Origin of the sequence: Streptomyces sp. NPDC058257, assembly GCF_042881845.1 — a bacterium.
Lineage (GTDB): Bacteria > Actinomycetota > Actinomycetes > Streptomycetales > Streptomycetaceae > Streptomyces.
In genome coordinates, this window is the sequence record NZ_JBHVXJ010000035.1 from 1 (window position 1) to 41,269 (window position 41,269).

A 41,269-nucleotide genomic window follows, 5' to 3' on the forward strand; every position below is an offset into this window, starting at 1 on the left:
GGCCCCGCAGGGAGATCCCTGCGGGGCCCGCCCGCGTTGCGACGGGGCTATTAGTCGTCGGAGTCGGAGTCGGAGCCGTTGTCGTCCGAGTCACCGTGGCTGTCGGAGCGGTCAGCCGTGACCTTGCCCGACTGCAGGTCGACCTTCCAGTCGGACTCCGCACCCTTGGCGTTGGAGGTCTCCGCCTCCCACGCCCCGGCCGTACCGTCGTCGTCCAGGTCCACAGAGGTCACCGTGCCCTTGGCGGCGGCAGCCTTCGCCGCGTCCTCCGCCGAGGTGGACGCACCCTTCAGGGCGGCGGCCACACGGCCCGCGTCGCCGTCGTCGTCCTGCTCGGTGTGCGAGCCAAGGACCTTGCCCGTACCGGGGTCGACCTGCACGCTGTGCCAGGTGCTGCCCTTGCCGAGCACGTCGACGTCCCAGACCAGACCGCCGTTGTCCTCGTCGTCAAGCTCGGCGGAGACCGCCGTGCCGGACTGGTTCGCCAGTGCCGCCTTGATCGCGTCGGCCGCCGTCACCTTGGCGGCCTTCACCTCGGTGGTGTTCTCCTTGGCGTCGTCCCGGTCGTCGTCCCGGTCGTTGTTCTTCAGCTGAACGCTGGACTTCTCGGCGGCGGCCGACGACTCGTCGTCGCCGCTGTTGGCGAGCGCTGTCGCGGTGCCGCCCCCGACGAGGGCCAGGGCCGCGACGGTGGCGATGACGATGTTGCGCTTCATGAGGGGTTCCTCCCGAGTCGGTGGCTCCGCGGCCGGTGGGCCGCTGCCGTTCGCTTTCGACAAGAACCAATCTGGCTGAACGACCCTGAAGCCAGGCTGAAGCCACCTGAAGAACTCTTCAGGTTCGCTCTGCGACCCTGAACGCATGCGCCTGTTGATCGTGGAAGACGAGAAGCGTCTCGCGTTGTCCCTGGCCAAGGGCCTGACCGCCGAGGGCTACGCCGTGGACGTCGTGCACGACGGCCTCGACGGACTGCACCGGGCGAGCGAGGGATCGTACGACCTGGTCATCCTCGACATCATGCTGCCCGGCATGAACGGCTACCGCGTCTGCTCGACCCTCCGAGCCGCGGGACACGACGTGCCGATCCTGATGCTGACCGCCAAGGACGGGGAGTACGACGAGGCCGAGGGGCTCGACACGGGCGCCGACGACTACCTCACCAAGCCCTTCTCGTACGTCGTGCTCGTGGCCCGCGTGAAGGCGCTCCTGCGCCGCCGCGGCAACGGCGGGCCCTCGCCCGTCCATACCCTCGGCGACCTCAAGGTCGACACCGCCGCGCGCCGCGTCTTCCGCGCCGAGAACGCCGAGGACGGTGAGGACGGCGAGGACAGGGAAGTGACGCTCACGGCCAAGGAGTTCGCGGTCCTTGAGCAGCTCGTCCTGCGGGTGGGCGAGGTGGTTTCCAAGGGCGACATCCTCGAACACGTCTGGGACTTCGCCTACGAGGGCGACCCCAACATCGTCGAGGTGTACATCAGCGCCCTGCGGCGCAAGCTCGGAGCGTCGCTCATCAAGACCGTGCGCGGCGCCGGATACCGCCTGGAGACCCCCCGATGAAGCGCTTCTTCTGCTCTGTGAGGGCCCGGGCCGCCACGGCGGCCACCCTTGTCGTCGCCATCGCGCTGGTCGCCGCCGGAGCCGCCGTGCTGCTCTCGCTGCGCGTCAATCTGACCGACCAGGCGAGCGGCCAGGCGGAGTCCGGCGCCCGCGGGGTGGCCTCGCGGCTCGCCGGGAACGCGCCGTACGGCGAACTCGAACTCGACGACGAGGACCAGCCGGTCCAGGTCGTCGACAGCGACGGACGGCTCGTCGCCGCCAGCGAAGACCTGGAGCGCGTCAGCGGCACGGGAGTCGACGCCGTCAAGCCCCGGCCGGCGTCCACGCCCCCCAAGGGCGACGACGATGACGACGACGAGAGCGAGGCGCTCGAACCCGGAGAGATCTCCGATGACCCGGCGCGCGTCACCACCGGCTCCGCCACCGTCGACGGCGAGACGGCGGACTACCGCTTCGCGGCGGTCGAGGTGAACACCGAGAGCAAGGGCGACCTCACCGTCTACGCGGGCGCCCCGCTCGCCGCCCGGCAGAGCGCGGTGTCCACGGCGTTGACGTCCATGCTCATCGGTTTCCCGCTGCTGCTCGCCGTCATCGCCGGGGTGACCTGGCTCGTGACGCGCCGCGCCCTGCGCCCGGTGGACGCGATCCGCGCCGAGATGGCGGCGATCACCGCGTCCGAGGACCTCGCGCGCCGCGTGCCCGAGCCGGACACGCACGACGAGATCGCCCGTCTTGCCACGACCACGAACGAGACGCTCGCCGCCCTGCAGACTTCGGTGGAACGCCAGCGCCGCTTCGTGGCCGACGCCTCGCACGAACTGCGCAGCCCGATCGCCTCGCTGCGCACCCAGCTGGAAGTGGGCGCGGCCCACCCGGAGTTGCTGGACGTGGACGGTGCGGTCGAGGACACCGTACGACTTCAGGAACTGGCCGCCGACCTGCTTCTCCTCGCCCGTCTGGACGCTGGTGAGAAGCCGGGCGGAGGGCGGGTGGACCTGGCGGCGCTTGCTCGCGAGGAGCTTTCGCAGCGGACGCGGGATCGTGTCGACGTCCGCACGGATCTGGCGAACGTCGAGGTCACCGGCTCCCGCGGCCAGCTGTCACGCGTGCTCGGCAACCTCGTGAACAACGCCCAGCGCCACGCCCGCTCACATGTCACGGTGACCACCCGCGCCGACGGCACGTGGGCGGTCCTTGAGGTCTCTGATGACGGGGAGGGCGTGGCGGAGAGCGAGCGCGACCGGATCTTCGAACGCTTCGTACGCCTCGACGACGCCCGCGCCCGGGATGACGGCGGGGCGGGTCTGGGCCTCGCCATCGCGCGCGATGTCGCCGCGCGCCACGGCGGGACCCTCACGGTCCGGGAGGCTCCCGGTGGGGGAGCGCTCTTCGAGCTCAGGGTCCCGGGCGCCGCTGATTCCCGGCGAGGATGAGGGTCAGGGCTTGCCCCGCTGGGCGCGGAGGTGTTCCGCGATCGGGGTCAGGGCCTTGTGGAGTTCGCCGAGCGCCTCGGGTGAGATCAGGTCGACGAAGTGCCGGCGGACCGAGTCGACGTGGTGCGGGGCGACCCGCTGCATGGTCTCCATGCCCTCGTCCGTGAGGACGGTGTAGAGCCCGCGCCGGTCGGACTCGCAGTTCTCCCGGCGGACCAGACCCGCGTTCTCCATTCGGGTGATCTGATGGGAGAGCCGGCTCTTGGACTGCAGCGTGGCGGCGGCGAGATCGCTCATACGCATCCGCTTCTCGTCCGTCTCGGAGAGATGCACGAGGATGTCGTAGTCGTTCATGGTCAGGTTGAACGGCTGGAGGTCCTTCTCGAGCTGATATGTCAGCATCCTGTTGACCTCCACGTGGGTGCGCCAGGCGCACTGTTCCTCGTTGGTCAGCCACTGCGGGGCCGTCTCGGTCTCCATGGAATCGATTCTACCTAAGAAGTTGAAAGGTGAACGAATGTCGGTGTGTGACACGCGCCTCGCACCCCCCAGATGACAGAGGGGCACAGACGTTCGCCGTCACACTCCGCAGACTACCGCTCACAGGCCGAAGCGACGCTGGAGGTCCCCCAGTTGTCCGGGAAGGCGCGGTTGTCCTGGCTGCTGCCCGTGTTGACCGGGTTGGCTGCGTTGCCCCGGTGCTCCCTGGCCGCCCGGCACGCCCGCCTGCTGCGGCACCGCACCCGTCGCCTGCTCGGTCATGAGCGCTTCCGAGGACTGCAGAAGCACCGTGCCCGCGCCCACGAACTCGAACTGGTGCTCCTCCCCGGATGTCCCACCGATCCCGCTCAGCGCCCGCACGCCCCCGATGACTCCGGTCAGGTATCCGTGGTCGTAGTGATGGCAGGGCGAGGGGCAGTCGGCCCAGCCCACCAGGGCCTGTGGATCGACCCGGATCGGCGGCTCCATGAACACCACGGGGCCGTTCGAAGCGGCAACGAACTTGCCGGTCCCGATCAGGGTCAGGAAGCCGGGAACGATGGATTGCTTGAGCGCGAGAGTTGGCTGAAAAGCGAGGAGGTTGCCCGAGCGAATGGTCAGGTTGCCGTCTTCGAGGTCGTACGAATTCACGTCGAAGGCCCGGTCGGCGAGGAGCATCTTGCCCTGGCCGTCGGCGACCACCCAGTCGCTCGCGTGCAGGGGCGAATGGAAACTCGTGCGCACCAGGCGGTCCAGACGGCCGTGTCCGATGCCGTTGAACTCGATCGACCCGTAGTAGGCGATCATCTTTCCCTTCTGCAGGAACCACTGGCTCCCCTTGAGCTCCACACAGAAGGTGTACGCGTTCACGCTGTCGTCGCTCGGCAGCGACATCGGGTCGAGGGGCGCGGGCGCTCCCGAGGGCATTGAGGGGTTCACAGCTTCTCCTCCGACGCCTGGACGTACACCGCACCGCTTCCTGACAGCTCCAGCTGGAAGGCCTCGCCCGAGCCGCGGCCCACCATGTCGCGCCAGCCGAGCGCTGTGGAGAGCTTGTTGCGTACGTCGCCGTGGTGCGCCACATATGCCTGCGGGTCGACATGGACCGGGCGCTGCGGGGTGATCGGCACCTCGATGACTCCGCCGTGCGCCATGACCGCGACCGAGCCCTGTCCCTTGAGGGTGGTCGTGAAGAGGCCCTGCCCGGTGACCTGGCCGCGCACCATGCCCATGACGCCGCCCTGCGAGCCCATGAACATCGTGCCCTGCTGGAGTGTGCCGTCGAAGGCGAGCAGCCGGTCCGCCTCCACGTAGAGGGTGTCTCCGGAGAGGCTGATCACCTGGATGTGGTGGCCGCCGTGCCCGAAGAGGACGGTGCCGCTTCCCTCGACGGTCATCAGGGGTGTCGCCTCGTTGGCGAGCCTGCGCCCGATCATCGAACCGAGGCCGCCCTGCCCGCCCTGGATGTTGGGGGTGAACTCGACCTCTCCCTTGTAGGCGAGCATGGCGCCGCGCTGGCTGAACAGCCGCTGGCCCGGGAGGACGGTCGCCTCGACCATCTTCGAGTTGATCTCTTGGAAGGGCATGTCAGACGTCCCCCGCGATCGTGGTCCGCTCGCTGGGCTGGACGTAGACGAGTCCTTCGCCCTCGAAGCGGATCTGGAAGGCCTCGCCGCCGCCCTCGCCGAGCAACGTACGGAAAGTGACGCCGGACTGGAGGTTCTGGCGGAGGTCTCCTTGGTGGGCGACATACGCCCCGGGGTCCACCGTCAGCGGATACTGCCGGCTGACCCGCAGTACGACCGCCGGGCCATCGGACATGATCGCCGCCTGGCCCGAGCCCTCGACGGTCGTGGTGAACAGGCCGTTGCCCTGTGAGGCGCCGCGGACGCCGGTGAACTGGGTGCCGGTGCGCAGGGCCGCGTCCGTACACAGGAGATTGCCCGCCTCGACGAAGAGCTTCTCGCCGCGCAGCTCCACGAGATTGATCTCGGTGGCGCGGTCGGCGAACCAGCAGGTGCCGTGCCCCTTCACCTCCATCACCGTCATCTGCTCGCCGGTGAGGCGCCGGTTCACCATGCCCCGGATGCCCTCGCCGCCGCCCGTCATCTTTTTGAAGGCCATCTGGCCGTCGTACGCGACCATCGAGCCGTTCTTCGCCTTGACGGCGTCGCCGGACATGTCCACGGCGAGCACCCTGCTGCCTTGCAGTCGGAACGTTGCCACGTATCGACGGTAGCCGTCGGATATGGGGTCGGAACAGGGCAACGGCCCCTGAGCGAACCCCGAGAATGCCCCGATGTCACAATGGGGGTCGCTTGTGCGCGCATTCACAAGATCGACAGATCGACAGATCGATGCCGTCGAGCGGCCCCGCCCCTCGCCCCCGCCTCCCTCCGAAGGTGATCCGTGGACATCAAGACCGCTTCCGCACTCCGCCGCCTCCGCCTGGTCTCGGCTCCCGAGGCCATCTCCTTCCTGCTCCTGATCGTCTGCTCGGTGCTCAAGCGGACCACGGAATTCAACGCCGTACCGGTGATGGGCATGGTCCACGGCGTGCTCTTCGTCCTGTACGTGCTCTTCTGGCTCGACGCCTGGAACCGTACGAAGTGGAACCTGAAGACGGCCGCCCTCTACTTCGTCCTCTCCGTCCTGCCGACCGGCGGTTTCTTCGCCGAGCGGAAGCTGAAGGGTGAGGCCGAGGCCGCGGTGATCGCGTCGCGCGCCCGCCGCGAAGGGGTCGTGGGCGCATGATCATCGCCTTTTCCGTGACTCCGCTCGGCGTCGGCGAGGACGTGGGGGAGTACGTCGCCGACGCGGTCCGCGTCGTCCGCGAGTCGGGTCTGCCCAACCGGACGGACGCGATGTTCACGTCCGTCGAGGGCGAGTGGGACGAGGTGATGGACGTCGTCAAGCGTGCCGTCGCCGCGGTCGAGGCGCGGGCGCCGCGTGTCTCCGTGGTCATGAAGGCGGACATCCGCCCCGGGGTGAGCGACGGTCTGACGTCGAAGGTCGAGACGGTGGAGCGGCACCTCTCCCAGTAGCCACACCTTGCCCGGTAGCCACACCTTGCCCGGTGGCCGCCCCTCTCCGAGTGGCCGCCCCGTACCGCGAAGAGCCCCCGCCGAGTTCATCCGGCGGGGGCTTTCTCCTTGCCGCCGCCCTCAGCAGCCGCACCCTCACCCCGCAACCGCAGCCAAACCGTTCACCCTAAAACCGCTCGCACGGACGCATCTGGTTCGACACGCCGAGAAAACTCCCCTTTTGTGAGGTTATCGGCTTGTTCGTATCTGAACCTGCCAGACCCAGATCACCCACGACCTGGAGGGCGCTGTGCGGCCGGAGGGCTACGACTACGACACCCACAGCACACTCGCCGGACCGCTCACCGAGCCGGACGGCGACGGCGGCGAAAGCGGCGGCAGCGGCGAAGGAGGCCGCTATCGGGTGCAGTACACCAAGCTGCTCTCCAGCGAGCCCCACCGAATACGGGCCGTCATCCTGATGACGCTCGCGCCCGTCCTCACCGGCCTCCTGCTCGTCTACCTCGTCTGGCCGACCCACTGGACGGAACGCGAGGGCGCCGACCGCTGGCTCATCGGTCTCGACATCACGATGCTCGTGGCCATCGGCCTGATCGAGCTGTTCATGCTCGTCAACGTCATCTCGATCGCCCACGCGACGATGATGGCGAGGGACCCGATCCCGGTCACCCCCGAACCCGGCACCCGCGTCGCGTTCCTCACGACGTACGTTCCCGGCAAGGAACCCCTCAGCATGGTCCGCGCCACCCTCGAAGGCGCCAAGCGGATAGAGCACACAGGGCCCCTCGACGTCTGGCTCCTGGACGAGGGCGACGACGGCGAGGCCAAGGCGCTCTGCGCCGAACTCGGCGTACGCCACTTCACCCGCAACGGCGTCCCCGAGTGGAACCGCGAGAAGGGCGCCCACAAGGCCCGCACCAAGCACGGCAACTACAACGCCTGGCTCGCGATGCACGGCGGCGACTACGACTTCTTCGCCTCCGTGGACACCGACCACGTCCCGCTGCCCAACTTCCTGGAACGGATGATGGGTTACTTCCGGGACGAGGACGTGGCGTTCGTCGTCGGGCCGCAGGTGTACGGCAACTACGACAGCCCCGTCACCAAGGCCGCCGAGTCCCAGCAGTTCCTCTTCCACGCCCTGATCCAGCGCGCCGGCAACCGCTACCGCGCGCCCATGTTCGTCGGCACCAACAACGTCGTACGCATCACGGCGCTCCGTCAGGTCGGCGGCCTGTACGACTCCATCACCGAGGACATGGCGACCGGCTTCGAGCTGCACCGCCACAAAAACCCCGCCACCAGGCGACACTGGCGGTCGGTCTACACCCCGGACGTGCTCGCCGTCGGTGAGGGGCCCGCCTCCTGGACGGACTTCTTCACGCAGCAGCTGCGCTGGTCACGAGGGACGTACGAGACGCTCTTCAAGCAGTACTGGAAGGCACCGTTCACGATGCCGCCAGGACGCCTCTTCTCGTACACGATGATGCTCGTCTACTACCCCATGACGGCCGTCAACTGGCTTCTCGGCGTGCTGAGCTGCGTCCTGTTCCTCTGGTTCGGCGCGTCCGGCACGCAGGTCGCCGCATCCGTCTGGCTGATGCTCTACAGCGACGCGGCAGCGCTCCAGGTGGGCCTCTACCTCTGGAACCGCCGCCACAACGTCTCCCCGCACGAACCGGAGGGCTCCGGAGGCCTCGCGGGCATGGCGATGTCCGCGCTCTCCGCCCCCATCTACGCCAAGTCGCTCGGCGCCGCCGTCCTGCGCCGCCCGAGCCGCTTCGTGGTCACCCCCAAGGGCGGCGACGCCAGCCCCGACCGGGTGCTCACCTTCCGGATCCACCTCTTCTGGGCGGCGGTCCTCGCCAGTTCACTCGTCGCCTCGTTCGTGCTCGGCCACACCCATGTGGCGATGCGCACCTGGGCCGTACTGGCGATGGTCATCTCGCTCGCCCCGATAGCGATCTGGAGCTTCTCGCTGCTCGGGGAGCGCAGGGCGCGCGGCGAGGCCCGCAGGCAGGCGCGGCAGCGCGGCAGGCAGGACGCGGAAGCCCTGGGAGCCCCGGGCGCGGAGGGCGAGCCGGAGCCGGCGTTCGCCACCGGTACCACGACAGGAGGGAACTGACCCATGGCTTACCGGCCCTCTCAGCGCACCAGGAAGACGCTCCTCGGCGTCGGCGCGGGCACGCTGCTCGTAGGACTCAACGCCCCGGCGGCGCTCTCCTTCGCCGAGGAGAAGTACCACGAGTACGAGATCGCCCAGCCCGGCTACAAGGCGAAGTACGGCTCCTGGAAACAGATCGGCATCCCCGAGGAGTTCCGCACCAACGCCATCCACGCCGCGCTCCTGCACACCGGCAAGGTCCTGATCGTCGCGGGCTCCGGGAACGAGCAGAAGAAGTTCGACAAGGGGTCGTTCGACACGATCCTCTGGGACCCGAAGACGGACACCTTCAAGAAGGTCGCGACCCCGGAGGACTTCTTCTGCTCGGGGCACGCCCAACTCCCCGACGGCCGCCTCCTGGTCGCGGGCGGCACGGCACGCTACGAACTCCTCGACGGTGAGCTCACTCATGCCGGCGGCGGGATGCGCGTCAAGAACGAGAACCCCGACAAGACCCTCGTCCTCAAGAAGGGCACCCGTTTCCGCTCGCCGTCGGGCATCGAGTACGTGAGCAAGTTCGACGTCAAGGTCCCCAGGGCCAAGCGCGACTACGAGATCACGTACTCCAAATCCGGTGCGATGAACCCCTGGAAGACGAAGGTCAAGGCGAGCGAGGCACGTGTCTTCGTGGAAGGCGCCAGGGAGGGCAAGGAGTTCATCACCGAGAAGGCGGCGCAGTACGAGATCGAGGGGCTCAAGGGCAAGGACGCGGACAACGCGTACGGGATCGCCGAGAAGATCACCATGGACAAGCAGGACTTCCAGGGGATCAAGGCGGCGTACGAGTTCGACCCGAAGGCGGAGAAGTACGTCCCCGTGGACCCGATGAAGAAGGCCCGCTGGTATCCGACGCTCGTCGGTCTCGACGACGGCAAGGTGCTCGCGGTCTCCGGACTCGACGACGTGGGCATGATCGACCCGGGCGACAACGAGATCTACGACCCGAAGACGAAGAAGTGGACCGACGGCCCCAAGCGCTACTTCCCGACCTATCCCGCGCTCTTCCTCACCAAGGGCGGCAAGCTCTTCTACCCGGCGTCGAACGCGGGTTACGGGCCCGCCGACAAGGGCCGTGCACCCGGCCTCTGGGACCTGAAGACCAACAAGTTCGACAAGATCCCCGGCCTCGTCGACCTCGACCAGACCGAGACATCCGCCTCCCTCCTGCTGCCCCCGGCGCAGGACCAGAAGGTGATGATCATGGGCGGCGGAGGCGTCGGAGAGTCGGACAAGGCGACCAAGCGCACAGCCGTCGTGGACCTCAAGCAGGACAGCCCCGCCTTCAAGACAGGGCCCGAACTCCCGCAGGGCACCCGCTACCTGAACAGCGTGATCCTGCCGGACGACTCGGTGTTCACGTCCAACGGCTCCAAGGACTACCGCGGCCGCGGCGGGAGCAACATCCACAAGGCGCAGTTCTACGACCCCAAGACCAACAGCTTCCGCGCGGCGGCGTCCCCCGAGGTGGGCCGCAACTACCACTCAGAGGCGCTGCTCCTGCCCGACGGGCGCGTCGTCACCTTCGGCTCGGACCCGCTCTTCGACAACCAGGAGAACACCAAACTCGGCCACTTCGAGCAGCGCATGGAGGTCTTCACGCCGCCCACGCTGCACAAGGCGGGCGAGAACCGTCCGGTCCTGGGCGAAGGACCGGAGCAGCTGGCGGCGGACGGCCGCGCGACGTTCCGTACGAAGAGTCCCGGGAAGATCGCGTCGGCCCGTCTGATGCGTCCCAGCGCGGTGACGCACACGACGGACGTCGAGCAGCGGTCGATCGCGCTCGGCCTCACCAAGGGCAAGGGTTCGGTGACGGTGGACGTGCCCAAGGGCGACACCGCCCTTGTGCCGCCGGGCTGGTACATGCTGTTCGTGACGGACCAGGACGGCTCGTCGTCGGAGGCGAAGTGGATTCACGTGAAGTAGCCCTGGTGGCCCCTGGTCGGGCGGGCGGTCAGGTGGCCTTGGCGTTGCGCGCGAGACCGAGCGCGTAGTCGGGCCACCACTGGCCCGCCGCCGGGCCGCCCCTGCACGGTCCGTCCGAGTCGCCGGGCCGCTTGATCCACAGGACCGCGTCGAGCAGCGCCTCACCGGTCTTGTCCGTGGGCGGGGTGCCCAGACCGCGCCCCGGCGGATTGCACCAGGCGTCCGCACGGTCACCGGCGAGCGGGCCCTTGCCGTTGCGGCTGGTGTCCATCACGTAGTGCTTGCCGCCGACGACGCCCGACAGGCCGCGGCCGTACGCCTTGATGGTGTCGTCGTCCTGGAAGTTCGACACGTTCAGCGAGAAGCCGTCCGCCTGCGCGATCCCGGCCCGCTGGAGCGGTTCGGCGAGCTTGCTCGCCTGGGTGATCCAGCCCGGGTTGCCCGCGTCCAGATAGACCTTCACCTGGGGCTGCCGCTTGAGCCGCTGGATGGCGTCGGAGAGCAGCTGGTAGCGCTCGGCGTGGTACTCGGCGGGGGTGCAGCCGTCCGCGATGTGCGGGATCGCGTCCGGCTCCAGGACGACGACGGCCGACTTGTCGCCGATGGTGCCCGCGAACTTGTCGATCCACTGCCGGTAGAAGTCCGAGCTGTGCGCGCCGCCCGCGGAGTGCTGCCCGCAGTCGCGGTGCGGGATGTTGTACGCGACGAGTACGGCGGTTCGGTCCGCCTTCGAGGCGCCGTCGACGGCCGCCTTGATGTCCGGGGCCGGGTCGTCGCCCGCGGGCCACACGGCCATGGGCTGCTCGGAGATCCGCTTCAGCGCGGCGGCGTCCTGGGTGCGGCCCTCCTGCTCCCACTGCCTGACCTGCCGGGCCGCGGCGCTCTGGGGGTCGACCCAGAAGGCGTTCTGCGGGGCCTTCTTGGCGGCGTCCGTGGAGGGACCTGCCTCGGCGGCAGTCCTCTCCTCGTCCTTCGCGCCGGAGTCGGATGAGCACCCTGCCGTGAGCCCGAGGGCCGTCAGGGCCGTGAGTGCGGTGAACGTGCGGAGCAGCCGGTGCATCAGGACCCCTTGGGCGACGGTGAGGGGCAATCGTTACATAACGGTCTAATCGCCCTCGGTTGCGACACCGGGCCGACCGGACCGGGCTCCGTCAGATGGTCAGATACCGCCGCCACCGTCACCGCGACCTTCGCCGCCGTCCTCGCCACCCTTGCCCCCGCTTTCGCCGCCGCCTCCGCTCGCCGGCGCGATGCCCAGCGGGGTCCGCTCGTAGAGCACCTGATGCCCGTACCGCCGCGAGACGCCGACCGCGCGACGGTCGGCGTCTCCGCGTCGACTGCCGGTGGATCCCCCGGCCCGCAGGAACAGGCGACCGAATTTCGAGACGGGGCTGACCAGCATGTGACCGGCGGGTAAGGTCTTTGTCGTGCCGAAGCCGCTCAGTCTTCCCTTCGATCCCATCGCCCGCGCCGACGAACTCTGGAAGCAGCGCTGGGGTTCCGTACCGGCGATGGGCGCGATCACCTCGATCATGCGTGCGCAGCAGATCCTGCTCGCCGAGGTCGACGCGGTCGTCAAGCCGTACGGACTGACCTTCGCGCGGTACGAGGCGCTGGTCCTGCTTACGTTCTCGCAGGCCGGTGAGTTGCCGATGTCCAAGATCGGCGAGCGTCTGATGGTCCACCCCACGTCCGTCACCAACACCGTCGACCGCCTGGTCAAGTCCGGTCTTGTCGACAAGCGCCCCAACCCGAACGACGGGCGCGGCACCCTCGCCTCCATCACGGAGAAGGGCCGCGAGGTCGTCGAGGAGGCCACGCGCGAGCTGATGGCCATGGACTTCGGGCTCGGGGTGTACGACGCCGAGGAGTGTGCGGAGATCTTCGCGACGCTGCGGCCGTTGCGGGTGGCCGCGGAGGATTTCGAGGACAGGGGCTGAGCGGGCCCGTCGGCGTTTTCGCGGGTCAGCGCGTTGTTCCCGCCGACGCGGGGGTGGCCACGCCAGGCGGGTGCGGAGCACGAGAGGCATGATGTGCTCCCCGCGGGCGCGGGGATTTTTCGGACGGTTACGCTCGTAGCCATGAAATCCAGCGTGCTGACCCGCTACCGGGTGATGGCTTACGTCACCGCCGTCATGCTCCTCATCCTGTGCGCCTGCATGGTGGCGAAGTACGGCTTCGAGAAGGGCGAGGGCCTGACGCTGGTCGTCTCCCAGGTCCACGGTGTCCTCTACATCATCTACCTGATCTTCGCCTTCGACCTGGGCTCCAAGGCGAAGTGGCCGTTCGGCAAGCTCCTGTGGGTGCTCGTCTCCGGCACCATCCCGACGGCCGCGTTCTTCGTCGAGCGCAAGGTCGTGCGCGAGGTCGAGCCGCTGATCGTCGACGGCTCCCCGGTCACCGCGAAGGCGTAACCTCCACCGCCACGGACAGGTCCGTGGCGGTGAGCCATCGACATTTACTAGGACGTCCTAGTAAATTCAAGAGTATGGACGCTGACGCCATCGAGGAGGGCCGCCGTCGCTGGCAGGCCCGGTACGACACCGCGAAGAAGCGCGACGCGGATTTCACCACGCTCTCCGGCGACCCGGTCGAGCCGGTCTACGGGCCACGGCCCGGGGACGCCTATGAGGGATTCGAACGGATCGGATGGCCCGGCGAGTACCCCTTCACCCGCGGCCTCCACCCCACCGGCTATCGCGGCCGGACCTGGACCATCCGCCAGTTCGCGGGCTTCGGCAACGCCGAGCAGACGAACGAGCGCTACAAGATGATCCTGGCCGCCGGCGGCGGCGGACTCTCCGTCGCCTTCGACATGCCGACCCTGATGGGCCGCGACTCCGACGAGCCGCAGTCCCTCGGCGAGGTCGGGCACTGCGGGGTCGCCATCGACTCGGCCGCCGACATGGAGGTCCTGTTCAAGGACATCCCGCTCGGTGACGTCACGACGTCGATGACGATCTCCGGACCCGCCGTCCCCGTCTTCTGCATGTACCTGGTCGCCGCCGAGCGGCAGGGCGTCGACCCGGCCGTCCTGAACGGCACGCTCCAGACGGACATCTTCAAGGAGTACATCGCGCAGAAGGAGTGGCTCTTCCAGCCCGAGCCGCATCTGCGCCTCATCGGCGACCTGATGGAGCACTGCGCGCGCGACATCCCCGCGTACAAGCCCCTGTCGGTCTCCGGCTACCACATCCGCGAGGCCGGGGCGACGGCCGCGCAGGAGCTCGCGTACACGCTCGCCGACGGATTCGGGTACGTCGAGCTGGGGCTGAGCCGCGGCATGGACGTGGACGGCTTCGCGTCCGGCCTCAGCTTCTTCTTCGACGCGCACCTGGACTTCTTCGAGGAGATCGCCAAGTTCCGTGCCGCGCGCCGGATCTGGGCCCGCTGGATGCGGGACGTGTACGGCGCGCAGACCGACAAGGCCCAGTGGCTGCGCTTCCACACGCAGACCGCGGGCGTCTCGCTGACGGCACAGCAGCCCTACAACAACGTCGTACGCACCGCTGTCGAGGCGCTCTCCGCGGTCCTCGGCGGCACGAACTCCCTGCACACGAACGCCCTGGACGAGACCCTCGCGCTGCCGAGCGAGCAGGCCGCCGAGATCGCGCTGCGCACGCAGCAGGTGCTCATGGAGGAGACGGGCGTCGCCAACGTGGCGGACCCGCTCGGCGGTTCCTGGTACGTCGAGCAGCTGACCGACCGCATCGAGGCCGACGCCGAGAAGATCTTCGAGCAGATCAAGGAGCGGGGGCGCCGGGCGCATCCGAACGGGGAGCACCCCGTCGGGCCCATCACCTCCGGCATCCTGCGCGGCATCGAGGACGGCTGGTTCACCGGTGAGATCGCCGAGTCGGCGTTCCAGTACCAGCAGTCCCTGGAGAAGGGCGACAAGCGGGTGGTCGGCGTCAACGCCCACCACGGCTCCGTCACCGGCGACCTGGAGATCCTGCGGGTCTCCCACGAGGTGGAGCGGGAACAGGTCAAGGTCCTTGGTGCTCGCCGCTCGGCGCGGGACGAAGCGCGGGTGCGGGCCACGCTCGACGCCATGCTTGCCGCCGCCCGCGATGGGTCCAACATGATCGCCCCCATGCTGGAGGCGGTGCGGGCCGAGGCGACCCTCGGGGAGATCTGCGGTGTCCTGCGGGACGAGTGGGGGATCTACACCGAGCCTCCCGGGTTCTAGTTCGGGTGCTCCGGGGTGTGGGGATCTGCGGGCCGTCGTGGCTGGTCGCGCAGTTCCCCGCGCGCCCGGGGGCCCCGCGGGGTCCTCTTGGAACCCGGCCGAAATTTGTGGGTGTCAGATACACGGGGCTGGGTAGGCGCCGCCCGTCGACCCGTCCTGCCCCTGGAGTCACCCTGTGTCACCCGTGAGCCTGCCCGGCCCCACTCGTACCGCTGTGATCGCCATCGGAGCCGCCACGCTCACGCTTCTCGGTGCGCTGACGGTCTATGGCTCAGGCGAGGTCAGCGCGAGCCCGCCCGCGGAGCCGAAGGTCCAGGACACCTTCGACTCGCTCGGCCCCGCCGTGCACGCGGCGAAGCTCTCGGACGGCCGGACGGCGCACTACTCCGACACGGGGAACAAGAAGGGCAAGCCCGTCCTCTTCATAGGCGGGACCGGCACGAGCGCTCGTGCCGCGCACATGACGGACTTCTTCCGGACGACCCGCGAGGACCTGGGCCTGCGCCTCATCTCCGTCGAGCGCAACGGCTTCGGCGACACGGAGTACGACAAGAAGCTCGGCAAGGCGGACTTCGCCGACGACACCCTCGAAGTGCTCGACAGGCTCGGCGTGGACGACGTGAGCGTCATCGCGATCTCGGGCGGCGGTCCCTACGCGGCGGAGCTCGCCGGGCGCGCCCCCGACCGCGTCTCGGCCCTGCACCTCGCGGCGGCCCTGCCGCCCTACGGCACGAAGCCCGAGTACTGCTCGATGTCCGACGACGAGCTCGCCGACACCGTGAAGGACTCCATCAAGGACCCGCGCAAGTGGTGGGCGTTCCCGGACGACAGCCCCGTCAAGTCGATACCGGGCTTCGCCGACACGGCGTACGAGGAAGGCGCGCGCACCTACAACCAGCGCGGCCAGCAGGCGGACCCCGCGCCGCAGGTGCACGAGCAGAAGCTGTACTGCGGTCGGCCGGGCCCGGACCTCAAGAAGCTCGACGCCCCCGTGTACCTCTACGGCGGCGAGAAGGACACCACGGTGCCGCCCGCGACCCTCAAGACCTGGCAGGACGCGCTGCCCGGCAAGGCGAAGGTGCGCACGTACGCGGACTCCGGGCACGACGTGCAGTACCGCCACTGGGACCAGATCCTGGTCGACCTGGCAGGACACGGCGACCGTACGGTCGTCTGCCGCGGCAAGCACACGCGCGTACTGCCCGCCGACGAGGCCGACCGGCTCGTCGCCAAGGGCAAGGCCACGCTGGGCAGCTGTGCCTGGAAGAACAGCTGAGAACGACCAGGGCCTCTAGCGGGGCAGCGTCAGTCTGAACAGTGCGCCCCCGCCCGGCGCCCTCTGTGCCGAGAGCTCCGCTCCGTGCGCGTGGGCGATCTGGCGGGCCATCGCGAGGCCGAGGCCCGAGCCCGGCAGGGCGCGGGCCTTCTCGGCGCGGTAGAAGCGGTCGAAGACGTAGGGCAGGTCCTCCTCCGCGATACCGGGGCCGTGGTCGCGGACCGTCAGGGCGGCCGGTGTGAGGGAGACCTCCACGGGGGTGCCGGGCGGGCTGAACTTGGCCGCGTTGTCCAAGAGGTTGGTGACGAGGCGGGACAGGCGCGCGGGGACGCCGGGGATGCTCGTGCCGTCGGTGTCCGGCGTCATGTGGAGCGTGAAGGGCACCTGCGGCCAGTGGCCACGTGCCGCGTCCACGACATGGGCGACCAGGGGCGCGAGCCGCACTTCCTCCAGGAGCGGCTGCGGCTCCTCGTCGCGGGCCAGTTCGATCAAGTCGTTGACCATGCCGGTCACTTCGCGGAGCTGGCGGCCGAGCGCGCCGGACGCCCTTTCGCGCTGCGCGTCCGTCAACCGGTCCGCGCGGGCGAGGAGTTCGGCGTTCGTACGCAGTGCGGTCAGTGGCGTACGCAGTTCGTGCGAGGCGTCGGCGACCAGGCGCCGGCGTGCGGTGACCGACTTCTCCAGCTCGGCCAGCATCGCGTTGAACGAGGCGGCCAGGCGCGTCACCTCGTCCTCGCGGCCCGCGGGGCCCGGCGGCAGCTCGATGCGGTGGCGGGCGTCGCGGGTCGCCGTGATGCGCTCCGCCGTGGCGGTGAGGCGGGCGACCGGGGCGAGGCCGGTGCGCGAGACCCAGTAGCCGCCGAGCCCCGACAGGAGCACTCCGGCGCCGCCCACCGCTGAGAGCAGCCCCGCGGCCTGCCGCACCCCGCGCTCCGCGATGTCGGCGCGCAGGGCGACCTGCACGGCGTCGCCCTTGCCGTAGGTGGTGGTGTACATCCGGGTCGGCTTCCCGTGCAGCGTCAGGCTCGTGTAGTACGGCGCCGTGTCGCCGCTCGCGACCTTCCTGGTGGAGTCGGTGACCGGGAGCAGATACGGCTTCGACGGGTCGTTCGCGGGGGCGGCGGGGACGATCTGCGAGCAGGCGGGGGCGCCGAGGAAGCGGCACTCGCCCGTGACGACCCCCGGCTCGTTGTCGTAGTTCCGCTGCTGTGCGATGAGGGTCGCCGACTGGGCGAGATTCTGGTCGAGCTGCTGGTAGAGCTTGTAGCGGATGACGAGGAACGCGGCCACGCACACCCCGACCGCGACAAGCGCGACGGCCGCCGCCGCCGCGAGCGCGAGCCGCGTGCGCAGCGGACGCCTGCGCCGCCACCGGGCGCCGAGCCCGCGCCGGGCGCTCACGGGCTGCCGAGCCGGTAGCCGACGCCGTGCACGGTGTGCACAAGGCGTGGTTCGCCGCCCGACTCCAGTTTGCGGCGCAGGTAACCGACGTACACGGCCAGGGAGTTGGAGTCGGGCCCGAAGTCGCGCCCCCAGACCGACTCCTGGATGAGCTCGCGCGGAAGCACCCGGCCCGCGTTGCGCAGGAGCAGTTCGAGCAGGGCGAACTCGGTGCGGCTGAACTCGACCGCGCGGTGGCCGCGGCGGCCGGTGCGGGTCGCGGGGTCGAGGACGAGATCGGCGTACACGAGGTCGTCGCCGTCGGCGGGGGAGTGCGGCTCCGGGGCGGCGCGGCGCAGCAGGGCGCGGACGCGGGCGACGAGTTCGTCGAGGGCGAAGGGCTTCACCAGATAGTCGTCGGCGCCCGCGTCGAGGCCGTCGACGCGTTCGCTGACGGAGCCGAGGGCGGTGAGGACGAGGACCGGTGTGCGGTCGCCGAGGGCGCGCATCTGGCGGCAGACGGCGAGGCCGTCCATGACCGGCATCATCACGTCCAGGACCACCAGGTCCGGCTCCCACCGGGCGATGGCGCTGAGCGCGCGCTGCCCGTCGGCGGCGCCGCGGACCACGTGCCCCTCGATCGTGAGGGCGTCCTCGACCGCCGCGCGGACCTCGGGATCGTCGTCGACGACCAGGACCTTGGCCGGCGGGGGACCACCGCCGGTCAGGGGTGGGCCCGGCCTGCTCGTGAAGCTCATGGGCCAAAGGTGCCAAACGCTGCTCTTAAAACCCTCTTAGACCTGCTCGTAATGCTCCATTGCCATGCGAACACCCGATATGCGACCCGATACGCGACCCGGTACGCGATCTCCCGGGACAGGGGCCGCCGCCCCTCTCTCCGTCGTCATCGGCGCGGGCGGCACCGGTGGCCACATCTATCCCGGGCTCGCCCTCGCCGACGCCCTGCGGCGTGCCGTGCCGGACGCGGTCGTCTCCTTCGTCGGTACGCGGCGGGGGCTCGAGACCCGGTTGATACCGGACGCCGGGTACCGGCTCCACACCGTCGACATGATCCCGTTCGACCCGTCGCTCGGTGCCAAGCGGTTCCTCCTGCCCGCCGCCCTGGTGAAGTCCGGCGCCCAGTGCCGGGCGATCCTGCGGGAGCAGGGCGCGCAGGTCGCCGTCGGGATGGGCGGCTACCCCAGCGCTCCCGTCATCGTCGGCGCGAGGATGGCCGGTCTTCCGAGCCTCATCCACGAGTCCAACGCCGTCCCCGGCCGCGCCAACCGTTTCGCGGCCCGTCTCACCCCGAACATCGCGGTGGCCTTCGACCGCAGCCGAGAGCACCTGCCGGGCGGGGAGCGGGCCCACACCACCGGGATGCCCATCGCGGCGCCGCTCGCCGCGCTCGACCGGGGCGCGCTGCGGGCCGCGGCCCGCCGGGAGTTCGGGGTGCCGGAGGGGGCCCGGATGCTGCTCTTCAACGGCGGCAGTCTCGGCGCGGCCCGGCTCACCGAGGCGGCCGTCGGGCTCGCGGCACGCTGGCGGCACCGCGCGGACGTACAACTGCTGATCAAGACGGGGCCGGCCGCGCTCGACGAGACGCGGCGGCGTCTGGTGGAGGCGGGTGCGGAGGGGACCGCCCGCGCCGTCCCCTACCTCGACCGGATGGACCTCGCGTACGCCGCCGCCGACCTGGTGGTCTGCCGTGCGGGCTCGGCGACCGTGGCCGAACTCGCCGCCACCGGGGTCCCCGCCGTCCTCGTCCCCTACCCGCACGCGCCGGGCGACCACCAGACCCACAACGCGCGCGTCCTGTCCGACACGGGCGCGGGACTGCTCCTTCCCGACGGCGAGACGACCGCGGCGCGGCTCGCTGAGCTTGTCGGGCCACTGCTCGCCGATCCGGCGCGGCTCGCCGCCATGAGCGGGGCGGCGGATCCGGGCCCGCACGCGCGGGCGGCGGACCTGCTCGCCGAACGAGTCATCCGACTGACGCACCACACACCCCACTTCTCGCACCTGGAGTACGCATGAGCAACACGGGAACGACGTTCAGCTGGGCCGGTCGCACCGTCCTCGTCACCGGAGCCGAGGGCTTCATCGGCTCGACGCTCGTCGATCTGCTCCTGGAGCAGGGGGCGAAGGTCCGCGCCTTCGTGCACTACAAGCCGTACGCGGAGAAGGGTCATCTCGCCCATCTGATGGGGGACCCGCGTGTGCAGATGCTCGCGGGCGACGTCCGGGACGCGGGGCGTGTGATGGACGCGGTGGAGGGCTGTGACACGGTCTTCCATCTGGCGGCGCTGATCGGGATCCCCTACTCGTACGACTCCCCGGGGGCGTACGTCCAGACGAACGTCGTCGGCACGGAGAACGTCGCGGAGGCGTGTCGGCGGCACTCGGTGCGGCGGCTCGTCCACACGTCCACGAGCGAGGTGTACGGGACGGCGCTGACCGCCCCGATCTCGGAGGACCATCCGCTCCAGCCCCAGTCCCCGTACTCCGCCTCGAAGATCGGCGCCGACATGATGGCGCTCTCGCACTGGCACGCGTTCGAGCTGCCGGTGACGGTCGTCCGCCCCTTCAACACGTACGGGCCCCGGCAGTCGGCACGTGCGGTGATCCCCACGATCCTGGCCCAACTGCACTCCGGCGCGCGCGAGATCAAGCTGGGCTCGCTCTCCCCGACGCGGGACTTCACGTACGTGACGGACACCGCGCGGGGCTTCATGGCGCTGGCGGTGTGCGAGGCGGCCGTCGGCCATGCGGTGAACCTGGGGGTGGGGCAGGAGATCTCGATCGGAGATCTGGCGGAGGCGCTGATCGCGGCGTCCGGCCGCGAGGCGAGGGTGGTCGTCGACCCGTCACGCCTGCGCCCTTCGGGCAGCGAGGTCCAGCGGCTGCTCTCGGACAACTCGCGGGCGAGGGACTGGGCGGGCTGGACTCCGTCGGTGTCCTTGGGGGAGGGCCTGAAGCAGACGTCGGCATGGGTCGCCGAAAACCTCCGCCTCTTCGCGGCGGACCGCTACCAGGTCTGAACCTCTGCCCGCGGGCCGGCGGCACAAGGCCAGTTGAAACGTAGCGGCAGCCGCAGTGGAAGGCCCCCTGCTGGAGGACCCCTGCTCCCCCTGCTGAAGGCCCCCGGCCAGTTACGGCTGGCCCGCCGCCGCGGCCAACCCGCCCAGCAAGAGCAGCGTGAAGCGGCGGGCCCAGTCCTCGTCGACCGGCTCTCCGCTGACCAGGGCGCGGTGGACCACCGCGCCCGCGATCACGTCGAAGATGAGGTCGGCCGTACGTCCCGCGGCGTCGGGGTCGGGCTCGTGGGGAAGTTCGCCCCGGTCCTGGGCCCGCTTGCGCCCCGCCAGGACGAGCCGCTTCTGGCGGTCGACGATCGACGTACGGATCCGTTCCCGCAGAGGTTCGTCCGACGTCGACTCGGCCACCACCGCCATCAGCGCGGTCTTCGTCTCGGGGCGGCCGAGCAGCGCCGCGAACTGGAGCACCACTCCCTCGATGTCCGTCGCGAGGCTGCCACTGTCCGGCAGCTCCAGCTCGTCGAAGAGTTCCGCCACCGCGTCCACGACCAGCTCGCTCTTGCCCGCCCAGCGCCGGTAGAGCGTCGTCTTGGCGACACCCGCGCGCATGGCGACGTCGCCGAGGGTCAGCTTGGACCAGCCCAGTTCGACCAGGGCCTGGCGGGTCGACTCCAGGATCGCGGTGTCCGCCGCGGCGTTGCGGGGTCGGCCGCCGGTGCGGACGGGAGGGGGGATGCGGCTCTGCATCCCGTGACCATACCGGTCAGTACGGAACAGGCCGGAGCGGTGGCGACCGGCGGCGCGTGAGGCAGATCACCGTAGTTCGCGCGAGCCTGCCGCCCACGCGACCGCGCCCGGCAGTTACGCTACGACTCGTAGCGAAAGAGATGTGGGCGGGACGAACGGCAATTCCTCGACGCCCACCATCTTTCGCGGCGAGCGAAGAGTGAAGAGCGACAACCACAGTGAAAAGCAGAGCGGCACGGGGTGGGGACCCCGCGCCGACAACCATCGGTCCTCCTCGGGACCTTGGCGTCACGACCGTCCGCGGCCCCGCAATCCGGCGGGGGGCTTCGGACGGGCGCGGTTCCCGTACGGCTTGGGGGAGGATGTACTCATGCAGCCACGGAACATGTCCATGAGCGGAGTCGTCGACCTCGCCGCCGTGAAGGCGGCCCAAGAGGCCAAGGCGAAGGCGGAGCAGGCGCGCGCCGAAGCGGCCAGGCAGGGCGGGGGCGCGGTTTCCGGCGTCTCCCCGTCGAGCCTCGTCATCGACGTCGACGAGGCGGGCTTCGAGCGCGAGGTCCTCCAGCGCTCCAGTGAAGTGCCCGTCGTCATCGACTTCTGGGCCGAGTGGTGCGAGCCGTGCAAGCAGCTGAGCCCGCTGCTCGAAGGCCTCGCGCGGGAGTACAACGGCCGCTTCGTCCTCGCCAAGATCGACGTAGACGCCAATCAGATGCTCATGCAGCAGTTCGGGGTCCAGGGGATCCCGGCCGTCTTCGCGGTGGTGGCCGGACAGGCCCTGCCGCTCTTCCAGGGCGCCGCCCCGGTGGAGCAGATCCGCCAGACCCTTGACCAGCTGATCCAGGTCGGCGAGGAGCGCTTCGGTCTGACCGGCGTCGTCGTCGACCCGGACGCGGAGGACGGCGAGGGCGGGGAGCAGCGGGAGGCCGCCGTCGCCGAGGTCCCGGCCGGTCCCTACGACGCCCTGCTCGAAGCCGCCGTCCAGGCGCTCGACGCGGGTGACCTGGGCGGCGCCGTCCAGGCGTACCGCAATGTGCTGAACGACGACCCGGGCAACACGGAGGCCAAGCTCGGCCTCGCCCAGGCCGAGCTGCTGCAGCGCGTCCAGGACCTGGACGCCCAGCAGGTCCGCAAGGACGCCGCCGACCGTCCCGCTGACGTGGCCGCGCAGATCGCCGCCGCCGACCTGGATCTGGTGGGCGGTCATGTGGAGGACGCGTTCGGGCGGCTCATCGAGGCGGTCCGGCGTACGGCGGGCGACGAGCGGGACGCCGCGCGTGTGCGGCTGCTCGAACTCCTCGAGGTGGTCGGCTCGGACGACCCGCGGGTGAGCGCGGCGCGCACGCAGCTCGCACGGGTGCTCTTCTGATCGGGTCCGGTCCGACCCGGCCCCTCTTGATCTGGTCCCGCTGATCCGGTCCTGTCGGCCCGTTCGCTGACCAGTCCCTAAACGCTGGGGCTTGTGATGCCCGAGTGAAAATCTGCCGCCAAGGCGTCACAGTGGCCGCGCTTTACCAAAACTTGGTAAACGCGGCCACTGTTACTTGGAGTAAGCCCAGGCCAGTCTTCTGTCCTGTTCTGCCCTTCAACATCCCGGTCTGCTCCTGCCCATGGGTGCACCGTCCGTGGCCGACCGATACCGCGCGGTCGTGCTTCGGTTATCGGGCCGTTACTAGCCAGTAACGAACCCCCTTGTGCGGGGGCCGAGAATGCACCACGATCGGCGACGCTCGGTCCTTTGACCCGCAGCCCGAAAGCCAGTCGGGAGCGGGGTTTCTGGGTCCCCACCGAGCAGGCCGGAGGCACCCCGTCGCCGGTCTTGGACAGGGGGGTCTCTGCCATCCGGCAGGGCCTGTCCGGCAGGTTGTGCGTGTCGCGTGCGACCAGTGGTTGTCGCTCGGGGGTGATCGCCGGTGCTGAGTGGCGCAGTTGCGCGCCTCCCATGCGGGCGCTCTCCTTCCCGAGGACGTAGCGCTTCTCCCATCCCTGCCCGGCTGAGCCGCCCGAACGGGAGCAGTCAGGGCCGGAGATGTACGTCCGAGAAGGAGGAAAGTCATGGAGTCCGTGGCTCGTGGCGGAACCAGATGGAAGCGGTTCGCCGTAGTCATGGTGCCGAGCGTCGCGGCGACTGCCGCGATAGGCGTGGCCCTCTCGCAGGGTGCACTCGCGGCATCGTTCAGTGTGTCCGGCCAGCAGTTCAAGGTGACCGCCAAACAGCTCGACGGTACTGGTTTCGTCCAGTACGGGGCGCTCGACAGCGGTAAGTCGGGTAATCACCCGGTCGCCGTCGTCGGCCTCGACGAAGCAGAGATCACCAACCTCTGCCAGTCCGTCGTCGTTCCGGTCCCCGTCTTCGGCGATGTGTCGATGACCCTCAAGGCCGGCGGTAACGGCGGCCCGAAGGTCGAGGCGAAGAAGCTTTACATCGACGCCGATGACCTGAAGGCCGACGCGACGTTCACCAACGTGGACATCGGCGTATCGGTCGACCGGACGACCAAGGGCCCTGGCCCGTCGAAGGGCGACAAGTACGCCCCGGATTCGTTCGCGCAGCAGGCTGACTCGGTGAAGTTCACCGACGTCAAGCAGCGTGCGTGGGCGACCACCGCAGGCACCTTCAAGCTCTCTGGTCTGGGCATGTCGGTCAAGAAGGGCAAGCACGAGTGCTACTGAGGCAACTGATGCCTTAGCAGCGGTACTTGTCGCGCAGCACGGCTGGGCGCGGGGGCGCGACGAATCTTGACCTCAAACCGTCCCCGTGCCCGAATCCGCAGCACACACAGAACCAACGCCGTTCCCCGAGGAGCTGTACGACATGAGCGCCGAAGCGCAAGTGGGACTGGGCGACAAGCTCGGTCGGATGCGCCAATCGTTCCGAGGGTGGCGCGGTCAGCGCCCGTTCTGGGGTGGCCTGCTGACGTTGCTCGGCGGCATCCCGATCATGTACTTCCCGTACGCGAACCTCACGCTCGGCACGATGACGATCCGGATGGCGACGACCGCCGGTGCCGGCTCGTTGATCATCGGCGTCCTGCTTGTCGTGCTCGGCCTGACCATGTGGTTCCAGCCGCATTCCCGGATCTTCGCGGGTGTCGCGGCGATTCTGCTCGCCCTGGTCTCTCTGGTGGTCTCCAACTTCGGCGGTTTCGTCATCGGCTTCCTGCTCGCTCTGCTCGGCGGTGCCCTCGGCATCTCCTGGGCGGCGGCCAAGCCGGCGAAGGCGTCCGCGAAGGGCAGTGCCGACAGGGAAGCCGACCGCTCTGATGACGGGGCGCCGGAGCCCGCGGCCGCGGGGGCCGCGAACGGGGTGAGCGGCACTACGGACGATCTGTCAGGAACGAGCCCGGACAACGGGACGAACGGGAGGCACCGTGCCGGCTGACGAGGTGCACCACGCTGACTCCGCGGGGGAGGCCCGCGCGAGATCCGGGCCGCGCCACGCGGCACCCAGAAAGCCGCTCCTCACTCGCCTGCACGTTCCCGCGGGCAAGGCGATAGCCATCGCGGCCATGCCGACCGCAGTCCTCATGGGCATGGGGCTCACACCTCAGCTCGCGCAGGCCAAGCCGCTGCCGAAGAACCCCTTCCAGGACGGCCCGTGTGTCACGGCGCCGGACGACGCCTCCAAGGCCACCAAGGCCACCGAGGATACGGAGAAGGAAGCCGACAAGGCTGCCGAGGAGAAGGCGAAGAAGGAGAAGGCCGAGAAGGCGGAGAAGGACGCCGCCGAGAAGGCCGACAAGACGGGCAAGGACGACTCCGGCAAGGCCACCACCGAGCCGACGACCAAGCCCTCCGCCGGTGACAAGGCGGGTTCGGACGGCGACAAGACCGAGCCGACTCCGTCGTCGTCCGCTTCGGACGACAAGGCCGGCGACAAGGCCGACGAGCCCGCGCCGGATCCCTCCGAGACCAAGAACCCGTTGGACCCGCTGGGTGTCGGTGACGCGCTCAAGGACATCTTCACGCCCGACGAGAAGAAGTCCCAGAGCCCCACGCCGACGCCCTCCGCCTCGCAGGAGAGCAAGTCCTCGGGGTCCTCCAAGTCCTCCGACGACACGGTCAAGGACACGGTCGACGACGTCACCAAGCCGGTCGACGACACCCTCGACGGGGTGAAGGACGGCGTCAAGGACGGTGCCGACAAGGCCGAGGACTCGGTCGACAAGGCTAAGCGGGAGGCCAAGGAGAAGGCTGAGAAGGCGGCTGAAGAGGCTGCCGACAAGGCCAAGGCGCAGGAGTCCGCGGACCCGATGGCACCGGACGAGAACGGCAAGAAGCCGTTCCCGTGCGTGGTCGAGAAGAAGGTCGACGGAGACGCCGAGCAGACGCCGTCGCCGATCCCGAACCAGCCGTGGAACCTGGAGGCCAGCTCGCTGACGCTCAAGGGCGCGGACTACCAGGGCGTCGTGAACGTGAAGATGCCCAACGGCCAGACCAAGCAGACCTTGAAGTACGTCGTCGACAGCACCGACATCGGCGATCTGCACCAGATCGTCGACGGCCCCGCCGGCAAGAAGTACCACGTCGAGGCCGCCAAGGGATCCACGTCCACGATCACGGGCGGGAAGACGACGATGTACACCGAGAGCATCTCGGGCAAGCTCTTCGGACTCATCCCGATCACGTTCGACCCGGAGCACCCGCCGCCCCTGAACATCCCGCTGATCTACTTCACGGACGTGAAGGTGAAGCAGGCCGGTCAGTTCGGCGGCAACCTGCACATCCCCGGTCTGCACCAGTCGATCACCGACTGATCTTCACCGGAGTACCGGAGTACCGGAACACCGGGTCACCGCACACCGGAACACCGGGAGCCGCGGAAAGCGCTGAGGGCGCCCCCTGAACCAGGGGGCGCCCTCAGTGTCGTACCAGGGCGTGTCAGCCGCCCAGGTGGTGCACACGGACCATGTTGGTGGTGCCGGGGACACCGGGGGGCGAACCGGCGGTCATGACCACGGTGTCGCCGTCGTTGAAGCGGTTCAGCTTGATCAGCTCGGCGTCGACGAGCTCGACCATCGCGTCGGTGTTGTCGACGTGCGGCACGACGTACGAGTCCACGCCCCAGCTCAGGGTGAGCTGGTTGCGGGTCGCCTGGTCGGTGGTGAAGGCCAGGATCGGCTGCGCCGCGCGGTAGCGGGACAGACGGCGGGCGGTGTCACCGGACTGCGTGAAGGCGATCAGCGCCTCGGCGCCCAGGAAGTCCGCGATCTCGCACGCGGCGCGGGCCACCGAACCACCCTGCGTACGCGGCTTCTTGCCGGGCACGAGCGGCTGCAGACCCTTGGCGAGCAACTCCTCCTCGGCCGCCTTGACGATCTTCGACATCGTCTTGACGGTCTCGATCGGGTACGCGCCCACGGAGGACTCGGCGGACAGCATGACCGCGTCCGCGCCGTCCAGGATCGCGTTGGCGACGTCGGACGCCTCGGCGCGCGTGGGGCGCGAGTTGGTGATCATCGACTCCATCATCTGGGTCGCGACGATCACCGGCTTGGCGTTGCGGCGGCACATCTCCACGAGGCGCTTCTGCACCATCGGGACCTTCTCGAGCGGGTACTCCACTGCCAGGTCACCACGGGCGACCATGACGGCGTCGAAGGCCGCGACGACGCCCTCCATGTTGGCCACGGCCTGCGGCTTCTCCACCTTGGCGATGACGGGGACCCGGCGGCCCTCCTCGTCCATCACCTTGTGGACGTCCTTGACGTCGCCGGCGTCGCGCACGAAGGACAGGGCGACCATGTCGCAGCCCATCTTCAGGGCGAAGCGCAGGTCCTCGATGTCCTTCTCGGAGAGCGCGGGCACGTTCACGGCCGCGCCGGGCAGGTTGATGCCCTTGTGGTCGGAGATGACACCGCCCTCGACGACGATCGTCTTGACGCGCGGGCCGTCCACCTCGACGACGCGCAGCTCGACGTTGCCGTCGTTGATCAGGACCTGGTCGCCCTTGGAGACGTCACCGGGCAGACCCTTGTAGGTGGTGCCGCAGATGGACTTGTCACCGGGGACGTCCTCGGTGGTGATGGTGAACTCGTCACCGCGCACCAGCTCGACGGGTCCCTCGGCGAAGGTCTCCAGGCGGATCTTGGGACCCTGCAGGTCGGCGAGGACGCCGACGGCACGGCCGGTCTTGTCGGCAGCGGCACGGACGCGGTCGTACCGCCCCTGGTGCTCGGCGTGCGTGCCGTGGCTGAAGTTGAAGCGGGCCACATTCATACCGGCTTCGATCAGCGAGACGAGCTGCTCTTCGGAGTCGACGGCGGGGCCCAGCGTGCAGACGATTTTGGAACGGCGCATGGGGGCGATCCTATCGGTTTGTTTCGCTTCGGAATATTCCGTCTGGTGGAATCTACAAATGGGCGGAAGTGCGCTCAGGCGTTGCGGCGCTGACGGGTCCTGTCATGACGGGTCGCCGAGCGTCGCAACCAGCGCGTAGGTCTGCCGCGCGATCTCCAGCTCCTCGTCGGTGGGGACGACGGCGACCGCCACCCGCGCGTACTCCGGCGAGATCAACCGCGCCTCGTCGGAACGTACAGCGTTGAGCGCTCCGTCGACCGCGAGCCCCAGTTCCTCGAGGCCCGCGACCGCGGCCTCCCGCACCGGCGCCGCGTTCTCGCCGACCCCCGCCGTGAACGCGATGGCGTCCACCCGGCCGAGCACCGCGTAGTAGGCGCCGATGTACTTCTTCAGACGGTGGATGTAGATGTCGAAGGCGAGCGCCGCGGCCTCGTCGCCCCCGTCGATGCGGCGCCTGATCTCCCGCATGTCGTTGTCGCCGCAGAGGCCGACCAGGCCGCTCTTCTTGTTGAGCAGGGCGTCGACCTCGTCGATCGACATCCCGCCGACGCGGGCCAGGTGGAAGACGACCGCCGGATCCACGTCACCGGAACGGGTACCCATCACGAGCCCCTCAAGCGGCGTGAGCCCCATCGATGTCTCCACGCAGCGCCCGCCCCGCACGGCGCTGGCGGACGCGCCGTTGCCCAGGTGCAGCACGATGACGTTGACGTCCTCGGGAGCCTTGCCCAGGAGCCAGGCGGTCTTCCGGGAGACGTACGCGTGGGACGTCCCGTGGAAGCCGTAGCGCCGCACGCGGTGCTCGTCGGCGGTGGCCACGTCGATCGCGTAGCGGGCCGCCGACTCCGGCATCGTCGTGTGGAACGCCGTGTCGAAGACCGCGACCTGGGGGAGGTCGGGGCGCAGGGCCTGGGCGGTGCGGATGCCGGTGATGTTGGCCGGGTTGTGCAGCGGCGCCACCGGGACGAGCCGCTGGATCTCCGCGAGCACCTCGTCGGTGATGACCGTCGGCTCAGTGAACTTCAGGCCGCCGTGCACGACGCGGTGGCCGATCGCGGCGAGCTCGGGGGAGTCGAGGCCGAGCCCGTCGGCGCTCAGCTCGGCGGAGACCGTCCGCAGGGCCGCCTCGTGGTCGGCGATGGGCTCCTCGCGCGCACGCTCCTCGCCGCCGCCACCGGTCAGCGGGGTGTGCTTGAGCCGCGAGGTCTCCTCGCCGATGCGCTCGACGAGGCCGACCGCGAGACGGGAGCCGTCCCGCATGTCGAGCAGCTGGTACTTCACCGACGAGGAGCCGGAGTTGAGGACGAGGACGCGGGTGGCGCTCACGGGAGGAATGCTTTCTGTAGACGTCATGCGGAGGGGGCGCCGTCCCGGCCCTGGTCCTGGGCCTGGATCGCGGTGATGACGACGGTGTTGACGATGTCCTGGACGAGGGCGCCGCGGGACAGGTCGTTGACCGGCTTGCGCAGGCCCTGGAGTACCGGACCGACGGCGATCGCGCCCGCCGAGCGCTGGACGGCCTTGTATGTGTTGTTGCCGGTGTTCAGGTCAGGGAAGATCAGCACACTGGCCTGCCCCGCGACCTCCGAGTCCGGCAGCTTCGTCGCCGCGACCGAGGGCTCCACGGCGGCGTCGTACTGGATCGGCCCCTCGATCTTCAGGTCGCTGCGGCTCTCCCGCACCAGCTCGGTCGCCTCGCGCACCTTGTCGACGTCGGCGCCCGACCCTGACGTACCCGTCGAGTACGAGAGCATCGCGATCCGCGGCTCCACGCCGAACTGCTCGGCGGTGGCGGCGGCCTGCACGGCGATGTCGGCGAGCTGCTCGGCGTTCGGGTCCGGGTTCACCGCGCAGTCGCCGTAGACGAGCACCTTGTCGGCGAGGCACATGAAGAAGACGGAGCTGACGATCGAGGCGTCGGGCTTCGTCTTGATGATCTCGAAGGCGGGCCGGATGGTGGCGGCCGTGGAGTGCACGGATCCCGACACCATGCCGTCGGCGTAACCCCCCTGCACCATCAGCGTGCCGAAGTAGTTCACGTCCGCGACGACGTCGTACGCCAGCTCCACCGTGACGCCCTTGTGGGCGCGCAGCTCGGCGTACTCGGTGGCGAAGGCGTCCCGCAGCTCGGAGGTCTGCGGGTCGATGAGCTGCGAGTCGGCGAGGTCGACGCCGAGGTCGGCCGCCTTCTTACGGATCTGCTCGATGGGACCCAGGAGCGTCAGATCGCAGACACCGCGGCGAAGGAGTACATCGGCGGCGCGCAGGACGCGCTCCTCGGTGCCCTCGGGCAGGACGACGCGGCGCTTGTGGGAGCGGGCCTGCTCCAGGAGCTTGTGCTCGAACATCATCGGCGTGACGCGGTCGCTGCTGGGGGCCTGTACGCGGCTGCGCAGGCCGGCGGTGTCGACGTACCGCTCGAAGAGCCCGAGCGCCGTCTCCGCCTTACGGGGGGTGGCGGCGTTCAACTTCCCCTCCAGAGCGAAGAGTTCGCCCGCGGTCGGGAAGGAGCCGCCGGTCACGGCGATGACGGGGGTGCCGGGCGCGAGGCGGTCGGCGAGCTTGAGGATCGCCTCGCCGGGCTGCTCGTTGAGGGTGAGCAGGACGCCCGCGATCGGCGGCGTACCGGCGCTGTGCGCGGCGAGCGAGCCCACGACGAGGTCGGCGCGGTCGCCGGGGGTGACCACGAGGCAGCCCGGGGTCAGGGCGTTCAGGAAGTTCGGCAGCATCGCGCCGCCGAAGACGAAGTCGAGCGCGTCACGCGCCAGGCCCGCGTCGTCGCCGAGCACGACGCGGCCGCCGAGCGCGTGGGTGATCTGGGCGACCGTGGGGGCGGCGAGTGCGGGCTCGTCCGGCAGGACGTAGCTGGGCACGGGGAGGCCGGTGAGGCTGTCGTGGATCTCGTCGCGGTCGGCGGGCGCCACCCGGTTGGTGACCATCGCCAGGACGTCGCAGCCCAGGCTCTCGTAGGCGCGATAGGCGTTGCGCGTCTCGGCGCGGACCGATTCGGCGGTCTGGTTCTTGCCGCCGACGACGGCTATCACCGAGGCGCCGAACTCGTTGGCGAGGCGGGCGTTGAGGGACAGCTCGTCAGGGAGCTGGGTGTCGGCGAAGTCGGTCCCGAGCACGAGGACGACTTCATAGTCCCTGGCCACCCGGTGAAAACGGTCGACGAGCTGGGAGACGAGCTCGTCGGTGCCCTGCTCGGCCTGGATCGCGGAGGCCTCGTGATAGTCCATCCCGTACCCCGACGCGGCGTCCTGCGCGAGCCGGTAGCGGGCGCGCAGCAGGTCGAAGAGCCGGTCGGGCCCGTCATGGACGAGCGGCCGGAACACCCCCACCCGGTCGACCTGACGCGTCAGGAGCTCCATGACTCCCAGCTCGACGACCTGGCGGCCGTCGCCCCGGTCGATCCCGGTCACGTACACGCTGCGCGTCACGCGTGCTCTCCCCTTCTTCGCTGGCTCAGGGCCGCAAGGCCTCCAGACCTTCAGACCTCCAGGCCTTCTCGGCCTCAAGGCCCCAGCCCCGGACAAATGACCCGATATGGTTGCCGTGCCCTCTTGACAATACCTCTGCGGCTGGCTAGGGCGCCCGCCGGACGAAGGCCCCCATTCAGCGGGCCTAAAGGCCTCCTCCCCAGGATCGGGCGGAGCAGCCGCGAGAGGGGAAGGGTTCTGTGACGGAAGACGGAAGACGGAGGACGGGAGACGCAGGACGGGAGACGCAGGACGCGGGACGGGAGACGGCGTTCGACGGGTGAGCGGCGTCCGGTTCCCGGCCATGGAACAATCAGACCGGCTCACACGCATCAACAGCGAGCAGGAGACACAGCACGATGCGCATCGGAATTCTCACCGCAGGCGGTGACTGCCCCGGCCTCAACGCTGTGATCCGGTCGGTCGTGCACCGAGCCGTCACGCATTACGGCGACGAGGTCATCGGCTTCGAGGACGGTTACGCGGGCCTGCTCGACGGCCGCTACCGCTCCCTGGGCCTCAACGAGGTCAGCGGCATCCTGGCTCGTGGCGGAACGATTCTGGGTTCCTCGCGCCTGGAGCGCGACCGCTTCCGCGCGGCTTGCGAGGACGCGCCCGCGCTCGCCAAGGAGATCGGCTTCGACGCCCTGATCCCCATCGGCGGCGAGGGCACGCTCACGGCCGCGAAGATGCTGTCGGACGCGGGCCTGCCGGTGGTGGGCGTCCCGAAGACGATCGACAACGACATCTCCTCCACGGACCGCACGTTCGGCTTCGACACGGCGGTGGGCGTGGCCACGGAGGCGATGGACCGCCTCAAGACGACCGCCGAGTCCCACCAGCGCGTGATGGTCGTCGAGGTCATGGGCCGCCACGCGGGCTGGATCGCCCTTGAGTCGGGCATGGCGGGCGGCGCTCACGGCATCTGCCTCCCCGAGCGCCCCTTCGACCCCGCTGACCTGATCAAACTGGTCGAGGAGCGGTTCTCGCGCGGCAAGAAGTTCGCGGTGATCTGCGTGGCCGAGGGAGCGCACCCGCAGGAAGGCACCATGAACTACGGCGTGGGCGCGATCGACCGGTTCGGCCACGAGCGCTTCCAGGGCATCGGTACGGCACTCGCGTACGAACTGGAGACCCGCCTCGGCAAGGAGGCCAAGCCGGTCATCCTGGGCCACGTCCAGCGCGGCGGCACCCCGACCGCGTACGACCGGGTTCTCGCCACCCGCTTCGGCTGGCACGCGGTGGAGGCGGTGCACCGTGACGACTACGGCCGGATGACGGCGCTGCGGGGCACGGACATCACGATGGTGCCGCTCGCGGAGGCGGTCACCGAGCTGAAGACGGTGCCGAAGGACCGGATGGACGAGGCGGAGTCGGTCTTCTAGAGGCGCGTGGAGCTGGGCGGCCGGGGTCTCAGCCCTTGGCCGTCCCCCGGGCCTGGGCTCTGAAGTGCTCAGCCCCCCCCGGGCCTGGGCTCTGAAGTGCTCAGGCTCCCCGGACCTGGGCCCAGAAGTGCTCAAGGATCTTGTCCAGGAAATCCCGTCCGGCACTCCCCGAGGCATCGGCCCCGGCCCCGCCGCCCCAACTGAGTGTCCGGACCATCCGCGACTGGTAGTCGGCGTGCAGTTGCTGCAACACGTCTTCCAGATGCCGCTTCCGTACGGGCAGCATCTTGCTGACGGGCCGGACGTACCCCTGCCAGCGGGTGGACACGGCGCTGCGCAGCAGACCGGCGAGCTCGTCCGCGCGCCCCGTGACGGTGATGAAGTCGGACAGGGGGAGCTGAAGCACCTCGGCGAGGGCGGCGGACTGCCGTTCGTTGCCGCGCCAGGTGTTGGTCTCCTCCATGTGCAGATAGACCTGGATCTCGACGCCGGAGCCCCGCGCGACATCCTCCGGGGCAAGCCCGCGCGCGAGCCGGTGTTCGCGCAATGTCGTCGCGGCGCCCATGAGTTCACCGGGAGAGCACCACAAGGTCCCCGCGAGGGCGGTGAGCTCGGCGGAGGTGGGCGAGGCGAGCCCACGTTCCCAGGCGGAGATGGTCTCGGGGGTGATGTGGGCGAGACCGTAGCTCGCCCGCATCCCGTAGGCGACATGCCCGTGCGCCATCCCGAGGGCCTCACGGAGGCGACGGGCGGCGGGGAAGTTGAACGGGGGTGTGGGCTGGTGCGGCGGTTGGCTCGGTTGCACGGGCACACGGTATGGGGGCGGGGGGCTGGCGACTACGGTGCGTTCCTACGAGGTTGCGGATTGGTGCGAAGCTACGGGGAGCGGGCTGGGGGCTGGGGGAGCGGTGCTCGCCCAGCGGTGCCCCTGCCACGGAGAGCGCGCCGATCTGGACAGTATCGACAGTGTCGACAGTGTTGGACGTGGTCGGTCGCGAGGTTGCCCTCCCTGTCGGTCAGTCTTGCCGCTCTCGATCGGGCGGACCCCGGAGGCGAGGCGGGGTAGGTCTCAGTGTCGTCCTTCGTGCCCGGGGATCTTGAGGGAGATCGGCTCCGCGGTGGTCGTCGCACGGATGGACATCGGGGCGGCAGGTCACCCCTTCACCGCGCCTCCCAACGCGAAGCCGCCGCCCAGGCGGCGCGAGATGAGGACGTACAGGAGGATCACCGGCGTCGAGTAGATGATCGAGAACGCCGCCAACTGCCCGTAGACGACCGTGCCCTTGTTGCCGAAGAAGTCATTGATGCTCACCGACGCGGGCATCTGCTCCGGCGAGAGCAGGAGCATGAACGGGACGAAGAAGTTGCCCCACATCATGACGAAGGAGAAGACCGTCACCACCGCGACCCCCGGGCCCATCAGGGGGAGCACGATCCGCAGCAGGGACTGGAACGACGACGCGCCGTCCGTCCACGCCGCCTCCTCCAGCTCCTTGGGGACCCCGTCCATGAAGTTCTTCATCAGCCAGATGGCGAACGGCAGTTGGGACGCGGCGAAGAAGAAGATCGTGCCCTGCATCGTGTCGATCAGGTCGACCTGGACGAACAGCGCGTACACCGGGACCATGATCGCGGTGATCGGCAGGCTCGTCGCGAAGAGGATCGTCAGCATGAAGGGGCGGTTCAGGCGGGACTTGAAGCGGGAGAGCGGGTACGCGGCGAGTGCCGCGCAGACAACCGTCAGGAGGGTGCCGCCGCCGCACAGGAGCAGGCTGTTGAGGAGGGGCGTGAAGGTGATCTCGGGGGTCAGGACCGCGTCGTAGTTGTCCAGGGTGATGCCGTCGGGGACCTTCACCTTGAGATCGGCCTTGGTGTCGAGCGACGACAGGATCACCCAGGCCAGGGGAAGGACGAACGCGGCCGCGACCACGAGCAGCCCCGCGTCCGCCGCGAGACGGCGGCCGGTGCGGCGCGAACCGAGGCTCCGGGCCGGTGACTTGACGGTGTTGGCGGACACTCAGACCTCCGTGCGGAGCAGGCGCATATAGACGAGGGAGAAGAGTGAGCCGACGACCAGGAGCAGAAGCGCCACCGCCGTGCCGTACCCGATCATGCTCTTCTGGAAGGCCTGTTCGTACATGAACAGGGGAAGGGTCTGGCTGCGGTTTCCCGGACCGCCTCGCGTCATCACCCAGATCAGACCGAAGACGGAGAGGGTCTGGAGGGTGTTCAGCATCAGGTTCGTGCCGATGGAGCGGCGGATCATCGGGAGCGTGATGTGCCACATGCGGCGCCAGCCGCCCGCGCCGTCCACCTCGGCCGCCTCGGTGATCTCCTTGGGGATCTCGTTCAGGGCCGCCGAGTAGACCAGCATCGAGAACGCCGTCCCCCGCCATACGTTGGCGAACGACACCGCCAGGATCGGCAGCGTGTACATCCAGTTCTGGGACGGGAGATGAAGGAAGTCGAGGACCGCGTTGAGCGTGCCCTCGCGGCGGAAGAACGCGTACAGGAGGAAGGCCGCCACCACCTCGGGCAGCACCCACGCCGTGATCACGATCGCGCCGGTGAGCGTGCGGACCGGCTTGGACGCCCGCTGCATCAGGGACGCGAGCGCGAGGCCGATGGTGTTCTGCCCGATCAGCGACGAGACGACCGTGAAGACCAGGGTCAGCCAGACCGCGTTGAGGAACGCCTCGTCGCCGAAGGCCTTACGGAAGTTGTCGAACCCGACGAAGCTCGACTCCGCCTGGCCGGTGAGCTGGAGGTCGGTGAAGGCGATGTAGGCGCAGTAGCCGATCGGTCCCGCGAGGAAGAGGAGGAGCAGGACGACGGCGGGGGACAGGGGCAGCGCGCGGGTCAGGGCCCGGCCCGTCAGTCTGCCGCGGGACGGGGGCCGCGCGGGGCGCGGGGCGCCCGGATCGGGTGCGATCTTGGCGATGTCGCCGGGCCCGGCGGGGGGTGCGGTGGTCACCTCGGGACACTCACTTCCCTTGCGTACGGATCCCTCGCGGACGTGCGTGCGGGATCCCTTACGGACGTGCGTGCGGACAGCCGCCCGCACGCACCTCTCCACGTACCGGCGTCGCTACTTCTTGACGACCTTGCCGTCCGCCGCCGCCTTGACCTCGTCGTCGTATCCGCTCGCCGCTTCGGCCACGGAGCCGTCGCCCGTCGTGACCTTCTCCATGGCCTCCTGTACCGCGGTGGAGACCTTCGGGTACGCCGGGTACGCGGGGCGGTAGTTCGTCGAGGGGACCAGGTCGGTGAAGAACTTCAGACCGGGCTGCGCCTTGAGGTACGCGGGGTCGGCCGCCACGTCCTTGCGGACGGCGATGCCCGAGTTCGCCACGTACCACTTCTGGGCGTTGGCCTTGGTCTGCATCGTCTCGATGAACCGGAAGGCCAGGTCGGGGTTGGACGCCTTGGCCGGGATCGCCCAGGTCCAGCCGCCGGACATGCTCACCTTGCCGGGGGCCTCGCCGTTCTGGGTCGGCATGTGCGCGAGGCCCAGCTTCTTCGACCACTCGGGCCACTCGTGACCCGCGCCCTTGCCCCAGTCCTGCGGCAGCCAGGAGCCGTCGAGGTTGATGCCGAGCTTGTCCTCGGGGAGGAGTTCGCCGCGGACCCGGGTGGCGAAGTTCGGGTCGAGGGCGTCGGTGACGTCCGGGCCGAGCTTCTCCTTGTAGACCGTCTCGACGAACTCCAGGGAGTCCTTGAAACCCTGGCTGCCGGTGACCCACTTCTTGGACTTGGGGTCGTACATCGGGTTCTGCCCCGTGCCGTACAGGAGCATCTCCATGCCCTGCATGGTGGCCGCCTCGCCGGCCGGCTTGCCCGTGTAGACGTTCAGGGGTGTGACGCCGGGGACCTTCTTCTTGATGGTCCGCGCCGTCCGGAGGATGTCGTCCCACGACTTCGGCTGCCAGTTCGCGGGCAGCCCGGCCTTCTTGAAGATGCCCTTGCTGAACCAGAGGCCGCGCGTGTCGGTGCCGTCCGGGACGCCGTACGTCTTTCCGTCCGCCGCCTTCGCCGCCGTCTTGGACGTGGAGATGAACTGGTCCCAGTCCTTCCACTTGTTCAGATAGGGATCGAGCGGCTTCAGGTAGCCGCTGGTGATGTCCGAGTTGATGAGGAAGGTGTCCTCGTAGACCAGGTCGGGCGCGGTCTTCGGGGAGCGCATCATCTGCTGCAGCTTGGTGTAGTACTCGGAGTCCGGCGCCTTGATCGGCACCAGCTTCACCTTCTTGCCGGGGTTCTCCTTCTCGAACTGCTTCTTGATGTCCGCCAGATAGGTGTCCATGACCTTGATCTGGTTGTCCGTGGACTGCTTGAAGGAGATCTTCACGGTGTTCGGATCATCGCCGGAGCCCCCGCCGCACGCGGTGAGGGTGCCGGCGGCGACCAGGGCGGTGGCGAGGAGCAGCGGGGTGGTGGGATGCACGGGCACGACCTCCTACTGGCCGACGCGGCTGGGTTACCACGCAGGGCGCAACGCGGGGCTGCCCGGTGAACGTAAGGGCGGGCTCGGAGCAAGGTCAATGCCCGTGCAACGCCCCTTGTCATCAACGTGACAACGTTGTTATTGGAGGCGGCTTCCGGGCGTTACCGGTGAGTCAGCGGGCTGCTAATCGGCTTATGGGGGCGGGAAGTTGAAGCGTCAGCCGGCCGACGTGAGCCAGCGGTACACGTACTCGGGGCGGCCCACGTGGCCGTACTGCGGCGTGCGCGACGCGCGGCCCGTGGTGACCAGGTGCTCCAGGTAGCGGCGCGCGGTGATGCGGGAGATGCCCACGGTCTCGGCGGCGACCGCGGCGGTGACGCCCTCGGGGGGCGCGTCGCGCAGGGTGCGGGTCACCCTCTCCAGGGTCGGGCCGCTGAGCCCTTTGGGCAGGGCGGCGGGGCTTGGCGCGCGCAGGGTGGCCAGGGCGCGGTCCACCTCGTCCTGGCCGGTGGCCTCGCCCGCCGCGGTGCGGAACTCGGCATAGCGGGTGAGGCGGTCGCGGAGGGTGGCGAACGTGAAGGGCTTCAGTACGTACTGGACGACGCCGAGGGAGACTCCCTCGCGTACGACCGTGAGATCGCGGGCCGACGTGACGGCGATGACGTCCGCGTGGTGGCCCGCGGCCCGCAGAGTGCGGGCCAGTTGGAGGCCGTGGCCGTCGGGGAGGTGGAGGTCCAGAAGGAGCAGGTCCACCTCTGTACGGTCCAGGGCGCGTTTCGCCTCGGCGGCGCTGTGCGCCTTGCCCACGGCGTGGAAGCCGGGGATGCGGTTCACATAGAGGACGTGGGCGTCGGCCGCGACAGGGTCGTCCTCGACGACCAGAACCCGGATCGGCTCGGTCATTTGGTGCCTCCGTCTGTTGCGTCCGGTGTACTGGACGCCTCGTCATCGGCACCCGGCGTCGAGCATTGTGCGCCTGGCGGCGAGGGCTGCGTGCCTGGCGTCGAGGGTCGTGCTCCCGGCGGCGAGGGTCGTGCACCCGGCATCGAGGGGCGCGCATCCGGCATCGAGGGGTGCGCATCCGGCATCGACGGTTCCGCCCGTCGGATCGGTTGCCCGGAACGCCTGCCCGCAACAGGAGCGGCCGAGTTCAGGCGGACTTCGAACTCGGCGCCTCCCTCCGGTGAGTCCCGCACGGTCAGTGTCCCCTCATGCTTCGTCACCGTCTGGTGGACCAGGGCCAGGCCCAGGCCGCGCCCCGCCGTGGCCTTCGTCGACCAGCCGCGCTGGAAGACCGCCTCCGTGTGGGCGGGGTCCACCCCGGAGCCCGTGTCCGACACCCGCAGCGTCAGCCCCGCCTCGTCCGCGTGTGCCGTCACCGTCACGCGGGCCGCGGGCGAGCCCTGGGCCGCGTCCACGGCGTTGTCGATCAGGTTGCCGAGGACCGTCACCAGGTCGCGCGCGGGCAGGTCGGCGGGCAGCATGCCGTCGTCGATGCTGCTGTCGGGGGAGACGACGAGCTCCACGCCGTGCTCGTTCGCCTGGGCGGCCTTGCCCAGGAGCAGAGCCGCAAGGACCGGCTCGCTCACCGCCGCCACCACCTGGTCCGTCAGCGTCTGGGCGAGCTCGAGCTCGGCCGTGGCGAAGTCCACCGCCTCGTCGGCGCGGCCCAGCTCGATGAGGGAGACCACCGTGTGGAGGCGGTTCGCCGCCTCGTGGGCCTGCGAGCGCAGGGCGCGGGTGAAGCCACGCTCCGAGTCCAGCTCACCGGTGAGGGCCTGGAGCTCGGTGTGATCCCGCAGGGTGACCACCGTTCCGCGGCGCTCACCGCTCGACACGGGGGATGTGTTGACGACGACCACCCGGTCCGACGTCAGGTGCAGCTCGTCCACCCGGGGCTCGGCCGCGAGCAGCGCGCCCGTCAGCGGGGCGGGCAGGCCCAGCTCGGCGACGTTACGGCCCACCAGGTCGCCCGATACGCCGAGCAGCTCGCGCCCTCCGTCGTTGATGAGGGCGATGCGCCGCTGCCCGTCCAGCATCAGGAGCCCCTCGCGCACCGCGTGCAGTGCCGCCTCGTGGTAGTCGTGCATGCGGCTCAGCTCGGCGGCGTTCATGCCGTGGGTGTGGCGGCGCAGGCGGGCGTTGATGACGTATGTGCCGAGGCCGCCGAGCGCGAGCGCGCCCGCCGCGACGCCGAGCAGGGTGAGCAGCTGTTCGCGCGCCGTCTGGCTGATCACCTCGATGGTGATGCCCGCGCTGACCAGACCGGTGATGCGGTCGCTGCCGTCGTCGGCCAGGATCGGGGTGACCACGCGTACGGACGGGCCCAGCGTCCCCGTGTACGTCTCGGTGAAGGTCCGGCCCCGCAGGGCTTGTGCCCGGTGGCCGAGGAAGCGCTCGCCGATCTGGTCCTTGTCGGGGTGCGTCCAGCGGATGCCGTCCGGGTCCATGATCGTGACGAAGTCGACCCCGGTGTGGCGCAGCACGTCGGTCGCGTACGGCTGGAGGGTCTTCGTCGGATTTCGGCCACGTACGGCCTCACGTACCGAAGGGGAGTCCGCGACCGCCCGCGCCGCCGCCGTGGCCTGGCGGCGCGCGCCCTCCTCGGCCTGGTGCCGGTCGCTCAGGAACGTGAACAGGGCGCACCCGGCCACCACGAAGGTGACGAGCACGATCTGCATCGCGAAGAGCTGACCGGCGAGGCTGCGGGGCCGGGGCGGTCGGGCGAGGGACATGGTGCCCAGTCTGCCTCGCTCCATAAGTGCGAACTAAATGAACGCAAGGGTGACCGCCCTCACAGGGCGAGAGATAGTCACCCGAGATTCGCCTGCCCAGGACGTGAGCCGCACGCACTGGCCGAAAACGCCGACGTAGTCGTTCAAGGAGGGCCCTCGTGGCCGACACCACCGACAGCCAGGTGGCACCTGCGCCCGCAGCCAAGCGGGACCGCACTCACTACCTGTACATCGCAGTCATCATCGCCGTGGTCTTCGGTATCGGTGTCGGACTGCTCTTCCCCGACTTCGCCAAGGAGCTCAAGCCGCTGGGCACCGGCTTCGTGAACCTGATCAAGATGATGATCTCGCCCATCATCTTCTGCACGATCGTCCTGGGCGTCGGCTCGGTCCGCAAGGCCGCCAAGGTCGGCAAGGTCGGCGGCCTCGCGCTCGGCTACTTCGTCGCGATGTCGGTCGTCGCGCTCGCCATCGGTCTGCTCGTCGGCAACATCCTGCACCCGGGCTCCGGCATGGACATCTCCGACTCCGAGAAGGGCGCGGGTCACGACGCGGCCGAGGAGGCGGACAAGGGGCTCGTCGACTTCGCGCTCGGCATCATCCCGAAGACGATCGTCTCCGCCTTCACCCAGGGCGAGGTGCTGCAGACGCTCCTCGTGGCGCTCCTCGTGGGCTTCGCGCTGCAGGCCATGGGCCGCTCCGGTGAGCCGATCCTGCGGGGCATCGGGCACATCCAGCGGCTGGTCTTCCGCGTGCTCGGCATGATCATGTGGGCCGCCCCGGTCGGTGCGTTCGGCGCGATGGCGGCGGTGGTCGGCGAGACCGGCGTCGACGCCCTGAAGGCCCTTGCCACGATCATGATCGGGTTCTACGTCACCTGTGCGCTGTTCATCGTGATCGTGCTCGGCACGCTGCTGCGCCTGGTGACCGGGGTCAACCTCTTCAAGCTCCTGAAATACCTGGGCCGCGAGTTCCTGCTCATCCTGTCCACCTCCTCGTCCGAGTCCGCGCTTCCGCGGCTCATCGCGAAGATGGAGCACCTGGGCGTCAGCCGCCCGGTCGTCGGCATCACCGTCCCGACGGGCTACTCCTTCAACCTCGACGGCACGATGATCTACCTGACCATGTCGTCGCTCTTCATCGCCGAGGCGATGGACCAGCCGCTCGGCATCGGCGAGCAGATCTCCCTGCTCCTGTTCATGATGATCGCGTCCAAGGGCGCGGCGGGTGTCTCCGGTTCCGGCATCGCGGTCCTGGCGAGTGGTCTGCAGTCGCACAAGCCGGGCCTGGTGGACGGCGTCGGCCTGATCATCGGCGTCGACCGCTTCATGAGCGAGGCCCGCGCCCTGACCAACTTCGCGGGCAACGCGGTGGCGACGCTCCTGATCGGTACCTGGACCAAGGAGGTCGACCGGCAGCGGGTCGACGACGTCCTCGCGGGACGGCTGCCGTTCGACGAGAAGACGCTGCTCGACGACGACGGCGCGTCCGAGTCCGGGTCCGGCAACGCGGACGCGGACGGGGCGGACGCCGTCCCGTCGCAGCCCGAGGGCAGCGAGAAGAAGTCCCTGACGGCTTCCTGACGGCCTCCTGACCGCACCTGACGGCTCAGAGCCGTCGGCCACCGACCGGGTGGTCCGTGAGGCGGGCAGGTCCGCCGCGATCAGCAACGTGTCTCTTATACACATCTGACGCTTC

At 69.4% G+C, this 41,269-nt stretch carries 37 protein-coding genes; 18 read left to right on the forward strand and 19 right to left on the reverse strand.

The genetic code is table 11. The features are described from left to right. Positions 1-50: 50 nt before the first annotated feature. Positions 51-716: a PepSY domain-containing protein gene (locus ACFVXC_RS40825; protein WP_389916635.1), complete on the reverse strand. Its 666-nt coding sequence runs from the start codon at positions 714-716 to the stop codon at positions 51-53. 145 nt (positions 717-861) lie between these two features. Here ACFVXC_RS40825 and ACFVXC_RS40830 point away from each other — a divergent pair, with 145 nt between their 5' ends. Together ACFVXC_RS40830 and ACFVXC_RS40835 are read left to right on the forward strand one after the other, a co-directional pair. Further along, positions 862-1,557 carry a response regulator transcription factor gene (locus tag ACFVXC_RS40830; protein WP_389916637.1) on the forward strand — a complete coding sequence of 232 codons (696 nt, stop codon included), beginning with the start codon at positions 862-864 and terminating at the stop codon, positions 1,555-1,557. Then, complete coding sequence (locus ACFVXC_RS40835; RefSeq protein ID WP_389916639.1) at positions 1,554-2,990, forward strand: sensor histidine kinase; 1,437 nt, start codon at positions 1,554-1,556, stop codon at positions 2,988-2,990. The genes ACFVXC_RS40830 and ACFVXC_RS40835 overlap by 4 nt, the downstream gene beginning before the upstream one ends. A gap of 3 nt (positions 2,991-2,993) precedes the next feature. Here the strand turns inward: ACFVXC_RS40835 and ACFVXC_RS40840 are convergent, their stop codons facing one another. The 4 genes from ACFVXC_RS40840 to ACFVXC_RS40855 all read right to left on the reverse strand — a co-directional run bounded on the left by ACFVXC_RS40840 (position 2,994) and on the right by ACFVXC_RS40855 (position 5,696). Next, a complete protein-coding gene (locus ACFVXC_RS40840; RefSeq protein ID WP_389916641.1) occupies positions 2,994-3,470 on the reverse strand; it encodes a MarR family winged helix-turn-helix transcriptional regulator in 477 nt (158 codons plus the stop codon). A 120-nt stretch (positions 3,471-3,590) separates the two neighbouring features. Further along, positions 3,591-4,397: an AIM24 family protein gene (locus ACFVXC_RS40845; protein WP_389916701.1), complete on the reverse strand. Its 807-nt coding sequence runs from the start codon at positions 4,395-4,397 to the stop codon at positions 3,591-3,593. Between the two features lie 8 nt (positions 4,398-4,405). Continuing rightward, the gene (locus ACFVXC_RS40850) at positions 4,406-5,056 is read right to left on the reverse strand and encodes an AIM24 family protein (protein ID WP_389916642.1); all 651 of its coding nucleotides are present in this window, start codon (positions 5,054-5,056) and stop codon (positions 4,406-4,408) included. Position 5,057: 1 nt separating this feature from the next. Beyond that, entirely contained in the window at positions 5,058-5,696 is a 639-nt protein-coding gene (locus tag ACFVXC_RS40855) for an AIM24 family protein (RefSeq protein WP_389916644.1), read from the reverse strand. Between the two features lie 183 nt (positions 5,697-5,879). Here ACFVXC_RS40855 and ACFVXC_RS40860 point away from each other — a divergent pair, with 183 nt between their 5' ends. From ACFVXC_RS40860 to ACFVXC_RS40875, 4 genes are all read left to right on the forward strand, one after another. Then, on the forward strand, positions 5,880-6,224 hold the full coding sequence (locus ACFVXC_RS40860; protein ID WP_389916646.1) for a DUF3817 domain-containing protein: 345 nt from the start codon (positions 5,880-5,882) through the stop codon (positions 6,222-6,224). After that, positions 6,221-6,514, forward strand: coding sequence for an MTH1187 family thiamine-binding protein (locus ACFVXC_RS40865; RefSeq protein ID WP_389916648.1), 294 nt, complete (start codon positions 6,221-6,223; stop codon positions 6,512-6,514). Before ACFVXC_RS40860 ends, ACFVXC_RS40865 begins: the two co-directional genes overlap by 4 nt. 289 nt (positions 6,515-6,803) lie before the next feature. After that, complete coding sequence (locus ACFVXC_RS40870; RefSeq protein WP_389916650.1) at positions 6,804-8,639, forward strand: glycosyltransferase family 2 protein; 1,836 nt, start codon at positions 6,804-6,806, stop codon at positions 8,637-8,639. Between the two features lie 3 nt (positions 8,640-8,642). After that, positions 8,643-10,601 (forward strand): galactose oxidase-like domain-containing protein, encoded by a 1,959-nt coding sequence (locus ACFVXC_RS40875; protein ID WP_389916652.1) that lies wholly within the window; start codon positions 8,643-8,645, stop codon positions 10,599-10,601. A gap of 28 nt (positions 10,602-10,629) precedes the next feature. On the opposite strand, the gene ACFVXC_RS40880 is transcribed toward ACFVXC_RS40875, so the two are convergent. Together ACFVXC_RS40880 and ACFVXC_RS40885 are read right to left on the reverse strand one after the other, a co-directional pair. Then, positions 10,630-11,661 carry a glycoside hydrolase family 6 protein gene (locus tag ACFVXC_RS40880; protein ID WP_389916654.1) on the reverse strand — a complete coding sequence of 344 codons (1,032 nt, stop codon included), beginning with the start codon at positions 11,659-11,661 and terminating at the stop codon, positions 10,630-10,632. Positions 11,662-11,760: 99 nt separating this feature from the next. Next, the gene (locus ACFVXC_RS40885) at positions 11,761-12,135 is read right to left on the reverse strand and encodes a hypothetical protein (protein ID WP_389916705.1); all 375 of its coding nucleotides are present in this window, start codon (positions 12,133-12,135) and stop codon (positions 11,761-11,763) included. Between ACFVXC_RS40885 and ACFVXC_RS40890 the strand changes: the two genes are divergently transcribed. The 4 genes from ACFVXC_RS40890 to ACFVXC_RS40905 all read left to right on the forward strand — a co-directional run bounded on the left by ACFVXC_RS40890 (position 12,029) and on the right by ACFVXC_RS40905 (position 16,066). Next, positions 12,029-12,541, forward strand: coding sequence for a MarR family winged helix-turn-helix transcriptional regulator (locus tag ACFVXC_RS40890; protein ID WP_389916656.1), 513 nt, complete (start codon positions 12,029-12,031; stop codon positions 12,539-12,541). The genes ACFVXC_RS40885 and ACFVXC_RS40890 overlap by 107 nt on opposite strands. Before the next feature lie 141 nt (positions 12,542-12,682). After that, the gene (locus ACFVXC_RS40895; RefSeq protein ID WP_389916658.1) at positions 12,683-13,015 is read left to right on the forward strand and encodes a DUF3817 domain-containing protein; all 333 of its coding nucleotides are present in this window, start codon (positions 12,683-12,685) and stop codon (positions 13,013-13,015) included. A 74-nt stretch (positions 13,016-13,089) separates the two neighbouring features. After that, complete coding sequence (locus tag ACFVXC_RS40900) at positions 13,090-14,790, forward strand: methylmalonyl-CoA mutase (protein WP_389916660.1); 1,701 nt, start codon at positions 13,090-13,092, stop codon at positions 14,788-14,790. A 175-nt stretch (positions 14,791-14,965) separates the two neighbouring features. Next, positions 14,966-16,066, forward strand: coding sequence for an alpha/beta fold hydrolase (locus tag ACFVXC_RS40905; protein WP_389916662.1), 1,101 nt, complete (start codon positions 14,966-14,968; stop codon positions 16,064-16,066). A gap of 15 nt (positions 16,067-16,081) precedes the next feature. Here ACFVXC_RS40905 and ACFVXC_RS40910 read toward each other — a convergent pair whose 3' ends face one another. Then, a complete protein-coding gene (locus ACFVXC_RS40910) occupies positions 16,082-17,467 on the reverse strand; it encodes a sensor histidine kinase (RefSeq protein WP_389916664.1) in 1,386 nt (461 codons plus the stop codon). Then, positions 17,464-18,204 carry a response regulator transcription factor gene (locus tag ACFVXC_RS40915; RefSeq protein WP_389916666.1) on the reverse strand — a complete coding sequence of 247 codons (741 nt, stop codon included), beginning with the start codon at positions 18,202-18,204 and terminating at the stop codon, positions 17,464-17,466. Before ACFVXC_RS40915 ends, ACFVXC_RS40910 begins: the two co-directional genes overlap by 4 nt. A gap of 79 nt (positions 18,205-18,283) precedes the next feature. Between ACFVXC_RS40915 and ACFVXC_RS40920 the strand changes: the two genes are divergently transcribed. Then, positions 18,284-19,483 (forward strand): glycosyltransferase, encoded by a 1,200-nt coding sequence (locus tag ACFVXC_RS40920; RefSeq protein WP_389916703.1) that lies wholly within the window; start codon positions 18,284-18,286, stop codon positions 19,481-19,483. Further along, positions 19,480-20,487 carry an SDR family NAD(P)-dependent oxidoreductase gene (locus tag ACFVXC_RS40925; RefSeq protein WP_389916668.1) on the forward strand — a complete coding sequence of 336 codons (1,008 nt, stop codon included), beginning with the start codon at positions 19,480-19,482 and terminating at the stop codon, positions 20,485-20,487. The genes ACFVXC_RS40920 and ACFVXC_RS40925 overlap by 4 nt, the downstream gene beginning before the upstream one ends. Before the next feature lie 111 nt (positions 20,488-20,598). On the opposite strand, the gene ACFVXC_RS40930 is transcribed toward ACFVXC_RS40925, so the two are convergent. Beyond that, positions 20,599-21,231, reverse strand: a complete 633-nt coding sequence (locus ACFVXC_RS40930) for a TetR/AcrR family transcriptional regulator (RefSeq protein WP_389916670.1) — start codon at positions 21,229-21,231, stop codon at positions 20,599-20,601. A gap of 370 nt (positions 21,232-21,601) precedes the next feature. On the opposite strand from ACFVXC_RS40930, the gene ACFVXC_RS40935 reads away from it, so the two are divergent. The 4 genes from ACFVXC_RS40935 (at position 21,602) to ACFVXC_RS40950 (ending at position 25,985) form a co-directional block, all read left to right on the forward strand. Further along, on the forward strand, positions 21,602-22,597 hold the full coding sequence (locus ACFVXC_RS40935; RefSeq protein ID WP_389916672.1) for a tetratricopeptide repeat protein: 996 nt from the start codon (positions 21,602-21,604) through the stop codon (positions 22,595-22,597). Between the two features lie 686 nt (positions 22,598-23,283). Then, positions 23,284-23,901 (forward strand): DUF6230 family protein, encoded by a 618-nt coding sequence (locus tag ACFVXC_RS40940; protein WP_389916674.1) that lies wholly within the window; start codon positions 23,284-23,286, stop codon positions 23,899-23,901. Between the two features lie 142 nt (positions 23,902-24,043). Further along, the gene (locus tag ACFVXC_RS40945; protein ID WP_389916676.1) at positions 24,044-24,610 is read left to right on the forward strand and encodes a DUF6114 domain-containing protein; all 567 of its coding nucleotides are present in this window, start codon (positions 24,044-24,046) and stop codon (positions 24,608-24,610) included. Next, the gene (locus ACFVXC_RS40950; RefSeq protein WP_389916678.1) at positions 24,600-25,985 is read left to right on the forward strand and encodes a hypothetical protein; all 1,386 of its coding nucleotides are present in this window, start codon (positions 24,600-24,602) and stop codon (positions 25,983-25,985) included. Before ACFVXC_RS40945 ends, ACFVXC_RS40950 begins: the two co-directional genes overlap by 11 nt. 124 nt (positions 25,986-26,109) lie before the next feature. Here ACFVXC_RS40950 and pyk read toward each other — a convergent pair whose 3' ends face one another. From pyk to pta, 3 genes are all read right to left on the reverse strand, one after another. Then, complete coding sequence (gene pyk / locus ACFVXC_RS40955; protein WP_389916680.1) at positions 26,110-27,528, reverse strand: pyruvate kinase; 1,419 nt, start codon at positions 27,526-27,528, stop codon at positions 26,110-26,112. Positions 27,529-27,630: 102 nt separating this feature from the next. Further along, positions 27,631-28,854 carry an acetate kinase gene (locus tag ACFVXC_RS40960; protein WP_389916682.1) on the reverse strand — a complete coding sequence of 408 codons (1,224 nt, stop codon included), beginning with the start codon at positions 28,852-28,854 and terminating at the stop codon, positions 27,631-27,633. Between the two features lie 23 nt (positions 28,855-28,877). Then, positions 28,878-30,968, reverse strand: a complete 2,091-nt coding sequence (pta, locus tag ACFVXC_RS40965) for a phosphate acetyltransferase (RefSeq protein WP_389916683.1) — start codon at positions 30,966-30,968, stop codon at positions 28,878-28,880. 398 nt (positions 30,969-31,366) lie between these two features. Between pta and ACFVXC_RS40970 the strand changes: the two genes are divergently transcribed. Then, positions 31,367-32,392, forward strand: a complete 1,026-nt coding sequence (locus tag ACFVXC_RS40970) for an ATP-dependent 6-phosphofructokinase (RefSeq protein WP_389916685.1) — start codon at positions 31,367-31,369, stop codon at positions 32,390-32,392. 100 nt (positions 32,393-32,492) lie between these two features. Here ACFVXC_RS40970 and ACFVXC_RS40975 read toward each other — a convergent pair whose 3' ends face one another. The 6 genes from ACFVXC_RS40975 to ACFVXC_RS41000 all read right to left on the reverse strand — a co-directional run bounded on the left by ACFVXC_RS40975 (position 32,493) and on the right by ACFVXC_RS41000 (position 39,571). After that, complete coding sequence (locus tag ACFVXC_RS40975; protein WP_389916687.1) at positions 32,493-33,203, reverse strand: helix-turn-helix domain-containing protein; 711 nt, start codon at positions 33,201-33,203, stop codon at positions 32,493-32,495. A 342-nt stretch (positions 33,204-33,545) separates the two neighbouring features. Then, positions 33,546-34,409 (reverse strand): carbohydrate ABC transporter permease, encoded by an 864-nt coding sequence (locus ACFVXC_RS40980; RefSeq protein ID WP_389916689.1) that lies wholly within the window; start codon positions 34,407-34,409, stop codon positions 33,546-33,548. Further along, positions 34,410-35,366 (reverse strand): carbohydrate ABC transporter permease, encoded by a 957-nt coding sequence (locus ACFVXC_RS40985; RefSeq protein ID WP_389916691.1) that lies wholly within the window; start codon positions 35,364-35,366, stop codon positions 34,410-34,412. A 114-nt stretch (positions 35,367-35,480) separates the two neighbouring features. Continuing rightward, positions 35,481-36,842: an extracellular solute-binding protein gene (locus ACFVXC_RS40990; protein WP_389916693.1), complete on the reverse strand. Its 1,362-nt coding sequence runs from the start codon at positions 36,840-36,842 to the stop codon at positions 35,481-35,483. Between the two features lie 210 nt (positions 36,843-37,052). Continuing rightward, positions 37,053-37,739, reverse strand: coding sequence for a response regulator (locus ACFVXC_RS40995; RefSeq protein WP_389916695.1), 687 nt, complete (start codon positions 37,737-37,739; stop codon positions 37,053-37,055). Beyond that, positions 37,736-39,571, reverse strand: a complete 1,836-nt coding sequence (locus ACFVXC_RS41000; RefSeq protein WP_389916697.1) for an ATP-binding protein — start codon at positions 39,569-39,571, stop codon at positions 37,736-37,738. The genes ACFVXC_RS40995 and ACFVXC_RS41000 overlap by 4 nt, the downstream gene beginning before the upstream one ends. 158 nt (positions 39,572-39,729) lie before the next feature. On the opposite strand from ACFVXC_RS41000, the gene ACFVXC_RS41005 reads away from it, so the two are divergent. Then, positions 39,730-41,154 carry a cation:dicarboxylate symporter family transporter gene (locus tag ACFVXC_RS41005; RefSeq protein ID WP_389916699.1) on the forward strand — a complete coding sequence of 475 codons (1,425 nt, stop codon included), beginning with the start codon at positions 39,730-39,732 and terminating at the stop codon, positions 41,152-41,154. Positions 41,155-41,269: the final 115 nt, after the last annotated feature.

Coding starts and splice junctions, on each gene's coding strand:
- ACFVXC_RS40825 (WP_389916635.1), bottom strand. CDS start 716: ATGAAGCGCAACATCGTCATCGCCACCGTCGCGGCCCTGGCCCTCGTC.
- ACFVXC_RS40830 (WP_389916637.1), top strand. CDS start 862: ATGCGCCTGTTGATCGTGGAAGACGAGAAGCGTCTCGCGTTGTCCCTG.
- ACFVXC_RS40835 (WP_389916639.1), top strand. CDS start 1,554: ATGAAGCGCTTCTTCTGCTCTGTGAGGGCCCGGGCCGCCACGGCGGCC.
- ACFVXC_RS40840 (WP_389916641.1), bottom strand. CDS start 3,470: ATGGAGACCGAGACGGCCCCGCAGTGGCTGACCAACGAGGAACAGTGC.
- ACFVXC_RS40845 (WP_389916701.1), bottom strand. CDS start 4,397: ATGCCCTCGGGAGCGCCCGCGCCCCTCGACCCGATGTCGCTGCCGAGC.
- ACFVXC_RS40850 (WP_389916642.1), bottom strand. CDS start 5,056: ATGCCCTTCCAAGAGATCAACTCGAAGATGGTCGAGGCGACCGTCCTC.
- ACFVXC_RS40865 (WP_389916648.1), top strand. CDS start 6,221: ATGATCATCGCCTTTTCCGTGACTCCGCTCGGCGTCGGCGAGGACGTG.
- ACFVXC_RS40875 (WP_389916652.1), top strand. CDS start 8,643: ATGGCTTACCGGCCCTCTCAGCGCACCAGGAAGACGCTCCTCGGCGTC.
- ACFVXC_RS40880 (WP_389916654.1), bottom strand. CDS start 11,661: ATGCACCGGCTGCTCCGCACGTTCACCGCACTCACGGCCCTGACGGCC.
- ACFVXC_RS40885 (WP_389916705.1), bottom strand. CDS start 12,135: ATGATCGAGGTGATCGCGCCCATCGCCGGTACGGAACCCCAGCGCTGC.
- ACFVXC_RS40895 (WP_389916658.1), top strand. CDS start 12,683: ATGAAATCCAGCGTGCTGACCCGCTACCGGGTGATGGCTTACGTCACC.
- ACFVXC_RS40900 (WP_389916660.1), top strand. CDS start 13,090: ATGGACGCTGACGCCATCGAGGAGGGCCGCCGTCGCTGGCAGGCCCGG.
- ACFVXC_RS40915 (WP_389916666.1), bottom strand. CDS start 18,204: ATGAGCTTCACGAGCAGGCCGGGCCCACCCCTGACCGGCGGTGGTCCC.
- ACFVXC_RS40920 (WP_389916703.1), top strand. CDS start 18,284: ATGCGACCCGATACGCGACCCGGTACGCGATCTCCCGGGACAGGGGCC.
- ACFVXC_RS40925 (WP_389916668.1), top strand. CDS start 19,480: ATGAGCAACACGGGAACGACGTTCAGCTGGGCCGGTCGCACCGTCCTC.
- ACFVXC_RS40930 (WP_389916670.1), bottom strand. CDS start 21,231: ATGCAGAGCCGCATCCCCCCTCCCGTCCGCACCGGCGGCCGACCCCGC.
- ACFVXC_RS40935 (WP_389916672.1), top strand. CDS start 21,602: ATGCAGCCACGGAACATGTCCATGAGCGGAGTCGTCGACCTCGCCGCC.
- ACFVXC_RS40940 (WP_389916674.1), top strand. CDS start 23,284: ATGGAGTCCGTGGCTCGTGGCGGAACCAGATGGAAGCGGTTCGCCGTA.
- ACFVXC_RS40945 (WP_389916676.1), top strand. CDS start 24,044: ATGAGCGCCGAAGCGCAAGTGGGACTGGGCGACAAGCTCGGTCGGATG.
- pyk (WP_389916680.1), bottom strand. CDS start 27,528: ATGCGCCGTTCCAAAATCGTCTGCACGCTGGGCCCCGCCGTCGACTCC.
- ACFVXC_RS40970 (WP_389916685.1), top strand. CDS start 31,367: ATGCGCATCGGAATTCTCACCGCAGGCGGTGACTGCCCCGGCCTCAAC.
- ACFVXC_RS40995 (WP_389916695.1), bottom strand. CDS start 37,739: ATGACCGAGCCGATCCGGGTTCTGGTCGTCGAGGACGACCCTGTCGCG.
- ACFVXC_RS41000 (WP_389916697.1), bottom strand. CDS start 39,571: ATGTCCCTCGCCCGACCGCCCCGGCCCCGCAGCCTCGCCGGTCAGCTC.